49 protein-coding genes (2 of these 49 cut by a window edge) are annotated in these 57,671 nt (G+C 39.6%); 28 read left to right on the top strand and 21 right to left on the bottom strand.

From position 1 onward, the window contains the following. Window positions 1-802: the 5' end (the start) of a phosphoenolpyruvate carboxylase gene (gene ppc, locus LQ50_RS10795; protein ID WP_034629003.1), read on the bottom strand. The gene continues 1,952 nt to the left of window position 1, outside the view; only the first 802 of its 2,754 coding nucleotides appear in the window; its start codon is at window positions 800-802; the stop codon falls past the left edge of the window. 499 nt (window positions 803-1,301) lie between these two features. On the opposite strand from ppc, the gene LQ50_RS10790 reads away from it, so the two are divergent. From LQ50_RS10790 to LQ50_RS10755, 8 genes are all read left to right on the top strand, one after another. Continuing rightward, window positions 1,302-2,738, top strand: coding sequence for an alkaline phosphatase PhoX (locus LQ50_RS10790; protein ID WP_034629001.1), 1,437 nt, complete (start codon window positions 1,302-1,304; stop codon window positions 2,736-2,738). Between the two features lie 21 nt (window positions 2,739-2,759). After that, window positions 2,760-2,981, top strand: a complete 222-nt coding sequence (gene tatA / locus LQ50_RS10785) for a twin-arginine translocase TatA/TatE family subunit (RefSeq protein WP_034628999.1) — start codon at window positions 2,760-2,762, stop codon at window positions 2,979-2,981. A gap of 68 nt (window positions 2,982-3,049) precedes the next feature. Next, a complete protein-coding gene (tatC, locus tag LQ50_RS10780) occupies window positions 3,050-3,772 on the top strand; it encodes a twin-arginine translocase subunit TatC (protein WP_034628998.1) in 723 nt (240 codons plus the stop codon). A 67-nt stretch (window positions 3,773-3,839) separates the two neighbouring features. Beyond that, window positions 3,840-4,103: a hypothetical protein gene (locus LQ50_RS10775; protein WP_034628996.1), complete on the top strand. Its 264-nt coding sequence runs from the start codon at window positions 3,840-3,842 to the stop codon at window positions 4,101-4,103. A gap of 120 nt (window positions 4,104-4,223) precedes the next feature. Beyond that, the gene (locus tag LQ50_RS10770; protein WP_052144695.1) at window positions 4,224-5,735 is read left to right on the top strand and encodes a BCCT family transporter; all 1,512 of its coding nucleotides are present in this window, start codon (window positions 4,224-4,226) and stop codon (window positions 5,733-5,735) included. Between the two features lie 88 nt (window positions 5,736-5,823). Beyond that, window positions 5,824-6,615 carry a molybdate ABC transporter substrate-binding protein gene (gene modA / locus LQ50_RS10765; protein WP_034628995.1) on the top strand — a complete coding sequence of 264 codons (792 nt, stop codon included), beginning with the start codon at window positions 5,824-5,826 and terminating at the stop codon, window positions 6,613-6,615. Beyond that, window positions 6,615-7,289 (top strand): molybdate ABC transporter permease subunit, encoded by a 675-nt coding sequence (gene modB / locus LQ50_RS10760; protein ID WP_034628993.1) that lies wholly within the window; start codon window positions 6,615-6,617, stop codon window positions 7,287-7,289. The genes modA and modB overlap by 1 nt, the downstream gene beginning before the upstream one ends. Window positions 7,290-7,293: 4 nt before the next feature. Next, window positions 7,294-8,346, top strand: a complete 1,053-nt coding sequence (locus tag LQ50_RS10755) for a sulfate/molybdate ABC transporter ATP-binding protein (RefSeq protein WP_034628991.1) — start codon at window positions 7,294-7,296, stop codon at window positions 8,344-8,346. A 35-nt stretch (window positions 8,347-8,381) separates the two neighbouring features. Here the strand turns inward: LQ50_RS10755 and LQ50_RS10750 are convergent, their stop codons facing one another. The 3 genes from LQ50_RS10750 to rlmN form a co-directional block, all read right to left on the bottom strand. Next, complete coding sequence (locus LQ50_RS10750) at window positions 8,382-9,992, bottom strand: glutathione ABC transporter substrate-binding protein (RefSeq protein WP_034628990.1); 1,611 nt, start codon at window positions 9,990-9,992, stop codon at window positions 8,382-8,384. Window positions 9,993-10,473: 481 nt separating this feature from the next. Beyond that, window positions 10,474-12,213 (bottom strand): methyl-accepting chemotaxis protein, encoded by a 1,740-nt coding sequence (locus LQ50_RS10745; protein WP_308417921.1) that lies wholly within the window; start codon window positions 12,211-12,213, stop codon window positions 10,474-10,476. 179 nt (window positions 12,214-12,392) lie between these two features. After that, entirely contained in the window at window positions 12,393-13,454 is a 1,062-nt protein-coding gene (gene rlmN / locus LQ50_RS10740) for a dual-specificity RNA methyltransferase RlmN (protein ID WP_034628989.1), read from the bottom strand. A 246-nt stretch (window positions 13,455-13,700) separates the two neighbouring features. Here rlmN and LQ50_RS10735 point away from each other — a divergent pair, with 246 nt between their 5' ends. The 4 genes from LQ50_RS10735 to LQ50_RS10720 all read left to right on the top strand — a co-directional run bounded on the left by LQ50_RS10735 (window position 13,701) and on the right by LQ50_RS10720 (window position 19,057). Beyond that, on the top strand, window positions 13,701-14,768 hold the full coding sequence (locus tag LQ50_RS10735) for a sulfite oxidase (RefSeq protein ID WP_034628988.1): 1,068 nt from the start codon (window positions 13,701-13,703) through the stop codon (window positions 14,766-14,768). A 345-nt stretch (window positions 14,769-15,113) separates the two neighbouring features. After that, window positions 15,114-16,541 (top strand): NAD(P)-binding domain-containing protein, encoded by a 1,428-nt coding sequence (locus LQ50_RS10730; protein WP_034628987.1) that lies wholly within the window; start codon window positions 15,114-15,116, stop codon window positions 16,539-16,541. Between the two features lie 167 nt (window positions 16,542-16,708). Continuing rightward, window positions 16,709-17,530, top strand: coding sequence for a nuclease-related domain-containing protein (locus LQ50_RS10725; protein ID WP_161784677.1), 822 nt, complete (start codon window positions 16,709-16,711; stop codon window positions 17,528-17,530). A gap of 369 nt (window positions 17,531-17,899) precedes the next feature. Then, entirely contained in the window at window positions 17,900-19,057 is a 1,158-nt protein-coding gene (locus LQ50_RS10720) for an IS256 family transposase (RefSeq protein WP_034628984.1), read from the top strand. Window positions 19,058-19,540: 483 nt separating this feature from the next. On the opposite strand, the gene LQ50_RS10715 is transcribed toward LQ50_RS10720, so the two are convergent. Beyond that, window positions 19,541-20,965: an alanine/glycine:cation symporter family protein gene (locus tag LQ50_RS10715; protein WP_034628983.1), complete on the bottom strand. Its 1,425-nt coding sequence runs from the start codon at window positions 20,963-20,965 to the stop codon at window positions 19,541-19,543. Between the two features lie 176 nt (window positions 20,966-21,141). On the opposite strand from LQ50_RS10715, the gene LQ50_RS10710 reads away from it, so the two are divergent. The 4 genes from LQ50_RS10710 to LQ50_RS10695 all read left to right on the top strand — a co-directional run bounded on the left by LQ50_RS10710 (window position 21,142) and on the right by LQ50_RS10695 (window position 25,873). After that, window positions 21,142-22,380, top strand: coding sequence for a PucR family transcriptional regulator (locus LQ50_RS10710; RefSeq protein ID WP_034628981.1), 1,239 nt, complete (start codon window positions 21,142-21,144; stop codon window positions 22,378-22,380). Between the two features lie 132 nt (window positions 22,381-22,512). After that, window positions 22,513-23,646 (top strand): alanine dehydrogenase, encoded by a 1,134-nt coding sequence (gene ald, locus LQ50_RS10705; protein ID WP_034628979.1) that lies wholly within the window; start codon window positions 22,513-22,515, stop codon window positions 23,644-23,646. A 109-nt stretch (window positions 23,647-23,755) separates the two neighbouring features. Next, entirely contained in the window at window positions 23,756-24,871 is a 1,116-nt protein-coding gene (gene alr / locus LQ50_RS10700; RefSeq protein WP_034628978.1) for an alanine racemase, read from the top strand. Between the two features lie 87 nt (window positions 24,872-24,958). Further along, on the top strand, window positions 24,959-25,873 hold the full coding sequence (locus tag LQ50_RS10695; RefSeq protein ID WP_034628976.1) for a nuclease-related domain-containing protein: 915 nt from the start codon (window positions 24,959-24,961) through the stop codon (window positions 25,871-25,873). A gap of 415 nt (window positions 25,874-26,288) precedes the next feature. Here LQ50_RS10695 and LQ50_RS10690 read toward each other — a convergent pair whose 3' ends face one another. Beyond that, window positions 26,289-27,338: an NAD(P)/FAD-dependent oxidoreductase gene (locus tag LQ50_RS10690; RefSeq protein WP_034628975.1), complete on the bottom strand. Its 1,050-nt coding sequence runs from the start codon at window positions 27,336-27,338 to the stop codon at window positions 26,289-26,291. Window positions 27,339-27,519: 181 nt separating this feature from the next. Here LQ50_RS10690 and LQ50_RS10685 point away from each other — a divergent pair, with 181 nt between their 5' ends. The 4 genes from LQ50_RS10685 to LQ50_RS10670 all read left to right on the top strand — a co-directional run bounded on the left by LQ50_RS10685 (window position 27,520) and on the right by LQ50_RS10670 (window position 31,366). Next, complete coding sequence (locus LQ50_RS10685) at window positions 27,520-28,365, top strand: ABC transporter ATP-binding protein (protein WP_034628974.1); 846 nt, start codon at window positions 27,520-27,522, stop codon at window positions 28,363-28,365. Beyond that, window positions 28,316-29,236 (top strand): iron-hydroxamate ABC transporter substrate-binding protein, encoded by a 921-nt coding sequence (locus tag LQ50_RS10680; protein WP_034628972.1) that lies wholly within the window; start codon window positions 28,316-28,318, stop codon window positions 29,234-29,236. The genes LQ50_RS10685 and LQ50_RS10680 overlap by 50 nt, the downstream gene beginning before the upstream one ends. 112 nt (window positions 29,237-29,348) lie before the next feature. Beyond that, a complete protein-coding gene (locus LQ50_RS10675; RefSeq protein WP_034629025.1) occupies window positions 29,349-30,359 on the top strand; it encodes a FecCD family ABC transporter permease in 1,011 nt (336 codons plus the stop codon). Next, window positions 30,356-31,366 carry a FecCD family ABC transporter permease gene (locus tag LQ50_RS10670; protein ID WP_034628971.1) on the top strand — a complete coding sequence of 337 codons (1,011 nt, stop codon included), beginning with the start codon at window positions 30,356-30,358 and terminating at the stop codon, window positions 31,364-31,366. Before LQ50_RS10675 ends, LQ50_RS10670 begins: the two co-directional genes overlap by 4 nt. 51 nt (window positions 31,367-31,417) lie before the next feature. Here LQ50_RS10670 and hprK read toward each other — a convergent pair whose 3' ends face one another. Both hprK and LQ50_RS10660 read right to left on the bottom strand, forming a co-directional pair. Then, entirely contained in the window at window positions 31,418-32,356 is a 939-nt protein-coding gene (gene hprK, locus LQ50_RS10665) for an HPr(Ser) kinase/phosphatase (protein WP_034628970.1), read from the bottom strand. 194 nt (window positions 32,357-32,550) lie between these two features. Then, complete coding sequence (locus LQ50_RS10660; protein ID WP_034628969.1) at window positions 32,551-33,429, bottom strand: radical SAM/SPASM domain-containing protein; 879 nt, start codon at window positions 33,427-33,429, stop codon at window positions 32,551-32,553. A gap of 500 nt (window positions 33,430-33,929) precedes the next feature. On the opposite strand from LQ50_RS10660, the gene LQ50_RS10655 reads away from it, so the two are divergent. Next, a complete protein-coding gene (locus LQ50_RS10655; protein WP_034628967.1) occupies window positions 33,930-35,306 on the top strand; it encodes a glycoside-pentoside-hexuronide (GPH):cation symporter in 1,377 nt (458 codons plus the stop codon). Between the two features lie 75 nt (window positions 35,307-35,381). Here LQ50_RS10655 and LQ50_RS10650 read toward each other — a convergent pair whose 3' ends face one another. Continuing rightward, window positions 35,382-35,723 carry an ABC transporter permease gene (locus LQ50_RS10650; RefSeq protein ID WP_034628966.1) on the bottom strand — a complete coding sequence of 114 codons (342 nt, stop codon included), beginning with the start codon at window positions 35,721-35,723 and terminating at the stop codon, window positions 35,382-35,384. Here LQ50_RS10650 and LQ50_RS10645 point away from each other — a divergent pair. Next, a complete protein-coding gene (locus LQ50_RS10645) occupies window positions 35,688-36,332 on the top strand; it encodes an ABC transporter permease subunit (RefSeq protein WP_034628964.1) in 645 nt (214 codons plus the stop codon). The two genes, LQ50_RS10650 and LQ50_RS10645, sit on opposite strands and share 36 nt — an antisense overlap. A gap of 63 nt (window positions 36,333-36,395) precedes the next feature. Here the strand turns inward: LQ50_RS10645 and LQ50_RS10640 are convergent, their stop codons facing one another. The 8 genes from LQ50_RS10640 to LQ50_RS10605 all read right to left on the bottom strand — a co-directional run bounded on the left by LQ50_RS10640 (window position 36,396) and on the right by LQ50_RS10605 (window position 45,992). Next, a complete protein-coding gene (locus tag LQ50_RS10640; RefSeq protein ID WP_034628963.1) occupies window positions 36,396-37,229 on the bottom strand; it encodes a sugar phosphate isomerase/epimerase family protein in 834 nt (277 codons plus the stop codon). After that, entirely contained in the window at window positions 37,226-38,209 is a 984-nt protein-coding gene (locus LQ50_RS10635) for a DUF6005 family protein (RefSeq protein WP_034628962.1), read from the bottom strand. Before LQ50_RS10635 ends, LQ50_RS10640 begins: the two co-directional genes overlap by 4 nt. Next, a complete protein-coding gene (gene asbD / locus LQ50_RS10630) occupies window positions 38,202-38,483 on the bottom strand; it encodes a petrobactin biosynthesis protein AsbD (RefSeq protein WP_034628960.1) in 282 nt (93 codons plus the stop codon). The genes LQ50_RS10635 and asbD overlap by 8 nt, the downstream gene beginning before the upstream one ends. After that, on the bottom strand, window positions 38,480-39,712 hold the full coding sequence (locus tag LQ50_RS10625) for an AMP-binding protein (protein WP_034628959.1): 1,233 nt from the start codon (window positions 39,710-39,712) through the stop codon (window positions 38,480-38,482). The genes asbD and LQ50_RS10625 overlap by 4 nt, the downstream gene beginning before the upstream one ends. A gap of 2 nt (window positions 39,713-39,714) precedes the next feature. Beyond that, window positions 39,715-41,448, bottom strand: a complete 1,734-nt coding sequence (locus tag LQ50_RS10620) for an IucA/IucC family protein (protein ID WP_034628958.1) — start codon at window positions 41,446-41,448, stop codon at window positions 39,715-39,717. After that, the gene (locus tag LQ50_RS10615) at window positions 41,420-43,249 is read right to left on the bottom strand and encodes an IucA/IucC family protein (protein ID WP_034628956.1); all 1,830 of its coding nucleotides are present in this window, start codon (window positions 43,247-43,249) and stop codon (window positions 41,420-41,422) included. Before LQ50_RS10615 ends, LQ50_RS10620 begins: the two co-directional genes overlap by 29 nt. A gap of 111 nt (window positions 43,250-43,360) precedes the next feature. Further along, a complete protein-coding gene (locus LQ50_RS10610; protein ID WP_034628954.1) occupies window positions 43,361-44,329 on the bottom strand; it encodes an ABC transporter substrate-binding protein in 969 nt (322 codons plus the stop codon). A 106-nt stretch (window positions 44,330-44,435) separates the two neighbouring features. Then, complete coding sequence (locus tag LQ50_RS10605) at window positions 44,436-45,992, bottom strand: AraC family transcriptional regulator (RefSeq protein WP_052144692.1); 1,557 nt, start codon at window positions 45,990-45,992, stop codon at window positions 44,436-44,438. Between the two features lie 506 nt (window positions 45,993-46,498). Here LQ50_RS10605 and LQ50_RS10600 point away from each other — a divergent pair. Then, window positions 46,499-47,548 (top strand): FecCD family ABC transporter permease, encoded by a 1,050-nt coding sequence (locus LQ50_RS10600; protein WP_237563686.1) that lies wholly within the window; start codon window positions 46,499-46,501, stop codon window positions 47,546-47,548. Further along, window positions 47,548-48,579: a FecCD family ABC transporter permease gene (locus LQ50_RS10595; RefSeq protein WP_034628953.1), complete on the top strand. Its 1,032-nt coding sequence runs from the start codon at window positions 47,548-47,550 to the stop codon at window positions 48,577-48,579. Before LQ50_RS10600 ends, LQ50_RS10595 begins: the two co-directional genes overlap by 1 nt. A gap of 55 nt (window positions 48,580-48,634) precedes the next feature. Here the strand turns inward: LQ50_RS10595 and LQ50_RS10590 are convergent, their stop codons facing one another. Beyond that, window positions 48,635-48,967 carry an antibiotic biosynthesis monooxygenase family protein gene (locus tag LQ50_RS10590; protein WP_034628952.1) on the bottom strand — a complete coding sequence of 111 codons (333 nt, stop codon included), beginning with the start codon at window positions 48,965-48,967 and terminating at the stop codon, window positions 48,635-48,637. A 117-nt stretch (window positions 48,968-49,084) separates the two neighbouring features. Here LQ50_RS10590 and LQ50_RS10585 point away from each other — a divergent pair, with 117 nt between their 5' ends. After that, window positions 49,085-50,290 carry an MFS transporter gene (locus tag LQ50_RS10585; RefSeq protein ID WP_034628950.1) on the top strand — a complete coding sequence of 402 codons (1,206 nt, stop codon included), beginning with the start codon at window positions 49,085-49,087 and terminating at the stop codon, window positions 50,288-50,290. A 90-nt stretch (window positions 50,291-50,380) separates the two neighbouring features. Here LQ50_RS10585 and LQ50_RS10580 read toward each other — a convergent pair whose 3' ends face one another. Next, entirely contained in the window at window positions 50,381-50,941 is a 561-nt protein-coding gene (locus LQ50_RS10580) for a maltose acetyltransferase domain-containing protein (protein ID WP_034628948.1), read from the bottom strand. Window positions 50,942-51,177: 236 nt separating this feature from the next. Between LQ50_RS10580 and LQ50_RS10575 the strand changes: the two genes are divergently transcribed. Then, window positions 51,178-51,696, top strand: coding sequence for a CBO0543 family protein (locus LQ50_RS10575; protein WP_034628946.1), 519 nt, complete (start codon window positions 51,178-51,180; stop codon window positions 51,694-51,696). An 86-nt stretch (window positions 51,697-51,782) separates the two neighbouring features. Here the strand turns inward: LQ50_RS10575 and LQ50_RS10570 are convergent, their stop codons facing one another. Both LQ50_RS10570 and LQ50_RS10565 read right to left on the bottom strand, forming a co-directional pair. Next, on the bottom strand, window positions 51,783-52,982 hold the full coding sequence (locus tag LQ50_RS10570; RefSeq protein ID WP_034628944.1) for an aminotransferase-like domain-containing protein: 1,200 nt from the start codon (window positions 52,980-52,982) through the stop codon (window positions 51,783-51,785). Window positions 52,983-53,088: 106 nt separating this feature from the next. Further along, on the bottom strand, window positions 53,089-54,477 hold the full coding sequence (locus tag LQ50_RS10565; protein ID WP_034628943.1) for a YjiH family protein: 1,389 nt from the start codon (window positions 54,475-54,477) through the stop codon (window positions 53,089-53,091). Window positions 54,478-54,982: 505 nt separating this feature from the next. Here LQ50_RS10565 and LQ50_RS10560 point away from each other — a divergent pair. Together LQ50_RS10560 and LQ50_RS10555 are read left to right on the top strand one after the other, a co-directional pair. Further along, window positions 54,983-56,422 carry a L,D-transpeptidase family protein gene (locus LQ50_RS10560; RefSeq protein WP_034628941.1) on the top strand — a complete coding sequence of 480 codons (1,440 nt, stop codon included), beginning with the start codon at window positions 54,983-54,985 and terminating at the stop codon, window positions 56,420-56,422. A gap of 642 nt (window positions 56,423-57,064) precedes the next feature. Next, window positions 57,065-57,671, top strand: the 5' portion of a protein-coding gene (locus LQ50_RS10555; RefSeq protein WP_052144691.1) for an amidohydrolase family protein. The gene runs 455 nt beyond the window's last position; the window shows 607 of its 1,062 coding nt (coding positions 1-607); it begins with the start codon at window positions 57,065-57,067; the stop codon falls past the right edge of the window.

Below are 57,671 nucleotides of genomic sequence, written 5' to 3'. Positions count from 1 at the left end.
CGTTTGGATTTCCATCACGGTCCCCACCAATCCATGAACCAAAATGAAGGAAGTTCGGGACTTTCCACTTATGTTCAGGGAAATGTTGATCCAACTGAGCTTCAAGCTCCTGATGAATATCAGGCAATGTCTCAAATAATGTTTCATTAAAATAGTAAAGTCCATTTTTCACTTCATCTAATACGGTTGGCTTACGTTGACGTAACTCATCTGTTTGCCACAACGCTGTTACTTCATTAAATAAACTTTCTTCAAGTGTTCTTCTTTCTTTTTTCGTCAACAATGGATGATCGAATTGTTGAAGAATCGTTGATATTCTTTTTTGTATTTCAAGCACCGTCCGCTTCGTTGCTTCCGTTGGATGTGCTGTAATAATTAACTCAATCGAAAGGTCATTTAATACTTTTTGAATGACTTCATTTGAGAAATTATTTTCTTTAATGGATACAACCGCACTCTCAAGCGATATTGGCTGAACTACTCCATCCTCTTGCAGCTGATATTGACGTCTGCGACGAATACGATGGTTTTGCTCTGCAATATTAATTAAATGGAAGTATATCGAGAAAGCACGAATGACCTGCTTGCGTACAGGCGGCTTCAACGTACTAATCTCATCTTTTAGCTTTTTATAATTTTCATCACTGAAATCTTTTCTTAAGTTCTTGGTCATCTCTCGGATCGTTTCGACCTTGTTAAATAGTGAGATACCACCATGATGTACGAGAATCTCTCCTAAAATATTACCTAATTTTTTGACATCATTACGTAAAAGAGAGTTATTGTCTGTTACATTAATCATTTATTTTATCCCCCTATTCAAATCTAAGATGCACAGATCATTTTCATTATACCATACCAAAAGGGTCCTTTTTTGTCCCTCAAGGTCATTTCCCGTCCCTAATGTGTGCTAATCTATATTTTAACAGGAAAAAGATAAAATAGCCAATCTTTTCTGATTATTTAGTGTTTTGGATTGCACCTTTTCCCCTATTCGATCGCGTTGTTAACATTCTTCATATTTGCTTAACAATTTAATTTAATCATCAGTTCAAAGTACATAGTCCTTTCTCACCTCTGCCTTAAACAACCTACTTTCAGCTAATCAAACTAGGTTATTTCTTCCTATACCCGTTCCCTTCTTTTCGAAACCTTTCATGTCAGAATGCAACCTTTCAACCATTTTTCCCGCTTTTACAAAAGGCTAACAAGCTATTCATCTCTTCATTACATTGGCTTGTTACCTTGTTTATAGACATGCTTCACGATCAACCTCAAAACAAAACGTGGAGGTACGCTAAATGAATCGAAGTGAAGGCTTGAACAGAAGAGAGTTTCTAAAGGTCGGAGGAATGAGCACATTAGCCTTGACTCTTGGGACAACAGGAATGTTTTCATTAACAGGAAATCCAGCCCAAGCAAAGGCATCCCAAAATCCAACGAGCGGGTTTGGCGGGTTTGGACCATTGATTGAAGACCCTAATGGCATATTAGATTTGCCAAGAGGATTTCAATACAAAATCATTTCAAGAACAGGTGACAAAATGACAAATGGCGATTTAGTGCCTGGCTTATTAGATGGCATGGCCGCCTTTAAAGGACCTAAGAACACAACGATTCTTGTGAGAAATCACGAGCTTGGCACAAATCATCAATACCCTGTAAACGGAAAGAATCCTTGGAGCAGCGGCGCTGCAGGCGGGACAACGGCTCTTGTCGTCTCACCAAATCGTGAAGTGATTGATGAGTATGTGACCAACTCTGGCAATATCCGCAACTGCGCTGGCGGTCCTTCTACTTGGGGAACGTGGTTAACCTGTGAAGAAACAAGAGACATGGGACACGGTTTTGTTTTTGAAGTCAATCCAAATGATCCCGAAAATGATATGTCTAAAACCCCTATCAGAGATATGGGCTATTTCTCTCACGAAGCATGTGCAGTTGATCCTACGACAGGGATTTGGTATTTAACAGAGGACAACAACCCTAGCTTTTTCTACCGCTTTACTCCACATGATCGAAGCCAAAAGCTTGGTTCCTTACAAAAAGGCGGAAAACTTGAAGCGGCTGCATTGGACGAACTTCCATCCAATCAGGCAAGCCAATTTTCAAGTGGGCAAAAATTCGGGGTCGTTTGGAAAGAAGTGAAGCCTGAACGAGCGAAAGAGGATGCCGCTGATTTAGGCTGTATACGTTTTAGCCGCTTAGAAGGGGCATGGTTTAGTGCCGGGGCCTTTTGGTTTGATGATACAAATGCAGGCGAAGGCCGTCATGGACGAGTGTATCGTTACTTTCCTGCAACGAATACGTTAGAGCTTTTTTACGAATCTTCAAGCGCCAATGATTTACGCGCACCTGATAATATTACGATTACTCCTTGGGGAGACCTTTGGATTGCCGAGGATGGTTCTGGACCAGACCGCATCATCGGCCTTACTCCTGAAGGTGAAGTTTACCCTTTTGCTTACAACCGCTTAAATGGGGAAGAGTTTGCTGGACCTGCGTTCTCTCCAGATGGAAAGACATTATTTGTAAACATCCAAAGCCCAGGAATTACGTTTGCGATTTGGGGACCTTTTGCTAGAAGAAATGCGGCTCGTCAGCGTGCAATGAATCATGCAGCTCCGCCTGCTGAGTTCGCTCCATTTGTCTCAGACAAACTCACTGCTTTTGCAGAAGAACAAGGAATCTCAGTTTTAGAAGCGGCTGTATTAGATCGTCATGGAATTACTATCTAACTAAACAGGAGGCGACATCCTATGTTATCTGGTATTGGAATCCCAGGCTTAATTCTTATTTTAGTGATTGCTCTCATTATTTTTGGACCATCCAAGCTGCCTGAAATTGGACGAGCTTTTGGAAGTACGTTAAAGGAATTTAAAAAAGCGACAAATGAACTTGTTACAGAGTCAAACCCCCACCCTGAAGAAAACGAAAAGCTCCACGCTGTTGAAGCTAAAAAGAGGAACACAGGCATGTAATGGATTGTTGAGGGATGCAGGCCATAAAGGACTTGCATCTTTCTTTTTCTTTTGAAAGGAGTGCTTTTATGGAGAAAACAACGATGCAACTTGTTGATCATTTAAGTGAATTACGAATACGTATAATTTGGATATTGCTTTTTTTCCTTGTTTCTTTTATCACAGCATTCTTTTTTGTTAACGACCTTTATCATTTTCTCGTTCGAGACTTAGAAACAGAGCTGGCTTTGTTAGGACCTGGCGATATATTGTCTATTTATATGATGCTTGCTGGAATATGCGCGATCGCTATAACCATTCCCTTTGTAGCCTTTCAACTCTGGAGGTTTGTGAAACCTGCGCTAACTGTCCATGAACGAAAAGTAACACTTGGATTCATACCTGGTCTCTTTTTTTTATTTCTATTGGGAATGGCATTTGGTTACTTTGTCCTGTTTCCACTTGTCTTAACCTTTCTACTCAATCTGGCTGGAGATCAATTTCACACGTTTTTTACAGCCGAAAAGTATTTTACATTTATGCTTCATTTGACGGTTCCTTTTGGGTTTTTATTTGAAATGCCGGCTTGTTTTCTGTTTCTCACCAAGTTAGGTATACTCACTCCAACTAAGCTAAAGAAAGGAAGAAAATACGCTTATTTTTTGCTTGTTGTTACGTCTGTTCTGATTACGCCTCCAGACTTTCTCTCTGACATCTTAGTCGTCATTCCTTTGATCATCTTGTATGAAATAAGTATTACGCTAAGTATGATTTCCGCCCGAAAATCAAAAATGACTGCCCTTCCTAATTGAAGAGAACAATTTTGTATATAAAAAGGGACTGTATCGCACATTACTAAACAGAAGGAGGAAGGTAAACATGAAAAACAACGTGTCCAGTCTACAAAGACAAAACCAAATTTTCCAAGCAGAACAATCAATTGAACACGCCCACCAAGCAATTAATGATGCCCTATCTCATCCACAACAACAAACGATTGAACATGCGAAAAATTCGATTGAAAAAGCCGAACATGCTCTTTCTCAAGCAGCAGACTTCGACAATCAAGATGCCGTTCAATTAGTTCGAGAACAGTTTGAGCAATACAAGCAGTCATTCAAAGAGGTCTCTGACCGTTCTTAAGAGTATCAATCATACGTAGCTAAGCTATCTCAATAAGTTTCTTATTGGATAGCTTTTTATATGTTTGTCATTATTTTGGGCGGGGTACATGTTTGTAAATAGGAAAAAGGAGTGTACTTCGTGCCTTATCAATACAAACAAGAAAAAGCGGGGATTGTGTTGCCGATCTCTGCTTTTATTGTCGTTATCTTTGTTCTTTGGGGGTTGATGGCACCACAACATATGGAGGAGACAACAGCTTCTATTCTCTCCCTCATTACAGAATCCATAGGTTGGTATTATGTTGTCATTACAGCACTAGTTGTTGCTTTCTGTCTTTTTATTGCGTTTGGTCCTTACCGACATATGAAATTAGGAAAAGAAAATGATAAACCAAAGTTTAGTTACTTTGCTTGGATTGGGATGTTGTTTGCAGCTGGCATGGGGGTTGGCCTTGTCTTTTGGGGGGTAGCTGAGCCAATGTCGCATTACGTAAATCCCCCAGAAGGAATCGAACCTGAAAGCACAGAAGCGGCCGAAATGGGGTTATTGTTCGGCATTTTTCATTGGGGGATGCACCCTTGGGCTGTGTATGCATTAATTGGAATGGCCCTTGCCTTAGTCAAATATCGCAAAGAGTTACCAGGTTTAATTAGTTCGATCTTTTACCCTCTTTTAGGAGAAAGAATCTATGGCCCCTTAGGCAAGGGCATTGATATTACAGCTACAGTTGGAACCTCTATCGGAATCGCTACTTCTTTTGGCTTAAGTACACTGCAACTAAGTGGCGGTATGGAGGAACTGTTTGGCATGAGCTCAGGGAATACACTTTATATCATCATTATTGTTGTCATTACTGTGATCTATATGATCTCCGTCTTATCCGGCATCAATCGCGGCATGAAATATCTAAGTGAATTTAATTTGTTATTAGCAGGGGTCCTCTTCCTTGTGATGCTCATTGTCGGTCCGTCTATTTTTATTCTTGAACATATCGTAAAAACAACCGGAATGTACATAAGTCAGTTTATTACGCTTAGTTTTGAAACCATGCCTTATAGCGATAAAGAATGGTTAAGCGAATGGACCTTTTTTTATTGGGCTTGGGTCATTGTATGGAGCCCATTTGTTGGGACATTTATCGCTAGAATTTCCCGAGGTCGTACCCTGCAACAATTTGTACTTGGCGTCCTTTTTGTTCCGACACTAGGGACGATTCTTTGGTTTGTTGCCTTTGGTGGGTCTGCGCTTTACTATGACATGTTTGAAGGAGCTGATTTAGCTAATTCCATTCAATCTGATCCCGAAGCAGGGCTTTTTCTATTTTTAGATTCTCTTCCTTTAGGTATGGTGCTCAGCTTTTTAGCGTTGCTTTTAACAACGATTTTCTTTATTACATCAGCGAATTCAGCTACCTTTGTTTTAGGCGTCCTAACGTCAAAAGGCAGTCTTAATCCAAGCAATGTCGTGATGTCCATTTGGGGCTTGTTAATTGCTGGGGTTTCTTGTGCTCTGTTAATTAGCGGTGGATTGGATGGCTTGCAAAGTGCGGCTATCATCGCTGCCCTGCCGTTTACTCTTTTGCTCCTATTGATTATCGTGTCTGTCTTTTTATATTTACGTAAAGAAGGAAGGCGTTCGCATCAAAAGTAGCCCGACTTTTGATGCGACATTATCCGTTGTTCCCCTTCCCTATTGTCGATATAATGAAAGGTAATTACTCATAAGGGAGAACATGACAATGAAACCGATACGCCATTATGCTTTTATTAGTACGATCCTGTTGCTTCTCACCTTAGTTAGTGGATGTGGCAATGATCAAGTAGAGCAAGAACCACAAAAAGAGTTGCTCGTTGCTGCCGCTTCTGACTTAACGTTAGCCTTCACCGAAGTAGGCGCTTTATTTGAAGAAGAAACAGGTGTACCCATTACATTTTCATTTGGGTCAACAGGACAATTAGCCGACCAAATTGAAAACGGTGCTCCTTTTGATGTGTTTGCTGCTGCAAACATCGACTTCATCGACCGCCTCAAAGAAGCGGAGTTACTTTTCCCTGATACCCAAACAACGTATGCGTTTGGACGAATTGGGGTGGCTACCTTGCCAAATAGCACAACGAGTGTAGAAACATTAGATGATTTATTGAATCCTGAGATTAAAAAAATTGCCATCGCTAATCCAGACCATGCTCCATATGGCTTAGCTGCCAAAGAAGCATTAGAAACAGCAGGCATCTGGGACCAGGTCGAAGAGAAACTCGTTTATGGTCGAAACATCTCGGACACCCTTTCCTATATTGAAACAGGAAATGCCGAGGCGGGAATCATTGCTTTATCACTCTACCAAGAAGGAGAAGTAGATTTTGAACTAATCGATGCGGATCTCCATGAACCACTTGAACAGTCTATCGCCGTGATCAATCGAACAAATGAGGAAGAACTTGCAAGAATGTTTATTGAATTTATAACGGGACCCATCGGCAAGCCCATAATGGAGTCGTATGGATTTATCGTGCCAGAGGAAACTGAGTAATGGCCGATATTAATTTATTTCCGCTATTTTTATCGTTACGAGTGGCTGTAACTGCCACTCTATTAGCTATTGTGATCGGAATTCCTCTCGCCTATTTACTCGGTAAATCAAACGGCAAAATAGCGGACTTTTTCGATTCCGTTCTAACACTGCCAATCGTTCTTCCACCAACCGTTCTAGGATACTATTTACTCGTTTTATTAGGAAGACAAAGTGCGGTTGGACAATTTTTAGAAAATCAATTTGATATGACAATTGTCTTTACCCCAACAGGAGCAACTATTGCAGCGTTAGTTGTTTCCATCCCATTTTTAATCAAATCAGCGCGGTCTGCTTTTGCTGGTATTGATCCTTCCTTGATTAAAGCAGCACGAGTATTGGGGCGTTCTGAACTAAGCATTTTCTTTTCGATTTATTTGCCGCTGGCTTGGCGAGGCATTGCCGCTGGGATTACCCTTGCCTTTGCACGAGCCTTAGGCGATTTTGGAGCAACGTTAATGGTCGCTGGCAGCATTCCAAATGAAACGATGACAATGCCAATTGCCATTTATGATGCCTTACTCGCCGGAAATCGCGAGCTTGCTAACATCCTTGTATTGATTATGACAAGCGTGTCCATCATCGTTCTTTACATCTTGAATCGTTTAGAAAAAAAAGCAACAGAAAGCAGGTAACGATATGCTTAAAGTATCGATTACAAAAGAACTCAATCAATTTCAACTTCATAGTCATTTTGAAGTCAAACATGGGATTACTGGCATTATCGGGCCTTCAGGTTGCGGGAAAAGTGTCACCTTACAGTGCATCGCCGGGCTCGTAACGCCAGATAGCGGTGAAATTATCGTAAACGAGAAACCCTTTTTTCATGCAGAGAAGAAGCTTAACATTAAAACAAAAAACCGCAACATCGGCTATGTTTTTCAACATTATGCCCTCTTTCCTCACTTAACAATTTGGCAGAACATCGCCTATGGATTAAAGGGCATTTCAAAGCATAAGAAACATAAAAAAATTGCCGCTATGCTTAAAAAAGTACAATTAACAGGCTACGAAAAACACTACCCAAATCAATTATCAGGTGGACAGCAGCAACGAGTTGCCCTTGCAAGAACACTTGTAACAGAGCCTGATATTTTACTTTTAGATGAACCCTTTTCTGCTCTCGATCATCACGTGAAGCATCTTTTAGAAGAAGAGCTTCTCCAAATCATTAAGGAGCATTTTACCGGTGTTGTCCTCCTTGTCACTCATAATATGGAAGAAGCTTACCGATTATGTGATCAATTGCTTCTCTATCATAATGGACAAGTCGTTCAATCCGGGACAAAAGATGAGGTATTCAAACACCCCAAAAATATAAGCGCAGCAACGATCATCGGCTGTAAGAACATAATTTTATTTGACTCCTTGTCTCAACTAGACAGTGGATTTTCATGCACCATAGCTGGGACAAGCCTTCACGTAAAAGAGCAGCCGATAAGCGGTCATACAAAGGCGATTGGTATTCATGCTGAAAATATTCAATTTGTAGAAAAGGACCCACAGCAAGTAAATACGTTTTCTTACAAGGTCCAAGAGGTCGTATCAGGTATTCATGACTCAGATGTAACGATTCAAGCAGGCGGTATCATCATAAAAGCAACCATTCCAAATAAACAACGCCCCGCCGTATTAACTGAAAAACTACTAGTAAGAATTCCCGCTGAAGACTTGTTTCTCTTAGACGATTAAAGAAGCCAGACATAAATGCCTGACTTCTTTTTTCATTATTGAATGGTTACCTCTTGTAATTGATACACTCCAGAAGCATCTGCCCAGAATCCTTCCACGCCATCAGCGTATCCCATAATGTGAGATGGATGGTAAAGGAATGCCATCGGTACTTCTTCATTTAAATAATTTGTTGCATCTTCATAAAGGCTTAAGCGAGTTGCTTCATCTTGCTCGATACGTGCATCGTAAAGCAATTGATCAAATGTGTCATCTGCCATGCGTGCACGGTTGCCATCCCCTATGTTGTTAGAATGAAACAGCATATGCATTGGGTAGTCAGCATCACCTGTACCTAGCGAAAGACCTAGAATAAACATATCGTGCTCACCAGCAGCCGTTGCTTCAAGGTAAGCCCCCCATTCGACCACTTCAATACTAACATCAATGCCAATTTGTGCTAGCTCAGCTTGTGTTTGCTCCGCAATGTCGATACGCTCTCGGCTATCATTTGTCCAAATCGTTGTTTCAAACCCATCTTCATAACCTGCTTCAGCAAGAAGCTCTCTAGCTCCATCTAGGTCACGTTCAATTCCTTCTACGTTCTCACTATAACCAAAGTTGGTATCATTCACAGGTCCAACAGCAGCTTCACCCGTGCCATCTAAGATCCCCTCAAGCATCGCTTCTCTATTTAGAGCTTTAGCAATGGCTTTTCTTACGTTCGCATCTGTAAATGGTTCTTTTTCCATGTTAAAACCAAGGTACGTAATACTTGCAGCGTTACGGATATAGGCATTAGCTGTGTTTTCTACACGAGTTAAATCACTCGGTGTGACAGGGTCAATAATATGTGCCGCGCCCGTCTCAAGCTCTGCAATACGAGTTAAATCTTCTGGAATAATTCTAAATGTAACGGTATCTACCTTCGCATTTTCACCCCAATAGTCTTCAAACCTATTTAAAACAACCTGCTCTCCAGGATTCCAGCTTTCAAATTCAAAAAAACCTGTTCCAATTGGATTTTCATTAATATAAGAACCATGCTGCTCTCCTTCTTCAACTGCAGCATAATCGGCCTCAATCACTTCTTTACTTACAATACTCGAAGCATAGTGTGCTAAATGAGCAGGTAATGGAGCGAATGGCTCTTCTGTCACAAATTGAACAGTATGATCATCCACAACAATCACGTCTTCAACAATTTCAAATAAAATCGCACGAGGTGAAGCTACGTCTGGGTCTAAAATACGATCAATGTTTGCTTTTACTACCTCGGCCGTAAATTCAGAGCCATCATGGAAGTATACTCCTTCTTGAAGCTTGAATTCCCATACCTTATCTTCAACTGGCTCCCAACTAGTCGCAAGCCGCGGTATTAATTCCATGTTTGTATCATACTTTACCAATGTTTCATAAATGTTTGACTGCACATTGCCTGATGGGACATCACTTGAAGAATGCGGATCCAAAATTGTCGCATCAGAAAGAACGCCAACAACTAGATCGCCTCCTTCTGCTCCACCATCTGTCGCTACCGTTTCTTCACCTTGTTCCACGTCTTGTTCTACATCGTCTCCTGAACTCGGCTCACTCGCACATCCTGCAAGCATGAAGCCAAAAACCAATGAAAAGAGTCCTGCTTTTACTGATTTTCCTTTAAACATGTGATCCTCCCCGATGATTGAATTTTCAGGTTTTTGTCTAAATAAAAATAGAGTAGGTGGCAGGTTACGCGAAGTTCATCACGTTAGATTGATATGTATTCCACCTTATTTCGAATTAGAAAAAAACCTGTCTTCCTGAAGACAAAAAAAGAAAAAGGACATCTTCAGTGTCCTTATCAGTCTTCATGTAGTTCTGGATAAAATTAACTATTTACAAAACTACTATACTATTTTACATTTGTAAAGATTATTTCCTGAAAATTTTATGTTTTTGTATATTTGTAAAGAATTCGACAAATTTTCTAATTTATCTCCAGTATTTTCGAACAAACAGCGACATCTCTCGCCTCTTTGGAGCGATCAAAATAATTCTAAACTTCAAGACCACACCCCTAAATAATATTTTATAAAAATTTATACAGCGTCGTGTATGATTCTAAAATAATAAGGCTGTCTCATATGAGACAGCCTCTTTCTTCAATCACTTCACCGTGAATTTCTGCGTAATCCCTGAAATAGACGTAGACAGCGACGACAACTTTAGTCCTATTTCATGCGTGCTTTCCATCTGTTTCATTTGACTCTCGCTCGTTGCTATCATTTGTTCGGCACTTGCTAACGTTTCTTGAGAAACCGAGGCAAAGCTTTCTGCCGTCTGTTCGAGCTCCGGTAAATGACTTTCTAAATCATTTAACTCTAGTTGCATTCCTTTGAGCTCGTTCGTTACGTTAACGATTTCCATCATCAGCTCATTCAATGAGTGCTTTGAGACGGTGGCTGTTTTTAAATTTAGCTTTGTCTTCTCCAACATTTGGTCGAACTCTCTGGCAGCTCCTACTGTTACACCTTCCATATTCGAAATCGACTCTGTAATCTCTTCTGCTGCCATAGCCGATTGTTCAGCTAATTTTCTTACCTCATTGGCCACAACTGCAAATCCTCTTCCAGAATCACCTGCCCTGGCCGCCTCAATCGTTGCATTAAGCGACAATAGCTTTGTCTGCTCCGCTATCCCTTGAATTAAGTCAACTAAAACGGTGATCGACTTTGAATAATCTTTTACCTCTGTCATCGTTTTCGTTAAATGCTCGAAGTCCGTTTCAAAGGAGTGAATGGTCTCAATCAGTTCAATGATATTTTGTTCTCCCCTTTTGGCAGAACGATCCATATCTTCTGAACTACTAAATAGACTGTTCATGTTTAACGCTAAGTCTTCAATCTTCCCTTTCATCTTTTTGAAGCTAGTCACACTTAGGTCTGAACTACTTGCTGTCTCCTCAGCCCCTATTTTCACAACCTCGATAGCATCTGTTAACTGTTGGCTATACGTTAATGTATGTTTTGAAGAAGACGTGAGCTCCTCACCTGTTTGGTCTAGCTCAATCGTCGTTTCCTTTAATTCATGCAGCATCATTCTCATTTGGCCGACCATCGATTCAAAACTTCTATGTAACGAGCTGATTTCCGGAACCGTTGTGTTGATCGGAACCTCTTTGTGCAATTGGCCTTCACGTACATCTTTCATCGTCCTTCGTAATATCGTCAGTGGATTGGTCAACGTTCGAACAAATAACATGATGCCTATCGTTGATAGCACGATACTAATGGCAATGATAACCATTGTAAAATAAGCCATTTCTTGAACCGGGCCCATGTAAGAGTCTGTAGAAACAAGCAACACATAGACGCCATCCACTTCTTTCATCTCTTGAAACGAAATGGTAAACTCCTTGCCATCTACAACTCTATGTATCACACCGTTTTTCATTTCGGTCATTTCCTGAATCAGGTCTTCTGAAAGAGAAGCGATGGTTTCCGAACTTACTGAAAAAGGGATGGCTTCATCATTTGATATGTATAGGAAATCGGTAATCATCCCATCCTCTTCAAGCTTTTTCTGCTGCGATCTTACATTTACTTGAAGCTGCTGCATAAAGTATTCATGATCACTTACATATAAAAACTGTAAATTCTCTGCTATATACCCCATCAATTGCGCTTCACGGATCAGTCTGTTTTCAATTGAAGTAATCGTCATTTCCTTTGCCTTCATGTAAGAACTAAGTCCTACGCTAACAATTGATATAATTAATAAGGTGACAAACAACAACAATAATCGATTTCGCAAACTAACTCTGTGAAGGACACCCTTTTTACGGAAGGCCCCATTTTGTCGTTCATTCACTTTGTTTTCCGTAGTTTGCATTCCCTTTTGAATCAACGATACCACCCCTAAATAACTACAACTTTTGACACGATATGACGAGTATATCAATCCATTATTAAGCCCTTGTAAATTCCTCGTAAATAATTGCTTAAGAAAAAGGACATGAGTAGACCTTAATCGCTCAACATAAAAAAGCACAATAGGTAGACTATATACCCATTGTGCTTTCTTTATTATTTTGTTTGAGGTTCATTCATCTGTTTGCTTCGTAATTGTCCACAAGCAGCATCAATATCTGTCCCGTGTTCAATACGGATTCCACATGTAATTCCATTTTTCTTTAATGTATCATAAAAAGCTAATACCGTACTTTCTTCACTTCTTTGATACTGGCTATGCTCATCAACCGGATTATACGGAATCAAATTCACATATGCGCGGCGATCACCAATTAATTCAGCTAACTCAAGCGCATGTTCCTTTTGGTCGTTTACGTCTTTTAGTAAAATGTACTCAAGCGTAATGCGACGATTTGACTTTTCAATGTAATAATCAATCGCCGGCATTAGTTTATCAAGTGGTATTGCGCGGTTTATTTTCATAATTCGTGTACGCAATTCATCATTTGGAGCATGTAGGGAAATCGCTAAGTTAACCTGCAGCTTCAAATCAGCAAATTCATAAATTTTCTGTGCAAGACCACTCGTTGATACGGTAATATGCCTTGGGCCAATTTCAAGACCTTTTTGATCTTTGACAATCTCTAAAAAGTCGACCATGTTTTCAAAATTGTCAAATGGTTCACCAATCCCCATCACAACAATATGACTGACACGCTCTCCGCCTCCAACCTGATCTAAGTGAAGTTGAACATTCATGATCTGCTCAACAATTTCTCCACTAGATAAGTCACGATCCTTCTTCAATAAACCACTCGCACAAAAACTACAGCCAATGTTACAGCCAACCTGTGTCGTAACACAAACGGATAGTCCGTATTTATGACGCATCAATACCGTTTCAATTAAGTTCCCATCACTTAACGTAAAGAGAAACTTAATCGTTCCATCAGCTGATTCTTGTTTCGTATGCTCGGTTAATGATTGAATATGAAAATGATCCGTTAATAATTGAATCAAATCCTCATTTACATCAAGCATTTCTGCAAAGCTAGTCACGCGTTTTCTATATAGCCACTCCCACACTTTTAAGGCACGACCTTTTTTGTGGCCATGTTCTAATAACCATGCAGACAGTTGTTCAAACGTTAATCCATAGATGGACTGTTTATTCATTTGTTACCCTCTTTTCACTACGTATAACATTTATCCTTATTCTACTGAAAGAAAACATGACAAGCAAACGTTTCTGCCTTTCCTTTGTTTCCCATCAGCAATTGGATAACAGCGCTAATCGTTATTTTATCATGAAATGAACCGAAGTATGAAGGAGGAAGAAATAACTAAAGTAATCATATTCACAATATTTCTTTAACTTGATGCATACATATAGGTACGAACCTTTTTAGATAGGAGGTAATTATGTCAAATCCTCAAGATCGTTTACATCAACCAACACTCACAACCCATGGAATACAACCAGAAAATCAAGAAACACCGATTTCATTTTTAAGCACAAACGCCATGTCCTCAGAATTGTTTTTTAAAAGAAATCATTTCTCCTACCCAACACTTACGTACTCAAACTACTGGCTACCTATAAACGGTTTAGTCTCTACACCAAAAGTATTCTCACTTCAGGAGATTGTTAAGCTCCCTTCAAAAACAATCAAAGTCGCCTTGGAATGTGCGGGAAATAAACGTAGCCTATTCGAGCCCAAAACCTTTGGCGATCAATGGGGAAAAGGAGCCATAAGCCAAGGTTTCTGGACCGGGGTTCCTCTTACAACTTTGCTAGAAGCCACAGGTATGAACGCAAACGCAAAAGAGATTCTTTTTGAAGGCTATGATAAAGGCAAACGAACTGATTTAAATAATGAATATTCTTATTCTAGAAGTTTACCACTAGAAAAGGCACTAGACCCAGATACCATCATTGCTTATGAGTATAATAGCCAACCCATCCCTTTTAAACACGGGTATCCATTAAGACTAATCGTTCCCAATTGGTATGGCATGGCATCGGTTAAGTGGATTAAACAAATCAGCTTAATTAGCTCAGAATTTAAAGGTCCTTATCAATCTGTAGATTATGTGTACTATCCCAATAAAGAAAACGATTCAGGTGCCTTTCCCGTTACAACGGTGAATGTCAATTCTACAATCCAACAACCCGTCGATAGGGACATCATGAACACAGGAACGCACGTCATTAAAGGAATTGCTTGGACAGGTACTGGCAAAATTTCAAAGGTTGAAGTAAGTACAGACCAAGGAGAAACGTGGTTTGATGCTTTTCATGAGCCACCGAATGGCTCCTACGGTTGGTCTAGTTGGACATTTGAATGGTCTGTGTATGAACCTGGTGAATATACACTTATGTCTAAAGCAACCGACTCATTTGGGCGAACGCAGCCATTAGAACCGTTTTGGAATAGAAAAGGCTATGGATATCATGCAATTGATCAAGTTCATGTAAAGATTGAATAGAACAGGGACGGAATAGGTGAATATACCTTTTCCGTCCTTTTTACATTTGTAATTATTTTGGAAGCTAGTAAGCCGTCAGCCGTCAAAAAAGTTGTTTGATTATCTAACAATTGCAATAGCTACAATTACCAACCGCATTAGACATGCAAAATAAAGGATTCTTACTGAGATAAGGTCCATCAATACATCTTTTCTTCATGACTTTTTAGTTAAACCAACTAATTACAGACTCACATTTTGGATATTATGAACCTCCTATAAAACAAACGAAGATGATACGATGATCCCTACTATATATGAAATCGACCATCATTTACGATAGACGTTGAAAGGGATGAAGAAAACATGAGCTTAGAGACTTTAAATGAACGAGTGAAAACCGACCTTTCATACTTAGCCTTTGGCGGAGACGATTGGGTTCGTCCAATTAGCCATCCACAAGGACATGTTTATGATGTCATTATTGTCGGCGGCGGACAAAGTGGGTTAGGCGCAGCTTTTGGACTTTTACGCGAGAGAATATCTAACATTCTTGTAATAGACGAGAACACACAAGGGTTCGAAGGCCCTTGGGAAACCTATGCGAGAATGGTCACTTTGAGGACGCCTAAACATTTAACGTCGGTTGATTTAGGTATCCCCTCTCTCACCTTTCGCTCATGGTGGGAAGCACAATTTGGAGCGGAAAGTTGGGAGAAGGTCGACAAAATCCCAAGAGGCGATTGGATGAACTATCTTCGTTGGTATCGACGTGTTCTTAATCTACCTGTCGTTAATGAAGTGAAGTTAAACGTAATAGAACCTGAAGTAAAGGGAATTCACCGCTTGCATATTGAAGGAGCTGGAGCCCCTTCAAGCACCCTTTTGGCAAGAAAAGTCATTTTGGCAACTGGCATCCAAGGTGGTGGTGAGTGGCATGTGCCACCACTGATCACAGAAAATGTACCACGTCATCTTTATACTCACACATCTGAACCGATCGATTTCGAACATCTTCAAGGAAAAAAGGTGGCTATATTAGGAGGAGGCGCTTCCGCTTTTGATAATGCCAACTTTGCTTTAGCAGAAGGTGTAGCCGAAGCTCATGTCTTTGTCCGCCGTAAGGAGATGCCGCGTATCAACCCCATCCGCCAAATGGAAGGATCGGGAATGATCGAGCGTTTTCACGCTTTACCCGATGAGGATAAATATGCAGCCATTTCTCACTTCTTTAAACATAACCAACCACCAACCAATGATACATTTGATCGCGCAACCTCTTGGCCTGGTTTTAAGCTGCATCTCGGAGCACCTTGGCTCGATGTCAAAACGACGGATCAATCCGTTCAAGTCACAACTCCCCAAGGTACGCAGACATTTGATTTTCTAATCATTAGTACCGGCTTACTTACTGATCCAGCTCTGCGACCCGAATTAAAACTTGTCGAACAGCATATCGCTCGTTGGGGGGACCGCTACAAAGCACCCGAAGATGTAGCTAACCCTATTCTCGATGCACACCCGTATTTAAATACTGGTTTTTCATTTTTAAGCCGGGATCAATCAGGCTCGAAATACCTTCATGGCCTATTTGCATTCAATTACTCTGCATTAATCAGTTGCGGCATAGCTGCTTCTGCCCTTTCAGGAATGCGATTTGGCATACCAAAGCTTGTCTCAGCTGTAGCAGATCAACTTTTCCTTGATGACCGTGAAGAAATCCTAAACAATTTCTTTAATTACGATGAAATTGAATTTGTTGGTGAATGGTCCGGTAAAAAAATAAATGCATAATTCAACTACAGGCTAACCTCTGACTTGTTGGCAGAGGGTTAGTCTGTTTTGTTTTTGTTATATGGGAGGTTATGACCATGAAACATCGCCATGTATCATCTGAACTAAAGATTTTACGCTCCTTACATACCCGTATGAAGTTTCATTCAAAAGAAGAGCATTATTTCATGAGTTTAGAAAAAGGCTATAAAGGTGAGCAACAATTTGATAAATGGCTCAACCTTCATACAAAAGACATGATTGTCTTAAATGATTTGTTATTAGAACATAACAACACCATCTTTCAAATCGATTCTCTTGTCATCACCTCCAACACCCTCTACCTTTTTGAGATAAAGAATTACGAAGGTGACTTTTATATGAAAGGTGATCGTTGGTACTCCCTATCGAATACTGAAATCAAAAACCCCTTGTTCCAATTACAACGAACTGAATCCCTATTTCGAAGGCTACTCGAAGAACTCCATATCTCTTCTCCCATTGAAGCATATGTCGTTTTCATCAGTCCTGAATTTCAGCTCTACCAAACACCTCTTAATCTCCCTATTATCTTTTCTACACAATTAAAACGTTTCTTTAATCAATTACAAAGAAATTCTTCTCCCTTAAAAGAAATAAACGAAAAACTAGCCAAACAAATACTAACTCTCCATTTACCTGAATCTCCCTACACTCGCTTACCAAAATACGACTTTCCTTCTCTAAAAAAAGGCATTTATTGCCCTACTTGCCAATCCTTCTACACTGCTTTTTCAAATAAGAAAACAATACAATGTAACCATTGCAGCAACAGTGAAAACTCCCATGCTGCCCTCAAACGCACGATAGAAGAATTCATTCTACTGTTTCCTAAAAAGAAAATCACAACTAACATCATCTACGAATGGTCCAATAAAATGATTTCCAAAAAAACGATCCGAAAGATTCTATCTATAAACTATGAACATAAAGGTCACAGCTCCTCATCTCATTATGTTAAACCTAAATGATCAATCTTGTAACAGCTCGTCTTGAGTTGCATTACTGTGAGTCTAGATTGGGGAACGATAAAGGCGGAGAGGTCCCTGCTCTCCCTTCCGGTTCCCTACTTTCTTCCTTCTCTCTCTGTTCGGGCTCCAGTTCCTTCTTCTGGTTCCCCGCTTTCTCCATTCTCTCTCTGTTCAGGCTCCAGATCCTCCTTCTGGTTTCCCGCTTTCTCCATTCTCTCTCTGTTCGGGCTCTTGATCCTCCTTCTGGTTCCCTACTTTCTTCCTTCTCGCGATAAAGTCCATATAATTGTGTAAAAAGAAAAGAGTCATTCTGTCCCTTCTTGGATACAATGTTTTCTACCACCAAAAACAATGAGAAGAGGAATATGAATGACTCAAATACAGTTTAACCTAGATATTGATGTTTTAAAAGAATCTGTAATGAATTCTAATATTGATGCAGTAGTGAAATCATCCATCGTATTAGTCTTGAATGAAATTATGGAAAAAGAACGTGATGACTATTTAAAGGCGGCTGCTTATGAACGTTCATCAGAACGCCGTGATTACCGTAATGGCTATTATGAGCGCGAGCTCGTTATTAGTAACGGGAAGATTTCATTACGAGTTCCTCGTACAAGGGAAGGAGGTTTTTCTCCTTCTGTTTTTGAGAAGTTCGCTCGAGTGGATCAAGCACTCATTCTCTCTATGCTGGAAATGGTCGTCAATGGGGTTTCTACAAGAAAAGTAACGAACATTGTTGAACAACTATGTGGAGAGAGTATGTCGAAGTCTTTTGTTTCTTCTTTGACTGAAAAGTTGGACCCTATCGTTAACAAGTGGGCAAGTCGTCCACTCAATGTTCACTATTTCCCATATCTCTATGCTGATGCCATGTATATCAAGGTTCGTGAACATCATAAAGTTGTTTCCAAAGCTGTTTATATTATGACAGCTATGAATGAAGCAAAGAAGCGTGAAGTAATTGGTTTAAAAATAGATCATGTTGAAAGTTTTGAATCCTGGCAGAGCTTTTTCCAGGATCTTAAATCCAGAGGCTTACAATCTCCTAGGTTGGTTATCTCAGATGCTCATGCTGGTTTAAAGAAAGCAATCGAACGAGAATTTATTGGAACCTCTTGGCAACGCTGTACGGTTCACTTTAAAAGAAATTTCATAGAAAAATTACCTAAAAAAGATATGGGACAAGTGATAGCGGATATGAGAAGAATTTATCAGAGTATATCGCCTAAAGAAGCTACAAAATACAAAGATGAATTTAATTCACGTTACGAGGGAAATCCCAAAATTAAAAAAGCGATTGAAATCCTAGACGAGGGGTTTCAAGACTCGATCCAATACCTTAATGAACCAGAAGAGTATCAAAGAAATATAACGAGTACCAACTCTTTAGAACGGTTAAACCAAGAAATAAGGAGGAGGGAACGAGTCATTCGAATCTTCCCCAACACACAGTCAGCCTTTCGACTAATTGGTGCTTTCTTAATGGAAAATGAAAACCTGGAACTAAACAAAAGAAAGAGATAAACCAACCCAAAAACGCGAAGCGAAATTTTTTCTTGGGAAGGGGGTACCCCCTTCCCAAGAAAAAATAATAAAGAGGTAGTAACGTTGTATCTGAAATTACACAATAGTTCGGACTTGACTCCTTCTCGCTCTGTTCAGGCTCCAGTTCCTCCTTCTGGTTTCCTACTTTCTTCCTTCTCGCTCTGTTCAGGCTCCAGTTCCTCCTTCTGGTTTCCTACTTTCTCCATTCTCTCTCTGTTCAGGCTCCAGATCCTCCTTCTGGTTCCCCGCTTTCTCCATTCTCTCTCTGTTCGGGCTCCAGTTCCTCCTTCTGGTTCCCTACTTTCTTCCTTCTCGCTCTGTTTAGGCTCTAGCCAACCACCTCTCCAATACTAACTATCGTTTACCAAACACAAAAAAGCACCTCAACCTAAGTCGAGATGCTTTTAGACATCCATCACTACTATTCAACGTTAGCGATCCTTTTGCTTAACTAGCTTTCTATCAACCAATCTTTCTCTCTGGAGAACGCGCTATCTTCGCATTTTCATAGAAATTATTAAAATAGTCATTTGTTTCAGCTACAATGACTTTCCAAAGGAGAAGAAGAGCGACTAAGTTTGGTATCATCATTAATGCATTAGCCATATCAGCAAATGCCCAAACTGTAGCTAGGTTAGCGATGGTTCCGACACCACAAGCCGCAATGTAAACAAGACGATAACCTGCAATTCCTCTTGAACCAACTAAATACTCGAAACATTTTTCCCCGTAAACATACCAACCAACAATCGTTGAAAAGCCAAAGAATATAACAGAGAATGAAACAATGTATTCTCCCACTACACCTAGAACGGACCCGAATGCTGCACTTGTTAATGCCCCACCTTCAAGTGTTGCATCATGAGTAATTCCGGAGATCAATCCGCCTGATGCATCCCAGAAACCTGTTATGAGCAGGGTTAGCCCCGTCATCGTACAAACAACAATGGTTACTATAAACGTACCTGTCATCGCTACAAGCGCTTGTTTAACAGGGTGGTCCGCACGAGCATTACCAGCAATCAATGCAGCTGTACCTAAACCAGCCTCATTTGAGAAGATTCCACGTGCAACACCGTTACGAATCGCTTCTGATACAACCACACCAAGAAAACCACCGGCAGCTGCAACAGGGTTAAATGCATAATAGAAAATAAGTTCAAATGCCGGAAGAATCATATCATAATTTAAAATTAAAATTAAAAGAGCTCCACCGATGTAAAGAAATGCCATGATCGGAACAAAGAAGCTAGCCACAGCACTAATTCGTTGGATTCCACCAAAAATAATAAAACTTACTAGCACAACTAAGATAATACCCGTTACCCAGTTTGCCATGCCAAAACTGTTGCTCGTTACATCCGCAATCGTATTGGATTGTACACTATTTCCTATTCCTAATGCAGCAAACGCACCAAATAATGCAAAGGCAATTGCAAGACCTTTAAATTTCCGACCGAGCCCTCGCTCAATATAATACATTGGCCCACTTGAGTACTCACCATTTTCATTTTTTACGCGGTACTTCACAGCAAGCAATGCCTCGCCGTACTTTGTCGCCATCCCTAGCAAACCAACAATCCACATCCAAAAGATGGCACCAGGTCCACCGAGTGTAATCGCCGTTGCCACACCAGCAATATTTCCGTTTCCAATAGTCGCAGCGAGCGCTGTCATAAGCGCCTTAAAATGACTTACATCACCTTCAGCCGCCGCATCTTTACTATCTTCTTTTCCAAACCCAATCTTAAAAGCATAGATGAGCTTGCGAAATTGTAATCCTTTTAATGCAATGGTTAAAAATAAGCCTGTCCCAAATAATAAAATTAAACTCGGCGGCCCCCATAATACATTATTAATTCGTCCTAATATCTCTAAGATATCCATAAATACCCTCCTATAAGACAACGCTTTCAATTGCTGCAATCAACCTACTTATGCTATCCTAACATAATAAAGCCGACTTATGTTTGTGAATTTTTACAAATTGTAAGCGTTTTATTTGTATTTCTCAAACAAACATTTTGAGATTTTTCAATAATTGGAAGAAGGTGTTTTCCTATATGAGTGGCGAAAACAGACCATTGTTTCATCGTCCATTTGATTCATTAGAAGAGTTTGTTGATGCCATTAGCGAGCGATTTCAATGTCCAGTGACAATTGAAGATACAAATCACTACCTTCTCGCCTACAGTTCACATGATGAGGAGACTGATGCTGCTAGGATTTCAACGATCATCGGTCGCCGTGTCCCTGAGCGAGTCATCCATCGTTTTTGGAAAGAAGGTGTTATTCCTACTTTAAATCAAAGTGATGAGCCACTCATCATTCCTGAGATTGGTGAGATCGGTCTTGGAAATCGCGTTGCCATTTCGATTCGTCAAAACCAAGAGGTCCTCGGTTATATTTGGGTATTAGAAGTCGGACGTACATTAAACGACCAAGACCTAGCTGATTTAAAAATGATCGCTGGCAAAGCAAAAAACCAACTGCTCCAACTTAACCTACAAAAGAAGAAGAAAGAAAAAAATCACCAAGAGTTGCTTTGGCAAATCATTACCGGAGACATCGCCAATCACGAGGCTATCGCGGACCAACTTTCTACCATTGGGCTACACTCCAATAAACCGTTAGGAGTGATTTTATTTACCTTTAACTCCATTGACCGTGAGTTATATAAAAAGTTGGTATACACGGCGAAAACGATTCAAAAAGTGAATATCTTAATAGAAACTCTCGATGAAAACCAACTGATTTTCCTGATCTCACCCACCTCATCAAAAAACGACCTTAATGATGCCATTGAGTTTATAGATACATTTAAGGCACAGGTAATTGAACGCTTTGGTATTTCTACTCTTGATTCAGGCTGTGGGTATTTTTATGAAAAATATCATCTCATTAAGAGAAGCTACAACGAGGCGTCCAAGGTCATTTCATTTAAACAAGCTTTTCCCGAAGAGCTCGCAAACGCCAACTTCTTCCATGAACTTGGCGTGTTCCGCTACATTGATATTTTAAAGAAAACAGAGGAAATCAACAGCTTTCACGTCAGTCCAGTGATCCAAAAGTTGCAACGTTATGACTTAGAAAACCGGACAAATTTACTAGAAACATTAGAAGTCATTCTTAATAAGGATGGCAATATGAATGAAGCTGCCAAGACTCTGCACTGTCATGTTAATACATTAACGTATCGTTTAAAACGAATTCAGGAACTTACATCGATTCAATTAAAAGATCCGGTACAAAAGCTTGGGCTCTACTTAGATATAAAGCTTTTAAATACGGTTCATAAATAGTTCAGCTAGCCATTTGTTAAAACCAACAAATAAACGCTTTCAACTTTTGGGGTTGCCCACAATGCGCTCTTCCTTATGGGGATTTATACTAGCCCTATAGCAAACATAAATCCCTTTGAGGAGGACGACATAATGATTATTGGTATTCCAAAGGAAATTAAAAATAATGAAAATCGTGTAGCCATCACTCCAGCAGGTGTGGTCGCACTAACAAAAAGCGGACATGACATCATCATTGAAAAAGGTGCTGGAGTTGGCAGCGGCTTTGAAGATGCAGATTATACAGCGGCTGGCGCAACAATGATGGACGTACAAGATGTCTGGGCTAAAGCGGACATGATCATGAAAGTAAAAGAGCCTTTAAGCTCGGAGTATGGCTATTTCCGCAAAGGACTTATTTTATTCACTTACCTTCATTTAGCTGCTGAGCCAAAACTTGCGCAAGCCCTTGTTGACAGCGGAGTCATTGCGATTGCTTATGAAACGGTTGAAGTAAATCGTACGCTTCCATTGCTTACTCCTATGAGTGAAGTAGCTGGCCGCATGGCATCACAAATTGGAGCTCAATTCTTAGAAAAACCTAAAGGCGGCAAAGGCATTCTTTTATCAGGGGTACCTGGTGTGAAACGTGGGAAAGTAACGATTATCGGTGGTGGTGTCGTTGGAACAAACGCCGCGAAAATTGCCATTGGATTAGGAGCGGATGTAACAATCATCGACCTAAGTGCAGACCGTCTTCGTCAGCTTGATGACCAGTTTGGCAATGACATCCAAACGTTAATGTCGAACCCATTAAATATTGCAGAAGCCGTCAAAGAATCTGACCTTGTTATCGGTGCTGTATTAATTCCTGGAGCAAAAGCACCTAAACTAGTAACAGAAGAAATGATCAAGTCCATGTCACCAGGCTCTGTCGTTGTTGACGTAGCTGTTGACCAAGGCGGTATTATCGAAACAGCTGATCAAATTACAACGCATGACCAGCCAACATATACAAAACATGATGTTGTTCATTACGCTGTAGCCAATATGCCTGGTGCAGTTCCGCGTACATCAACAATTGGCTTAACTAATGTAACGATTCCATATGCACTACAAATCGCTAACAAGGGTGTTGCACAAGCTGTAGCTGAAAACCAAGCTTTAGCTCTTGGAGTAAACGTAGCAAACGGACATGTGACATACAATGCTGTCGCGCGTGATCTTGGATATGAACTTGTCTCTGTCGAGGATGCACTTCGCAAAGAAGAAACTGTTCTAGCATAATCAACTTATTATACGAATAAAGTAGATTCACAAGGGGTGTCTTAGAGGTCTGTTTTAGACCTTTAGGGCACCCCTTCTATTAAACTAGCATGAGAGGAAGTTCACCAAAATGAAATGGAGCAGTTATCGAAAAACATATGCACAAGTCTCTTTAGATGCGCTTGAAGAGAACGCGGCCTCTTTTAAAGCTTGGTTGCACACTCCTAATTGCAAGCTTATGGCTGTCGTAAAAGGAGACGGTTATGGTCATGGAGCAATTGAAGCAGCGAAAGCCGCCTTGCGTGGTGGAGCTACTTACTTAGGCGTTGCCATTTTAGATGAAGCACTTGAACTTCGTGAGGCCGGCATCCGTGCACCGATCCTCGTTTTAGGCTACACAGCACCAGCTGCTCTAGAAGCAGCAGTCAAAAACAACATTGCTCTAACCGTTTTCTCTTCTGACGTTCGAGATGCATTACTTGAGCTTGCTGAGTTTGCACAAGCACCTATAAACGTTCATATCAAAGTGGAAACAGGAATGGGGCGAATAGGAGTTCAAACGACGGAAGAATTGCTCGAGCTCATTACTCCACTTTCTCATCATCAAAATATTGAAATGGAAGGGCTATTTACTCACTTTGCTGAAGCAGATGACCCTTGCTCAGCTTATACAGATCAGCAATTCGAGAGATTTATGACCTTCATCGATGTACTAGAAAAACATGAAATATTGATCCCTATTAAACATTGCTGTAATAGCGCTGGAACACTATTACATAAAGACAAACACCTTGATATGGTACGTGTTGGCATTAGCCTCTATGGACTAAAGCCAGATGTGGCTCTTCAGATGCCAATTAACCTAAAGCAAGCCATGCGACTTTACTCAAGTATTGTTTCATTGCGTAATTTAGCTGAAGGTTCAACCATTAGCTACGGTCGCACTTATACATTGCCGATTAACCGTACGATTGCCACATTGCCTATCGGTTACGCCGATGGCTTATCACGCTCTCTTTCGAATAAAGGATTTGTCTTCACAAAGGGGCAAAAAGCGCAAATTGTTGGGAGGGTTTGCATGGATCAAACGATGATTGATGTTACAGATGTTAAGGGGATCGAGGTCTCTGATGTAGTTGAATTTCCTATCGATGACATGGCCGAATTAACCGGAACGATTAATTACGAGATCGTATGCTCTATTAGTAAGCGAGTTCCTAGATTGTACGAACAGCTTTCAGATTAAACTGAAAGCTGTTTGAAAATATTCTTGCCACTACTAATACTAAAGGCATATTATTAAAATAGATTTAAATCGAGTGGAGGTAGATATATGATTGAGAAAGCCCGCTATGAATCATTAGAATTAATTATTTTTAGATCATTACGTCAGCGCATGAGCTTAACAGCTAAAGAAGAAAGCTATTATGTAAATCTTGAAAAAGGGTATCAAGGCGAAAAGGAATTCGACAAACAATTTGTCCCCCTCCCATTCAGTAAACTAGTTCTAAATGATTTATTATTAGAATGCAACCATACGATATTTCAAATTGATTCATTGTTCATGACCTCAAACACCATTTACCTTTTTGAAATCAAAAACTATGAAGGTGACTTTTTGATCGAAGCAGACAGGTGGTACTCCAACAAAAAAGTAGAAATCAAAAACCCATTGCTTCAATTACAACGAAATGAATCTTTGCTTCGCCGGCTGCTCCAAGACCTTCGCTGTTCCTATTCCATTGAACCCTATCTCATTTTCATTAACCCCGAATTTCAACTTTATCAATCACCACTAAACAGCTCTATCGTTTTCCCAGCCCAAATAAACCGCTTCATGGCTAAACTCAATAAAAATACCTCTACCATAAAAGAACCACACAAACAACTTTCGAAACAATTACAGTCAATGCATTTAGATGATCACCCCTACACTCGTTTACCTTCCTACGCCTATGAAAACTTGAAAAAAGGAATTCCTTGCCCGCATTGTCAAACCTTCTACAAAACCTATAACAAAGTCCGTTTGCTTTGTCATGTATGTCACAATCACGAGAGCATAGAAACAGCCGTACTACGCAGCGCCGAAGAGTTTAAAAAATTATTCCCTGAGAAAAAAATCACTACAAACGCAATAACAGACTGGTGTGACATTATAAAGTCTAAAAAAACCATCTCAAGAATACTCTCTAAAAATTTTAAGCACATAGGACACGGCAAAACATCCTATTATATAAACAATGACTAAGAAATAATGGACAGATTTGATTTTGTAGCGGTAGTTGTAGAACGGTGGCAACTTTCTTCTGTTGACCACCGTTCTTACGCTCTCCCTCACTTTTCGAGGTCCAACCTACCTCTTTGGCTACCGTTCTTACGCTCTCCCCCGCTTTTCGAGGTTCAATCGACCTCTTTAGCTACCGTTCTTACGCTCTCCCCCGTTTTTCGAGCTCCACCCCACCTCTTTGGCTACCGTTCTTACGCTCTCCCCCGCTTTTCGGGCTCCAACCTACCTCTTTAGCTACCGTTCTTACGCTCTCCCCCGCTTTTCGGGCTCCAACCTACCTCTTTGGCTACCGTTCTTCCACTCTCCCCCGCTTTTCGGGCTCCAACCTCTCTCTTTGACCACCGTTCTACCGCGCCATCCCTACACCAAAATCTAGTTATCTCAAAATTTGCTTCAATAACTCTTTATTTCGTTCCTTGAACACATCATTATGCGAAGAAACCATAGCGCTTTGGCTCGCGTTTGGTTGGATAAATTGCTTCGCTTTATTTACAGCATTGGCTGCATCTTGAAATGCACCAGCTATTAAATTTAGCTTCCCATCATGCTTTAAGATGTCGCCTGCCGCGTACAATCCAGAAATGGAAGATTCGCTGTTCGCATTACCTTTCATGAAAAAATTGTCGATCAGATCGACGTTCACCTCACTGTTTCCTAGCAACGTCGAATCACGTTCAAATCCATGGTTAATGATGACCTCATCAACCTTTAGAGAGAACGTTTCCTGTGTCTTACGGTTGGTTAGTTCAACACATTCAATTTTCTCTTGGTTTGTGTCTGCAATCAGATTTGTAATTTCAGTTTGAAACATACATTCAACCGAGCTATTTAAAAGTTCTCTCACTTGGGACTCATGACCGTTTAATGCTTCTTTTCGATAAGTTACATACACTTTTTTTGCTACGGATTTTAACTCGTTGGCCCAATCAATGGCCGAGTTTCCTCCACCCGAAATGAGAACGACTTTATCTTTAAAGCGCTTTAGTGACTTGATCGTGTAATTTAAGTTCGAGATTTCAAATCGCTCTGCGCCTTTGATGGAAAGCTTTAAAGGGTTTAAAATCCCGCCGCCAACCGCAACGATAACTGTTTTAGTCAAATGCTCAACACCAGAAGCTGCCTTTAATAAAAAGGAGCCATTCTCAGTCTGGCTTATGGACTCAATTTTCTCATTTAACACAACGGTTGGGTCAAAAGTTAACCCCTGTTCTACCAGTTGATCGATTAATTTTGCTCCAGGGGTTGGTATTAACCCGCCTACATCCCAAATCATTTTTTCAGGATAAACGTGAATTTTCCCACCTAGTTGTGGTTGATACTCGATAATCTTTGTCTTCATTTCACGAAGCCCACCATAAAAAGCAGAGTACAGCCCAGCTGGACCTCCACCAATAACCGTCAAATCAAACAATTCTAGCTCCTTCACCCTCACTCACTCCTCTACAAAACAAGTGTAAATAATTATCATTCTCAATTAAATATACGATAATTTCCATTGACGAACAATAAAAAAATATTATTGACAGCGTTTCAACTTAGTTTTATAGTAAAAAACAGATGATATTGATAATTATTTTCAATTAATAAATGTTTAGTGGAGGTGGCATATGATTCGCCTTTATACCGATGATTTAAACATTGGCTATGGTGAAGGACTCATTGTTAAAAACCTGAGTGTTGAAATTCCCGACAAGCAAATAACGACTATTATTGGGCCAAATGGCTGCGGGAAGTCTACCTTATTAAAAGCAATCACAAGGTTAGTAACTTATCAATCGGGTAACGTCATTTTAGATGGGAAGAGTATTTTAAAAGAAAATACAAAGGTCCTCGCGAAAAAGATAGCTATTTTGCCACAGACCCCTGAGAGTGCGAGCGGATTAACCGTTGGTGAACTTGTTTCCTATGGTCGTTTTCCTTATCAAAAAGGGTTTGGACGTTTAACAAAGCAGGATTATGACATTATTGACTGGGCTCTCGAAGTAACAGGAACACTCGAGTATAAATATCGAAGTGTTGATGCACTATCAGGAGGTCAGCGGCAACGCGTTTGGATAGCGATGGCACTCGCACAAGAAACAGAAATCATCTTTCTTGATGAACCGACTACTTATTTAGATATGGCACATCAGCTAGAGGTGTTAGAACTTTTACAGAAGTTAAATGAAGAGCAAGGTCGAACCATTATTATGGTGCTGCATGACTTAAACCAAGCAGCTCGCTTTGCTGACTACATCATTGCGTTAAAAGGTGGCGAAATCGTTAAGGCTGGAAGCTGTCACGATGTCATCCAACAAGATGTATTAAAGAAAGTCTTCCAAATTGATGCGGTAATTGGCAACGATCCCCGTACAAATAAACCCATTTGCGTCACGTACAACTTACTAAAAGGAGATTCTACAAATGAAAAAAATACTATTTCCCATCGTCCTGCTCTTACTGTTAATTATTAGCGCTTGCAGCAATAGCTCGTCTGCTAATGAAACAAATGCGGAAGAAGAGGAAACACAAGATACGATCGTCTATGAATCTGAAAATGGGCCAATTGAAGTACCGGCGGACCCACAACGAGTCGTTGTTCTTGCTTCCTTTAATGCAGGGAGTGTGATGGCTCTTGATGTGAATATTGTTGGGGTTGACTCTTGGGCGATGATGAACCCACGTTACGAACCGTTCTTACAAAATACCGAAGAGGTAACGGATGAAAGTTTAGAAAAGATTATTGAATTAGAGCCTGATTTAATCATTGCTGCACCTTCCAATAACAACCTTGAAAAATTAGGTGAAATTGCGCCAACTGTTACATATACATACGGTGCAGTCGATTATTTAACACAGCATTTAGAGATTGGAAAGCTATTAAACAAAGAAGAAGAAGCACAAGCTTGGGTTGATGATTTTAAACAAAGAGCTCATCAAGCTGGCGAAGAAGTAAAAGCAAAAATTGGAGAAGATGCAACCGTTTCAGTCATTGAAAACTTTGATAAACAGCTTTATGTTTTCGGCGATAACTGGGGACGCGGAACAGAAATTCTCTATCAGGAAATGAAATTAGCGATGCCTGAAAAGGTACAAGAAATGGCGTTAAATGATGGCTACTACGCGTTATCCGTTGAAGTTCTTCCTGAATATGCTGGTGACTATATTATTTTAAGTTCGGATGGGGCCGACACTTCATTCCAAGAAACGGAAACATACAAAAACATCCCAGCCGTTTTAAATAATCATGTCTTCACGGCAAATGCTTCTGAGTTTTATTTTAACGATCCAATCACTTTAGATTTCCAATTAGATTTCTTTACAAACAGCTTCTTAAATAATTAGCATGCAGGAGGTTGACTCACATTCAAGAGGCATCATGATGAAACATTGCCAAGGAAAGAACTTGAAACGAGGCAACCTCTATTATTATTTCACTAGAAAAGATGAGATCATTATGAAGATAGAAAACCAACACACATTACCTTTTATTGTAAAATTCATTGCTGTCATCCTACTTTTTCTAGCGGTATTTGTAATTTCAATGGTTTTTGGGGCTGCTAAAACATCTTTTTCGGATGTTTGGCTAGCTCTTACGACCACCCAAACAGGAGATAGCCTTACAATGCTTCGTGAAATTCGCTTTCCACGTGCCGTCGGAGCGATGGTTGTAGGGGCAGCATTAGCTGTATCTGGGGCAATTATGCAAGGGGTCACAAGAAATCCATTAGCCGACCCTGGATTACTTGGTTTAACAGCAGGAGCAAACGTAGCCCTTGCGATAACGGTAGCTTTCATTCCAACAGCAAATTACTTTTCGTTAATGATTGCGTGCTTTATCGGTGCTGCCATTGGTACGGTCATGGTACTTGGTCTTGGCATGGCCAAAAAAGGTGGCTTCTCCCCTTTTCGAATTGTCCTAGCAGGTGCTGCTGTCACAGCTTTTCTTTCTGCTATCGCAGAAGGGATTGGTATTTATTTTAAAATTTCAAAGGACGTATCAATGTGGACATCAGGGGGACTAATTGGGACCACGTGGGGGCAGCTCCAAGTGATTGCTCCTTTTATTCTACTTGGACTCGTCGTCGCGATCATTTTATCGAAACAAGTAACGATCTTAAGTTTAAGTGAAGAAGTAGCCGTTGGCTTAGGTCAAAAAACCGCGCAAATTAAATGCATCTTATTTGCAATCGTGATTATTTTAGCGGGTGCAGCGGTTGCTCTTGTTGGCAATATGGCATTCATTGGGTTAATGATTCCACATATGGTTCGGGCTGTTATCGGCAATGATTATCGTTATGTGATTCCTATATCCGTCTTTTTTGGGGCTAGCTTCATGCTCTTAGCGGATTTAGTCGGGCGAACGATTAGTGCCCCTTATGAAACACCTGTTGCGGCTATTGTTTCAATACTTGGCTTGCCATTTTTTCTCTTCATTGTTCGTAAAGGAGGGAAAGCATTCTCATGATTCATCCCTCACTTTTGAAAAAACAAAAAGTCATCCTATTGGTATTAGCAACGTTAATGATTATCACCATTACGGTTAGTCTTGGAGTTGGCCACTCCTCTCTCACTTTTGACCGAATGATCCCAACCATTCTTGGCCAAGGAAGCTTTAAAGAGGAATTCGTGTTATTTTCTGTTCGACTGCCTCGAATTATTGTGACATTATTAGCCGGTATGGCTCTTGCCTTGTCAGGAGCGATTTTACAAGGGATTACTCGTAACGACTTAGCAGACCCAGGCATTATCGGGATTAATGCAGGAGCGGGTGTAGGGGTTGCTGTCTTTTATTTATTTTTCCCCATTAAGGAAGGACTCTTTGTCTACCTCCTTCCTGTTGCAGCTTTTGTAGCTGCATTATGTACAGCAATTGCTATTTATTTGTTTTCTTATAGCAAAAAGAGCGGGCTTGAGCCCATTCGTTTAGTTCTAACAGGGGTTGGATTTTCATTGGCACTATCGGGGGTAATGATTCTTCTCTTTTCATCCGTCGATCATTTCCAAGTCGATTTTATCGCTAAATGGTTAGCAGGCAACATTTGGGGTTCTGATTGGCCATTTATTCTTGCTATTTTACCTTGGTTAATCTTGCTGATTCCTTTTGCTTTGTACAAAGCAAACCGCTTAAACATTCTTGGACTAAGTGAATCCGTTGCTATTGGGGTCGGAATTGCGATTGAAAAGGAGCGTATCACCCTACTTTTAGCTGCCGTAGCGCTTGCTGCATCAGCTGTATCAGTTACAGGTGGGATTGCCTTTATTGGGCTTATGGCACCACATATCGCGAAGTCTTTAGTCGGACCAAGAAATCAACTGTTTCTCCCGATAGCCGTCCTAATGGGAGGGTGGCTCTTAGTTCTAGCCGATACGATCGGGCGTAATTTAGTTGACCCTGATGGAATTCCAACAGGGATTATGGTCGCATTAATCGGAGCACCTTATTTTATGTATTTATTATTAAAAAAATCTTAGCCATGTGCAAAGCCTGTTATGAGTCGGTTCTCATAACAGGCTTCTCATTTCCTATTGATCCTTTCGTGCTTCGGTCAAGTCGGCTTCAATTCTACTCATAAACTCCTCTGCAGCACTATAGCCTTGCTGTCTTAAATACCAATTGTTTGCAGCAGCTTCAATGAGCCCCGCTACATCACGCCCTGGTTGGAGCTGAATTTCAATGGAAGGCACCTTCACTCCCATATAATCTGTAAACGCGGCATCATGTTCCAATTCATTATTTAATGAGTCCTTTTGCCATTTCGTTAAATGAATATCAAGGGAGATCCTGGTTTCATCTTGGAAAACCTTTCGCCCATACATCCTCACGACATTTAACAAACCAATGCTACGAAGAGCCAAAAACTCCTTTGTTTTTTCATCATGAGTTCCTAAAAGTGTTCGTGGGCTAAGCTTCTTTAATACAACGACATCATCGGCAACAAGACGATGGCCTCGGCCAATTAACGTGTGGGCAATTTCACTTTTTCCGATTCCTGAATGACCTCTTAGCAGAATCCCAACCCCAAACACATTAAGACAAACACCGTGAACAGAGATTTGTGGTGCTAAATTTTTCAACAAGTATGCATCAAGCATAATGATAAATTCAGATGTTGTTTCTACTCTATCTGTTACTAAGAGAGGAATGCCCTCTTCTTTGCAATAATGAGTTAAGTATGTAAGACCTTCTTCACCAGCTGTCACTATAAAACACGGTGGATGATAATGAACAATATTCCCGATCCTAATTTTCCGTTCGTCTTTGCTTAACTTATGCAAATAGTTAATTTCTTTTCTACCTAATATTTGGACTCGTTCGGTTGGAAAAAAATCAAAATGACCAACAAACTCCAGACCTGGCCGGTGCACATGCGATTGCGTAATTGTTTGTTGCAGTTGATCTTCACCAGCTAATACTTTTAACGAAAATTTCTTAGCGAGGTCCTCCACTGTAATGCTTCTCACTAGCAAACTCCTCCTGTATCGTTCACAGTAATACCATTATTATACCTTACTTATCATTTTAACCTGTAAATGTAACCTTTACTAATGTCCAATTTTAATCATTGTATTTATGGAGCGCTCAAAAAAAAGAGGTGTCTCCAATAGAATGATTCCTTCTTGAGACAACTCTTCCCTAGCATTTAAACGATTCTTTCCTACTTGCCAAACCTTTTACGATACCCACATTTCCTACAAAGTTCCTCAACAGCCACCCTACGTGAAAATCCATCGACTAGCTTTTTTGCCCTTTCGCCCTCGATGATGTCTGAGAAAGAAGATGTATTAACATTTCCAAGGTTAATGATGCCCTCTCCATCTAAACAACAAGGAATAACGGTTCCATTCGCTAAAATACCAGCCTGGTTCCTGAGACCATGACAGAAACCCTTTCCATCGTCTTCTTCCTCATGTAAGGCAGGCCACTGAAACTCATAATCCTGGTTAATGTAGATTCGCTCGGCAATTTTAACCCCGCTTCCTGGGACGACTTTCTCTTCAATTTTGAAGTCTAAATCAAATTCTTTCTCAATGATTTCTAATACTTGACGGTTTCGCTGTCTTTCTAAGTTCGTCGTGTTATCTTGTGTCAGGTTCCATAATCTTAGTGAGGCAATCATGTCTGATTGGCTAGTCGCCTCTTTAATAAATGAAAGAATACTGCCTACATACCCTTCTTTATCGACAGAGCCTTCATGGCCATCAAAACTATGAAGGGAGAAGTTCATCTGTCTTAATGCAGGTTTATTTAATAGTTTGTGCTTACGTTTATTTATTAATGTTCCATTGGTTGTGATATTCACTTTAAATCCTTTTTCATGACTCACATCCAACAATTGATCTATTTTTGGGTGCAGCAACGGCTCCCCTTTGACATGTAAATAAATGTAGTCTGTGTAAGGTTTAATTTCGTCCAATCTTTTTGCAAAATCTTCTACAGATAAAAACTGCTTCTGTCGTTCTGTTGGGGGACAAAAGCTACAGGCAAGATTACATATACTTGTAACCTCTACGTAAAATTTCTTGAACTTTTTCAACCTTCATTCCTCACTTCTATTACTACTTAGAACAGGAGAACAGATTGTTCCTATTACTATTAGAGCATAATTCCTCACGAATGGAAATATACTTTTTTTAGGCTGTTTTCGCATACTTTGTTGTTTTATGGAGGACATTTTCTCCACATGTTCGTTCCACCTGATCTCCAGCCACTCGCATCCACAAGGATCTATTCCTCTTTCATATACAAGAAAATTCTACCTTCTGTCAAATGAACAATCTCAAAAATCATACTCTCACTTTTAGGCGTTTACCCTTATATTTGTTGCACGGAGCAGAAATGTATGTTAATTTTAATTTACATAAACTTAGTTCATTGAATGAACTAACTAAGTTGTATGCGCTTTAACACTTTTTGAGAATAATTATAATTTTCATACGATAAATACTACCTTTTTTGTAAGCCCTTTATTAAAAATTGTAAAACCATATCATTTCATGAATCAGGTGATTCTATGAAAACAAGGAGATGACTCATATGCGAAGTGTTCAACCGCAGCCCTCTTTACAGGAAAATTCCAAATTGGGAATGAGAGAAAAGATTGGGTATGCATCAGGTGATTTAGCTAGTAATTTAATTTACCAAACAACTTCTATTTACTTGCTTTTCTTCTACACAAATATTTACGGCATCTCTCCTGGAGCTGCTGCAACGATGTTTCTTGTCGTCCGCTTAATTGATGCGATTAGTGATCCATTAGTAGGATCATTAGTTGACAGGACCAACACAAGGTTTGGCCGATTTAGACCCTATCTATTGTTTTGGGCCATTCCGTTTGCCGGCTTAGCCTTTCTTTGTTTTACCACACCTGATTTTACAGAAGGTGGAAAGTTAATTTATGCGTATGTTACCTATATCGGACTATCGATTGTTTACACTTTTGTGAATGTCCCATATGCAGCCTTAACTCCGGCACTAACAAAAAATAGTAATGAAATCGTTAGCTTAACATCGGTACGAATGATTTTTGCCAATCTTGGTGGTGTAATTGTCGCCTACTTTGTCCCATTTCTATCAAACTACTTTGGTGAGATAGCGAGTCCTACAAGAAGTTGGCAATTAACCATGGGTATTATTGGACTTGTTGGTGCATTACTACTTCTGTTTTGCTTTTTCAGTACAAAGGAACGAGTGAAACCAGTAAACAATGATGCCAAAATTAAGTTCACCGATATCTTTGAGCAATTTGGAAAAAATCGTCCACTCGTCGTCTTAAGTATTTTCTTTGTTCTAATTTTCGGTGTGAACTCGATCAGTAACTCGATTGGTGTTTATTATGTAACGTATAACCTTGGAAGAGAAGATCTTGTTGGGCTGTATGCATTGTTAGGCTCTTTACCTGCTTTTCTATGTATTCCACTCATTCCATGGCTCAATCGAAAAATCGGAAAGAAAGCCTTGCTTAATATCTCTCTTATACTAAGTATTGTGGGGACGCTTTCGCTATTATTGATTCCCCCAACGATGATTGAATTGATTTTACTATCACGAGTTGTGACAGCGATCGGAACATTAACAGCTGGAGCATTTATGTGGGCACTCATTCCTGAAACAATTGAATACGGAGAATATGTAACAGGCAAGAGATTAAGTGGGCTCATTTACTCCCTCATAGGCTTCTTCTTTAAATGCGGAATGGCGTTAGGAGGAGCAATTCCAGGTCTTGTTCTAGCACAATTTGGCTTTGTAGCAAACCAAGCACAATCATCACAAGCTTTATTTGGTATCTTAATTGGTACCGCTTTAATACCAGCTATTGTCTTGGCTCTAGCCATGGTTAATATTAACTTCTATAATATTGACGATCAAAAACTAGCAAAAATCCGCGAAGCATTGAGAGAGCGTGCAGCTTAAAATGGAAGCGATTTAGTTATTGTTGTTTTTAGGGGTGCTCTAAGGTTATTGACCTTTTGAGCACCCCTTTTACTATCAATTCTTTTTTCTGTAATTAAAGATTATCGAGGCCATTAGCACAGATAGAATGAGCAATCCCCCAAACCATATAATAGATAGCCAGCCATTGTTTTCAATAGGGGTATTAATAAGAAGCCCACGTAAGGTTTCAATTAATGGCGTCATTGGTTGATTGTCCGCAAAGGCATGGAGCCATGTTGGCATGGTTTCAGTTGGCACAAAAGCACTGCTCACATAAGGTAAAAATAAGATAAAAAACGTAAATGCACTAGCTGATTCTGCATTTTTTGCGAGTAAGCCTAATACAACGGAAAACCAGGAATGCGCGAAATTTTTGGCATGGAGCTTGGCACACAAACGATTGAAGGCTTTCTTTCAACAGGATTTTATAACGCTTCCTTTCTGATTTTTATGGTTATCTACTGTCTTATCGTTGCAAACCAGCTTCTAGTAACATTAGTAGACCGTGGTTCCATGGCTTACTTATTAACGACACCAGTTGCTAGGAAAAAAGTAGCAACTACTCAAGCAGTTGTGCTTGTACTTAGTTTATTTTTCATCTCAGCGCTAACGACTGTAACAGGACTCTTTGGAATTAGTGTAATAGTAAGCGATATTGAACTTCAAATTTCTACGTTCTTGCAAATTAATGTTCTTGCCTTTTTCATATTTTTTGTCATTGGTGGTTATGCGTTCTTATTTTCATCTTTGTTTAATGAAACAAAGTGGGCATTGGCAGCATCAGGTGGATTAACACTTATCTTTTATGTTTTAAATATCATTGTAAATTCATCCGCAAATGTTGACTGGTTAAAGTACTTTACCTTATTCAGCGTCTTCCAACCTTTAGAAATCGTGAATGGTACGATGAATACTCCATTAGTCATTATGAGCTTAGGATTAGTAGGGGGACTTCTTTACGCATTAAGTATTATTATTTTTTGTAAGAGAGATTTACCGTTATAATTAAAGAGGGTTCCCAAAAGGTCCGTATTTGACCTTTTTGGGAACCCAAAGCAATTCAAATGATTATGTTCTTAATACATGCTCTTCATTCATCCTTTTTCTAAGTTCTAGACTATCATTTCCTAATACATCCCATACATGAGGTCCAAACCATTCCAACGATGCTTCTACTTCCATTTTCGGAATGATTTCATCGAGGAAGTCTTGATAATTAACAGCACCCGTAAATAACGGGGTCATTCCCTTCCTAGTCCCAGCTGCGGCATAAACATTTTCTGGTGCAAACACATTTAAGTGCTCACGCGAGGAAATGTTTTTAAAATGAAAATGAGAAACAAACGGAGACAGCCTTCTAATGGCTTCAATGGGACATACCCCTGACTCCCACATATGAAGAACATCAAAATTGATTCGTAGAGCTGGATGATTGGTTTCTTCTAGTAGTTGAATAGTAGAAGCGAGGTTATCCGTTAAGGTGTTTGGGTGGGTTTCGACAAGAACCAACTGACCTTCAGATTCAAAGAAATCACATATCATTCGCAGTCTATCAACAAGCTCCTTTCGTTTTGTTAGACTTATTTCCTGGCTTCCTATCTTTCCTACAAACGTACGTACCTTCTTTGTTCCCCAGTGTTTGGCAAGTTTAGACATATTCATCGTTTCAGTCATCATCTGTGATACGGACCCTTCTAGTGGAAGATAGTCACTAATCATACTTGTCTGCAACTCATAAGAATTCAACCAGTTCTCTCCATACTTTGGGTCATCAGCAAGATTTTTGGCGTGTATTCCCCATAGTTCAATTCCTTGAAAATGATGAGTGCTTGCCCAATGAGCAATTTGATCAATTGAGTGAAGGTGATGACGAAAAGAAATGGTACAAACAGAGAGTTTCATTCGATTGCCACCTTTTTCTTTGGAATTTTTTGTTCATGCAACCAAGCATTAAAGCATGCTTGTAATCCGTCTTTAATTTTATATTCAAGCTCATTTTGTTCTTCTAGTTTTTCAAAGATACTATCGGCAACTGTTAGATCCTTTGTTTTGGCAAGCTTCATTGCTCGATACTGTATCGTTGTAAAGCCATTAACGAGCCGTTCAATATCTGTGCACCATGCTTCAAACCCCTCTTCATCTAACTTTAGGAATTCCCAAAAGTACGCAAAAGCATGTTCATAGGCGTACTTCCTTATAGCCAGTACAGGTAGCTGTTTCAATGCAAGAGGGAGTTTTGCTAGATTCTCCTTCTGCTTACCAACGGTGTAAGCTAAGACAATATCAGATACGGCCTCTATGATTGGGTTGGTGTTATGTTTCATGCACGTATTAAAATAGGCTTCAACGGTTTCTATACTAGGAGGAATAATCGACTCTGCCTCAAAATAATATCCACCTTCTGCAACTGGTTCTTTAATCGCATCGAGAATTCTTTCCTTTTCTAGTACTCCTTCCCATCTAAAATCAGGATCATACATAAACCATTCATCTTCGTTGTCTGTCATCTCTAGCATGACATAATGCGGAAATGGCTTTTGATTGAACTTATTTTCTCTTTCTGGAAGCATAGAGAGATCGAGCATCACCATCACATACTGATGCTTTACTTTCCCTTTTAACAAGCGCTGTAGTTCAACGATGTTTTCATGTTTGGATTTATTTTTGTCATACCATTGATGGAGCTTGATGCCATAAAGCATTTCATACCATATCTGAAAGAAATGGTGATCCATTTCAGTAGAATGATAGGTAATCGTTCCGTCCTCAAGAGTGTCAAAATCGGCATCCCACACACCAAAGTAGTATGGTCTATGATCGACATCTGTTGTTTTCTTAATGACTTCACATACACAACTAACGAAACAATGTACTTTAATCATGTATCGCATCCTCCGCTGTCTTTTTGTTTTGTTCATGTAGGAGAAAATCGGCAAGACTTCCTACTGTATAAAAATCTTTCGGTACGATGCCCTCATCAGGGATCTTCATTCCTATGTCTAACTCTAAATGAAGAATAAGCTCTAGTAATAAGATGGAATCCATATAGAGATCTTCGTTTAAACGTGCATCTATATGGAAAGAATCCATCGTTGCTAACTCTAACTGATCGTTTAATATGTCATAGATGATTTGAATGATTTGTTCTTTTGTCATACGGTGGACTCCGCTAATTTTTTCCGACTTACTTTTCCATTAGGCAATTTGTCGATCTTCGCAACTCTTACAAATTCCATTGGCATCTGATGAGGTGCTAGGAATTTAGCGCACCACTGGCGCAGTTCTGTTTCATTGATGGTGTTGTTTGAAACGTACTGAACACAAACTCGTTCTCCAGATAATTTGTTTAGCTTCTTAAAAACGACCACATCTAGTACTCTAGGTTCCATCATCAGCACATCCTCAACTTCTTGTGGATAGACATTTAAGCCTGCTACATTAATCGTATCGTCAAGCCTAGATACAAAGGATAAGACACCATCCTTCATATATCCGAGGTCTTTTGTATAAATAGTCCCATTCGTTGAATGAACGACTATTTCACCCGGCTTTCCTATTTCACCTGCTTCCACCTTCAAATGCGGCAGCGGATACCCAACTTCTTTTGGGACATCTACATCCGGATGAATTGATATACAACCAACTTCTGAACACCCATATTGCTGAAGGACTGTTTGTGATACTTGTTTTATTGAATCAAGCCAGCTTTTAGGTAGCATCGTTCCAGAAGTCATCACTTTATCTAATTGCAGGCCACGTCCAGCTAATCTAGAAATTGTATGGAGGAGAGTGGGTGCTGCATAAAGGACATGAGCTGGATTTTCTTGAAGCTTTTTCAATATATACTTTGGATTCAGCGTCGAAATAATCAGTGGCTCTCCCCCTCTTTCAAGGCAGGCTAACACACCGCTTATTAATCCGTATGAATGGGTCACCGGGCAAGCGATAATCGTTCTGGAAAAACGATCTATCGATAATGTCTGAACATAGCCTTTAAGCTCCTCCTCAATCGAGCTCCACGTTCGTTTGTTACACTTAGGTTCACCTGTTGTGCCTGAGCTCATCTGAAGGAGTCCGCCTTCTTCTTCAAGTTCTTCATTTGTTAGCGTTATAGCTGAATCAAATGTTTGATAGAATAAGAGGTTACTTGAAGCACTCGACGCTATTTTAATAGCTCCTTCTTTAGGAGTAGCAGGATGAATCGGCAACACCGTTCCTTCTTGACGACGAATGAATAAGCAGAGTGCGATCCATTGAAATGTATCTGCTAAACATACGGCCAGTCTTCTATGTTCACACTGATTTAAATAGGGGTTCTTTTCAAATTCAATGAATTGTTTTTCTAAATCTTGGATTGTGTAATAACAATCATCTACATAAAACATCTTCACCCTTCCTCTCTATTAAAAACATTTCGAACAAGATGCCGATAATTTTCCTCTTCGATGCCATGTATTTTCTTTTGCAACAGTGATTCAACGTAGATGTTCGGCTTCTTATAATCAAGTTGCTCATGCCGCGTTGTTAATTCAGGAAATCTCCGTAAGTGCCTACTAATAGCGGCTTCTACTTGAATCCAAAAAGCCTCTTCACTGTAGCCAACCTGTTCTTCAAGTAAAGAAGATAGTTCCGTTAAGTGAAAGACAAATAACGTATCCATAACCAACTCTCGTAAGGCTTCAACATTCGACATCCAGTAATAGACATCATCAGGTGCACCTTCATAATCCTTATGTAACTTTTCAAAATGAGGTACAAGGCTCTTATCAGCAATAAAATCGTTTGTATACTCTATGCTTTCATGGAAATCACGTAAGACAACACGAGTGGGCCACCCATCTTCATGCAATAAAATCATATTTTGAGCATGTGCCTCGACTGCAATGCCATGAGCAACAAGAAGATGCCAGATCGGAACCACACTTACTTCAATAAACTGGCGAATCCATTCTTCTATACCGTAAAATGCTAGCCATGGGTGTATAAATGCTCTTTTATCTTTCTCAATTAACATGAGCGCCGTGAACGGGACTGCCTGTTCTTCTTCCTTAAGATAGGTGTGTACACTTTCTCTCCAAATGGCACCAAGCTGCCCTGCTAAAGCTTTTTCCTCTGGTACAAAACTAACTCCTGCATATTCTTTTAAAATGACTAATTGAGCTTCCTCTTTTAGATAAGAATCCGACTGAATTATTCTTTCAAGCCAAGCTGATATATACGGTGCCGAGCAGACCGAATGTGACTGTAACGTTCTTAAAGAAGAAGTGTTCACCATATTCATCGACAATTTCATATATGCTTTGTTCGGATGCGTTCTATTTAGTAACGATCGAACAGACTGAGTAGCACGATATGAGTCGCCTTTTACTCCCAATAAGTAAATATCGTTTTTTTCCGTATACTTTGTTAGATGCTCTTGAAGGGAGTTCCATTGCCACGGGTGAACAGGAAGGAAGGTATAGTCCTCAACAGATTCACCTATTTGTTCAAGTTGCTGTATACACTCAACCCACATGTCCAAGCCGAGCTCTCTTTGCCAGAATTCCTTCTCCTCTTCTAACATCGATACGAGAGCCTTGTTTCTTCTAACTGCCACCCAAATAAGGGAGAACGATTGCTTTGCTTCTGGACCAAACTTCTCATGATCCTCTAATGTGAAATTCGTCCTTGATTTATAACAAGGGTGATATGGATGACCCTCTATGATTTCGGATTCTAACTCTTCATAGCTTGAATATCTCCTAGAAAGCGGCTGAAGAAGTTGAGCCTCATTCCACTGACAAAGCTTTACTGTTTGCCATAATTCATGATGCAGGTGTGCTTTCTCATCATCATTTGAAAACAATTCCTCTAAAAGCTCTTCTATCGTTGTCTCTATTAAACTCTGATCTCTTACTTCAAAGAGGCTATTCTCCTTGATTCGAATCCGATCGAAGGCCATTTTTCTTCCTTGGCAACGATAGGTTCGTTGTTTCCCATATAGACAAAACAAAGAATATCTATCACCTTCATTTTTCATTTCTTCAAATGAAATGAATCCTTCAAACATCATCGCTTCTAGTAACTGACGTGTCGCTCGGGCCATTTGTTTGTCAGAAGGTAAGGGACATAATTTCTGCATGCTTTCCCTCCTTAACAGTAATAAAAGGATTATCCATTTTTGTATAGATTGCTTGCTCAAGGTCCACTGAAAGTTCATCGACATCGTGGAAACGAGTTAGGAGGTTCGCTTTATACGACAGTTTTTCTTGATTTAAAATCGTAGAAACGAATACCTTTCCTTGTCCTGTTAACCTTTTTTCTAGCAATAGTAACTTTAACTTTGCGTATTCAATTAAACTCTCTTCCTCAATGAGACAATCTGCACCAAATCGATAGATGATAGAGAACAATTGATTCATAAACAAATAATACGTAAACCTCTCTTGGATGAGAGAATCTTCATAGAATAGCTCCGGTGTTAATAGCAGTGATGGTTCCGTGAAACAAAGCTCTTGCTCATACTCTTTTGATAAATAATAGCCTTGATTATCGCGATAATAATAAGACGTTGGATACCCAGTAGATACATCTAAGACACTATTTTGCTGGTGTGCTTCTAAAGCAATTCCATGCTCATCGTAAAGTCGAATAAGCGGTTCAATCGCACACTTCCAGTACTTTTTGAACCAGTCTAGACTAACAGCCTTCACAGATCTCCCTTCTTGATAAGCGACCATTTCAATTAATTGAGCCAATCTTGATTTCTCCATTGGCAACGGATCTTGAGCAATGGCAGCAACCGAACTAATACCACGATTGTGCTTTCCTTTTTTACGAAATGGGTTTGAGCGTATAATCATTTCAAATCCAGACTCCTGTTTTTCAGGTAATTGAACCGTTAGATAAGCTGGATCGTCAATGATATGAAACGTAGAATGGTGTTCTAAAAAAGGAAGTTGACGTAGAAGATTGGCCATTACTGTCCCTGCTTTTAATTCGTGTTGTTTGTTCACCCTTAAAGAGTTCGTCACCTTTACAGGAATTGAAAATTTAAACATCCACTCCTCACTATCGTTATAGACCGTTCGGATGGAAGAAGTTGCTGTATAACTTGGCCCCATTGTCCCTAAGCTTTTTATCACCCCATCATCTATGGCTTGCTTCACTGAGTTCTGCTGCAATAACCACTGAGCCTGTAGTGGGTGCATGGGGATGATGCAGCTGTCTTTTGCCATTTCTAAAGTGGGTATACTCTTTTTTAATGATTGAGTAACTATTTCACTAGCTTTTTTATTTAAAATGGAATACTCCTTTATCACCTTATTTGATACTTGGAAATAATGAAGCTGGTAACTGCCAGCAAGCTCTGGCGCATAGTCCTTGTGTTGCCAACTGGCCATACCTTGTCTACTCTTTGGTGTTGGGTGGAGCCAATGCCCAAAGAGTAATGATTGTTCCGTTTCAATAAATGTACTGTCGACCGAATATAGTTTTTTTGAGTCAGTCATTCTCCTTTCAATATAGTCAGTCATCGTATGGTAACTCTCTATTAACCGAACAATTAACTCATCATAATGGGAAGCAAGCTCATGGCAACCATTCCTTTTGGCCACCAGGTGTAACTCTTGAATGACAGCCATCATAACGGTTAGGCGGTCCTCTCTCACCCACTGTTTTGTTATCGTACAATAAGTAAGAGCGACCCCAACTAGCTGTCTTCCAACGATCGAACGGTATTCAACTTCAAGAGCAAACTTCTTTGCTTGTTGATGTAGGACAAGCTCGATCATATAGTCCCCTTCAAGAGCGACAACAGTTTGGTTTTCTTTGCTCCATTCTTTTCTCTTTAGCCAGCTGCCGCGATTCACTTCACGTAGATAGCTATTCATAAAAGCCTGAAACGTCGCATGTTCTGCAATCGATTTGGCGGATTCTTTCATCAACTCACCCTTCCTTAGTGTCTTTCGTCCTAGTAAATGATAATCATTCTCAATAGATGAGCGGAAAATAGTCTTTCTAATGTAGAAAGACTATTTAATCAAGGCATCGTATTAATTACCTAATAATAATTCCTCTATTTCGTTTAAGCCTTTTTGACGCTCAATTGGATCCCAAAAGCCCCAAGTTGTCGAAAGAGTGTGGACGTTGTCGTTTTTGACAGCCTCTAAATGATTCCAAACCTCCCCTTCTGTGACCGAATCATAATACTCTCCACTATTGAAGTAGGTCACATCAAGAATATGGTCAGGATTAAACTTTACCAATCCTTCTATTGAAATATTTTCACCGAAATCTTCAGGTAGATTTTCAGCAGGCGTTAATTTTAAATCATCAAATAAAAGCGAGTTTGTAGCATGATTGGTTTTTCCAAATACGCGAATATCTGCTTTGTTAATGGCAACGGCCATAAATGTATCATCACCGACTTTTTCTCGGATGCGATCGCCAATCTCTTCAGCTTGTTTCTCCATATCTTCAATGACCTTCTTACCTTCTTCTAGCTTTCCAGCTGCTTCGGCCACTTTTAAATGATCTTCTTTCCAATCGCCACCAACCTCAACGACAACCGTTGGAATCGTACTAGATAGCTGATCATATAAAGGCTTATAACGATCACTAATAATTAATAAATCTGGATCTAGACCTATAATTTCCTCTGGATTAATTTCATCGGCATAAGGCAGTGCTGTGACTCCTTCTAATTCTTCCGTTAAATGAGGTGGAAATTCATTGTCATAGGCCATGACCGCAAATGGCTTCACTCCAACAGACACCAATGAACCTTCCCAAGATACATGTGACAAAAGAACAATTTTCTCCGGGTTCATTGGTACTTCTGCTTCTCCATATAGATGCTCGACTGTTCTTGTCTCTGCTTCTACTACCTCTTCTTCAACCTCTTGCTCTGTTTCTTGATTTTCTTCTATTTCAGTAGCATTACTCTCTCCACTAGTACAACCTGATAATACTAGTAAAAGCAGCATGAAAAACAAACAAAATGATAATAACGGTTTTCTCATTCCTTCTCCCCCTCTAAGTAATAATGAAATTCATTATCAATCATAATCTCTGTAATTAAAAGTGAACATGGATATTTTCAACATTTTAAATGGACAAATCCATCATTTAAAAGGCCGTAACCTTTGATCTTTGGAATGTGGTTGCAAATTCAGTGAGTATTTTCTTCCTTCCTAACGGTCCCCATGGGTCCCACTCTTGGCTGTTTGGAAAATATACTTCTTGATCCTGAACGGCTTTCATCATTTTCCATTCCCTTGTCTGAGCAAGCTTCCAAACATCACATTCATGACTCCAAAGAATAAGTAGTTTGTCACAATGTAACTGAGCTAATTGCTCCACCGACACAACTTGATAGCCGCTTTTGGGCAGGTGATAATGTGGTTCAAATCCTAACTTCTGATAAAGAAGATCAAGAAGTGCGTGGTCTTGGTAACCATACAAACGAATTTCTTTCCTACGAACCCAAATGACCGCCCATTTTCCTCTCTTCGTTAGTGGACATAGCTCATCTCTGACAGCCTTCTCCAACCTTTCAATCTCTCGTTCTATCTGTTCAACTTTCCTTTCTCTCCCTACTAGCTGAGCAATCTCCCTTAAATACTCATTCCAATTTGTTTTAAAAGGAATATGCTCAACGATTTGTTCATGTGGCAACAATAGCGATTGAATCTGTCCATTATGAAGAGACGTTTTGAGAATACGATCAGGTTGTGTTAGTAGAATTTCTTCAGGTTGAAAAACTTGTTCAGCGTTTAATAAGTGTGTTCCTTCAAGGTCTTTTTCTAAATACCTCGGGACCCCTCTACTCTTGGGATAAGCAGATGGATAAGCAGGCGCTGCAACAGGCTGGATTCCTAAGGCTAGTAAATGATCTTGTAAAAACATTTGACTGACAATAGCAATCCGTTCCTCAGCTCTTTTCATATACACAGAAGGTGGAGAGCCTGCCTTTTGCTTAAAGAGTCGACTAAAATAAAATTCATCCTGCATCCCGACTTTTAACGCAACTTCCTTTGTTGTGATCCCTTTGTTTTGAAGCATTAATTCTTTTGCTGCTCGTATTCGTTCCGCTATTAAAAATTCCTTAGGCGATATTCCCATTCTTTTTTTAAAAGCCCTTGTAAAGGAAGTCGGATTCATATTGACCTTTTCTGCTAACTGACAAATGGTATACGGGTTTGATAGGTCACTTCTCATGATTTCAATGATCTCATCCATCTCATCTATTTCTGAAGGATCGGTTAACAGTGATAATACGTTCCATACTGCACTTTTGAAACGACAAAGTTGGGAGTATGATTTCCCTCCTTGAAGAGACAAAGCCTCCTGCCATAATGGCGTCATTTTTGCTGGTAACTGTTCAGCTAAAGGCGCAGAACATATAAAAGATAGCTCGGTTTCGTTTTTTGGCCAGGATAATAGATACACATTGAATAGCTGTGAAGACGCGGAAATAAGCTTGCTTTCTTCTGTAAGAAGATAACATTTTCCCGTAAGCGCTTTGACCTCTTCCCCTCCAATTCGTAAATGGCCTATACCTGAAGAAATATAGATCAGGCAGTTAAATTTGTGTGATTGATTAATGGTTTCACTTATTCCTTCACGTAGTTTTAGTAAAGATATATGAAAATGATTTACCTGCTCCAGCTGACTATAGGACATATCATTAACACCTTCCCATTTTTTTGAAAAGACTATTTTCGTATACTTTCTTTTTCAGTGCCTTCTTTGCGCTATTTCCCCTAGTTTCTTTTGATCGTTGAAAAGTAGGGAATTTCTATCTTTCCTCTCAACAAGCGGACGGGATGGGGGGCCGACTCCTGCAGGAGGGAAGGGCAGGTTGAAATCCACCGGCGCAGCCGGTTAGTTCAACGCCCGCCTGCGGAAAGCGTGCCCCCCATCCCGGGAGCGAGATCAAAGCTCCTTATCAAGTCCTAAATAAACGAGCACTATTTCAGTGGCCTCCCTCTCTATCCCGCAGGAGTCGAGTGACTTCCGCTCCATTTCACTAAGATCCAAACTATTTAATAGCAACAATCTTTACGGAAATAGCCTGAAAAACAATTGACAAAGATTATCTAGTAATAGTAGATTAATAAGCAATTACTAATTAATTGAAAATGATGATCATTTTCAATTAAAAATTTACATAAGTGAGTTGATTATATGTGAATACATCATCCAAATCTCCTTTAGATGATAAACCTTTTATTCCCATTAAAACCGCTTGGCACAAAACAGTTAAATGGGGAATAACTGGGTTGTTGCTTTTATTTGTAAGCTTACTTCTGTCGATAGGTCTTGGTGCTGTTTGGATTGATCCTTCAGTGATTATGGATTCGTTCCTTTCCTTTGAAAAAGACAATATTAAACATCAACTGATCTTTGAAGTGAGGATTCCGCGAGCCTTAGCCTCTGCTTTGATTGGTGCTTCTCTAGCAGTAGCTGGAACCATTATGCAGGGTTTGACTAGAAATCCACTTGCCGATCCTTCGATTATTGGCATCACTCATGGGTCTGGCTTAGCGATTGCCATTTCTCTTGCGTTTATAAAAACTGGCTCCTATTGGACGCTGCTTATTTGGTCTTTTGCTGGGGCTGCTTTTGGGGCAACCTGTGTTTTAGCTTTTTCGATGTTCTCAAAGGACCGAATCTCACCTGTGACATTAACGTTAGCAGGAGCTGCTTTAAGTACTCTTTTTAGTGCTCTTTCAACAGGAATTGCCCTCTATTACCAAGTCGCTCAAGATCTTAGCTTTTGGTTTGCAGGTGGGCTTTCAGGTACAAAATGGCTGCATGTTTTTATCCTTCTTCCGACCGTCACGATCGGGGTATTTCTAGCCCTTTGGATAAGTCGTTCGCTGACCATTCTTGCTATGGGAGAAGAGATCGCTACTGGACTTGGTCAGTCTCAACAAAAGATAAGGCTTATTGGAATTGTGACTGTCATCCTTTTATGTGGATCTGCGGTGTCTATTGCCGGAGCGATTGGATTTATCGGTCTTGTTATTCCACACATTGTTCGTCTGCTTGTCGGTCCTGACTACCGTGTGGTCGTTCCACTGAGCGCAATTGCTGGAGCTTTGCTTCTCATCCTTGCTGATGTTGGCGCTCGCATGATTAATCCTCCTTTCGAAACACCTGTAAGCGCGGTAACTGCACTTATAGGTGTACCGTTTTTCCTTTATTTATCTCGACAGAAAAGAGGGTATATGTAATGGATTGGAAGCAAGCTTTACGTCAATCAAAATATTGGTTACTTACACTTATCGTTTTAATCATTGCCGTCTTTTTCGTAAGCCTTTCAACGGGAGTTATCGCCATTTCGGCAAAAGACATCCTTTCAACATTTAGAGGCCTTGGTACTCCACAACAGGAACTCATTTTGTATCAGCTTCGATTACCAAGAATGGTTATAGCGCTCTTAATTGGGGCTGGACTTGCCCTTTCTGGTGCTATTCTTCAGGGGTTATCGAGAAATTCTCTAGCTGATCCAGGAATTTTAGGGATTAATGCTGGCGCTGGGCTTGCTGTCGTCTTTTGTATTTTTCTATTCGGCCAATCTAATAGCAGTGTACTAGCTTCTCCATTTTTCCTGCCCGTCTTTGCCTTTATTGGGGCCCTGACCATTGCCCTATTAATCTACCGTTTTTCCTGGAAAGATGGCATTGAACCAGGCAGACTTCTGTTAGTAGGCTTAGGATTTAATGCATTATGTGGTGCGTTATTAATTATTCTACAGTTAAAAATGGACCCAAAAGATTTCCAACAGGCGACGATTTGGCTTACTGGTAGCATCTGGGGGTCTCAATGGCCATATGTCTGGGCTCTCCTTCCATGGATTGTCATACTAGCACCTATTGCTTTTTTTAAAGCAAGGTCGATGAACATATTCCAGTTTAGTGAAACGATCCCCCGTGTTCTTGGATTAAACGTTGAGTCTGAACGCCGCCAACTGTTATACCTTTCAGCCGCACTAGCAGGATCGTGTGTCGCTGTCGGAGGAGGAATTGCCTTTGTCGGGCTTTTAGCGCCACACATTGCTAGAAGGTTGTGCGGGGCTAATTATTTTAGTGTTTTACCTTTATCAGCTTTCATTGGAGCCTTTCTTTTGCTGCTCGCTGATATGATTGGAAAAAATCTGTTAGCTCCCGCTGATATTCCTGTTGGTATTGTGATTTCTGTTATCGGAGCACCCTATTTAATTTATATGCTCTTAACAAGAAAGAGCGTTGGTATGAATAACTAAAAACTATAACAAAGTGCCGGACATAGTCTGGCACTTTGTAAAACAAGTATTCTCATCATACGTGCTTAGGTGTGACATACTCCTTTTGACCTTTGACATAATAGACATCTTGCTTGCTATCGATAATAAAAGAAGGAGAAGGCTTCCCACGTTTCGCACGGTGACCAGCAAGGTGAATATCACTTGTTTCCCAAGCTTTCCACGCATCCTCTGACTCCCAGCGAATCATGATGATAATCTCTTCATTACCTTTTCTCTGCTTTTTTTGTAGAACACTAAGGTCGATAAAGCCTGGCTGCTGTTCGATAATCCCTTCGGATGCAAAGCGTTCAACCATGCGCTCTCCATTTCCTTCGGTTACTGAAATCGTTTTTAATTGAATAAACATTTCTTCATTCCTCCTTTAAAGTTATCACTCTATCTGTTATTATATTTGACAATGATAATCATTTTCAACATTAAATTCAATTTATTCCAATTTTACTATGATATGTGAGGCTATTTTATGCAAAAGAATAGAAATATATGGATTTTGTTAACTGGAGAGTTTATTGCAGGTTTTGGGTTATGGCTTGGAATTATTGGTGATCTTGAATTTATGCAAGATAAGGTACCATCAGACTTTATCAAATCACTTATCTTAGCCATTGGAATCCTCGCCGGTATTGTATTTGGTCCACTTTCAGGCAAAATCGTCGATCAATATAGAAAAAAGACCATTATGCTTTATGCTGGCGTTGGGAGGCTCATTAGCGTTGGATTTATGTTTGTTGCTATTGAAACAGGTTCGATTGCATGGATGCTGGCCTTTTTAATCTCGATAAATATTACAGCAGCCTTTTACTTTCCAGCGCTGCAAGCGACAATCCCTCTTGTAGTTGAAGAAAAGAAATTACTAAGCATTAATGGGTTATATATGAATATTTCTACCCTTTCTCGTGTACTTGGTACCGCTTGTGCGGGAATCTTTCTAACGATGATGTCTCTTTCCATGCTTTATGTTATCGCTTTTATTTCCTATGTTCTTTTGCTTGTTCTGACAACATTTTTGAACATCAAAGAGCCCGAACAAGAGAAAAAGTCAGATAAAGAGCCACATGCGAAACAGTCATTTAAGGATTTGTTTCCTGTTCTAAAAGAACGATCAACTATTTTTCCTACTCTCGTCTTAACCTTAGTCCCCCTTTTGTTTATTGGTGGGTTTAATTTAATTGTGATCAACATCAGTGACATGTTAGACAATCCATCGATAAAAGGGTGGCTTTATACGGTAGAAGGCATTGCCTTTATACTTGGTACTCTTTTCGTAAAAAGATTTGGCTATAAATCACCTTTTATAAAGTTATTCTTGCTTTCCATCATCATTGGACTAGCGCAACTTATGCTTTTTTATGTAGAGATTTCCTATTTAGCTATACTAGCTTTCATCCTGTTCGGGTTTGCCGTTGGATGCTTTTTTCCGATTGCTACAATGGTTTTTCAAACGACCATTCCCCCAAATTATCACGGGAGGTTTTTCTCATTCAGAGGTATGCTCGATGACTTTATGTACCAAATCATTTTATTATCAACGGGCTTAATGCTAGATACACTCGGATTGCAACAAATGATGATGACATACGGGACTTTATCCCTGTTCATTACTATTGGATTTTTCTTGAGAGTGAGACAGTTAAGAGTGGATTTAGTAGGAAATAGGAAGGTTGGTTGAAATGAGACGTAGGGGAATTCCATATTTGAATGGAGCTGCCCCCTATTGAATTCATTTAAAACTACCCGTTAAACTAACATTAAGTTAGCCCTATTGTTCGATTATTTTCATAATTCTTGCTGGATTTCCACCTACAACAACATGATCTCGAACATTTTTTGTTACGACTGCACCAGAAGCAATCACGACATTATGACCTATCTGAACGCCAGGATTAATAATGGATCGTCCACCAATCCATACATTGTTTCCGATTGTTACTGGCTTTCCGTATTCTTTACCCGTTATTCTTTCTTCTGCATTTAACGGATGAGTCGCCGTATAAATATGAGCTCCTGGTGCTATAAAGCAGTTATCCCCTATTCGAATCTCACAAACATCTAAAAACACGCAATCAAAATTAGCAAAGAAGTTTTCACCTACATGTATGTTATAGCCATAATCACATCGAAACGCTGGCTCTATGTACAAAGCCTCACCTGTAGAACCAAACAATTCTTTTAATAATTTAATTCTCTTGTCCTCATCGGTTTCAAGTGATTCATTAAATAATCTCGTTAGCCTTCGAGCATTCAATCTTTCTTTTACTAACTCTGGGTCAGCTGCTTGATAAAGTTCACCATTTAGCATTTTTTCTTTTTCGGTTTTCATTCGTTCACTCTCCATATTTTTTTCTTCAACTACCCTTTGTAATAATATACAAGCCTACTCCTGCTAGAGAAAAATGATAGGAGGAGGTTTTTATTTAAGAGTAAAACTATCTTCTTTGACCGTATCTGCATATTTAAAAATTGAAATGAATATAACACAAAAGATTGAATGATACTAAGTGAAAATTCTATAACTTGTAAAATGAGCATCTTTTCATCAAGGGAGCGATTAAATATATGAGAGATCGAACATTACTACATATAATTACACTATTAGGGATAAGCGGATGGGCTTTTCTATTCCGCAAAAAAGGCGACATTAAAGATTGGTTTCTCATATATTTATTTAAAACGTTGGTTTCTACATTGATGGATGGTCCAGTAATTAAGAAGAGATATGTTCAATATCCAAAGAGATACTTCGCCAATTCTTTTGATTCAAATATTGTATTCCTTTACATTTTATTTCCGTTATTATGTGTTATGTACAACCAATTCACTTATAAAATGAAGCCAATAAAGACTTTTTTTAGTGTTTTTCTTTTTAGCATACCGATGGCTCTTATAGAAAACTTCCTTGAAAAAAAGACAAAACTCGTTGAATTTAGAAAAGGCTGGGATTGGTACCATACTGTCTCCGTTCTAACTGCCACGTTCTGGATTGTTCGCCTATTCATTGCAGGAGTTCGCTATATCGATAAAAAAAGAACGACTGCTGATAACCTGAATGAAAACCCAATTAGTGGACACTCCTGAAAAATGTCCGAAACGCCAATAGAATGCAATAGAATTTAAAAAAGATGACTCCGGCAAACTTAGGAATCATCTTTTTTACAGTATTGTTATCGTTCACTACTTTCTACTTCTTCAAGAAGATTTCCGAGTCTTTTAATTCCTTCTTTGATATTTTTTTCATTAGCATAGCTAAAAGAGAGACGAAGATATTGGGTTCCATCTTCTTGACTTAAGAAAAAGTATCTTCCAGGCACAAAGGATATTCCTGCTTCCATCGCCTGAGCTAATAATTCGGACGTATCAACTGCCACTTTAAGCCATACAAAATATCCCCCCTCAGGAACATACCAAGAAGCAGATGTCGGCATGTATTGCTCCAGTGCAGAAAGCAAAACGGAACATTTTGCTTGATATGTACTTCGCAATGTCTCTAATCGCTCTTTCATATCCGTGCTCTCTAGATAAGTAGCCATTGTTGCTTGAGCAAACGGATGGTCGAGATCCTTTTTAAACCAAGCCATAGCCGTAATAAATTCAGGGGCTGCTGCTACCCAGCCAATTCGCATTCCAGGAGCTACTACTTTAGACAACGAGCCAACATGTAGAACTCGGCCATCCGTATCTATTGCCTTTAATGGGGTTGAATGCTTTTCAAAATGTAATTCTCCATAAGCATCATCCTCCAAAATGAGGAAATCGTATTGAGCTGCTAACTTCAATACATGCTTCCGTCGCTCTTCTGTCATGTTTGTACCTGTTGGATTTTGAAATGTTGGAATGGTATATAAAAAACGCGGAAGGCTAAGCCCTTTCTGTTTTCGTTCCGCTAATAAGTCTTCTAACAGATCGGTTTGTAGTCCATCCTTATCAATTGGAATACTCATAAAATGAGACGTGTAATTTTGAAAGATCTCTAACGCTTCCATATACGTAGGTGCTTCAACTATAACAAGGGTTTCATCGTCAATGAGAATACGAGCAATCAGATCAATCGCCTGACATGCACCAGCTGTAATTAACAGCTCATCTTCTCCAACATGCATACCACGTGTGGCCAACCTTTCTTGTATCTGTTCTTTCAGTTTTTCCATTTTAGGACTACCTAAATAATGAAGCGGTAGATCCTGCTCTTCTTTAAGCAAACTAGCAACCGCCTGCTTGATCTCTTCATCAGGTACAAGATGAGGAGCTGGGTAGCCGGAGCTTAGACGTATACACTCATTTGGTAGAGCTGGCATCCACTCACCTGGTGGATCATTCTGAAGTGCTTCTTTAGTAGATTTTGAAAAAAATGATGCGACATTCACGTTATCATTCACCTTTCGACTCATTCACATATCGTTTTATAACAAATAGAAAGCATTGGTATCCACCAATGCTTCTCAAATTCCATAGTATTACTTTATCTTATTTTTAAAAGAATAAAAAGTGTGCCATTGCAGCAGCTACTGGCAGCGTAATAATGGTTCTTTGTAAAAAGATAATCAATAACTGGAAAAACGAAAGAGGAATTTTAGATTTTAATAGCAGAATTCCGATCTCAGACATGTAAACTAACTGTGTTAACGACATTACTCCGATCACAAAACGTGTAAGCTCTGACTCAATTCCACTCCCAATCACAGCAGGTAAAAACATATCAGCAAACCCAACAATCATAGCAGGAGCAGCCGCTTGCGCTTCAGGAATCTGCAATAACTGTAAGAGTGGGATAAATGGATAGGATAAGTAAGTAAAAATCGGTGTGAATTCAACAATCACAAGAGCCATCGTTCCTAGTGCCATCACCAATGGGATTAAGGCAAACCAAATATCAACAACATTTTGAATTCCGCCTTTTACAACACTGCGGTAGCTCTTGACTTGATTGGCTTTTTCAACAGCTTGCTTGACACCCCAACGGAAACTTGAGACCCCTTCCGGAACAACTTCATCAATTTGTTTTCCAACTGGCTCATAATACTCATCCTTTTTCAAGGACAGCGGCGGAATTCTTGGACAGATGATCGCGGCAACAATCCCCGTTACGATTACCGTAAAATAAAATTGTAGAAACATATCATCAATCTTTAAAAATTTTGCAATAACAAGACTAAAAGCAATGGAAGCAATTGAAAAATTTGTTGCCACAACAGCAGCTTCTCGTTTTGTATAGTAACCAGATTCATATTGTTGTGTCGTTAATAATACACCAACTGTTCCGCTTCCCATCCAAGATGCCAAGGCATCAACAGACGAACGCCCAGGAAGTTTAAATAAAGGATACATGATTTTACGCACCAATGTTCCAATAAAATCCATCAAACCAAACTGTAGTAAAAGTGGCATAAATAAACAAGCAAACAAGAACCAAACCATTAATACGGGAATTAAATCATAGAGCACAACCCTACCTGTAAATTCCGACCATATGAATTCAGGCCCGAACTCAGTTAATGTAAAAATAGCAAATACTGCACTAATGAGTCTAAGGACTAACCAAAATGGCGTGATATTAAATAAACTGTTTAAAAATGGACTTTGCTTAATAGCTTGCGGTTTCGTCAATGTAACTACTAAACTACCAATAGCTGATAAACAAAGAATCATCGTCATAATGAAGGGAATATAATCAGCGATAGCAGCCTGTAATGCATCTGCCAAAACTCCTAACCCAATCGTTACCTTATCATTTATGGAAATAGGTACTAGAAATAGCAAAACCCCCATTAATGAGGGCAACCAAAACTTCATATATTGTTTGGCTGTGTACTCTTTTTCTTTTTTTAATCCTTCTACGGTTTGTAGCTTTTCAACGTCCATGTCGTCTCTCTCCTGTTTCTTCTATTTCACATTCATTTCTTTATTGATTTACTCGAATAATAAGTAATATATCATCATCATGTATAAATATGCAACATTATATCGCAAATAATCTAAATTAGAGATAATATAGGGCTTACAAACCAATTAGATTTCCCCCTATTTTAGAGCTAATTTTCAAAAAACAGGGTGTATCGCGCTATCACTTCCTCTATATCCAATCCCATTCTCTTTTTTGCATAAACAACATTCGTAATGATTTAAATAATGATATAAGGATAATATGATGATACTGTATCTTACAGAGATTTTTCATTCCATCGTTCTTTTCATTTCTATCACTTCTCTAGCTACTTATTAAAGGTATCCCCAACAATATAAAAAAATTATAATAAACTTCTCTAATTTACAAATTACGACAAACATAATTCTTTCTATCTAGTAAAATGGGAATAAAGGCTTATCGTTTAAAGTCTAAGAATGTCTAGGTTTGGGGGAATATGATATGGGGTATTCCGTAGAAAAATCCGTTAAAGAGCATAACGTAAAACCACCAACTCAGTGGTTTAAAAATTGGAAGTTCATTATATCAGTAACCATCGTTGTTATTGGGCTTAGTATTTTGGCAATGAGCTATTATCAGATGACTCGCTTTAATTCAAATATTACTATTAATGATATTGAAGTAAGTGGGCTGACAGCTGATCAAACTCTAGAAAAGTTACAAACATCTCTTATAAAAAACACGATCTATGTTGGAGACCAACTCATTTTTGAAGGAACAGAAACCAAGATGGCCTTTACAGAAAATGACTTGGCTGAGATTAAAGAAACGCTAAAAGATCAATGGACTTTTTTTCCTTCATCTGAAGCAAAAGCATATTATTTACAGCCAAGTAACAAGGATTCATATCGCAGCGAAACACTGCGAACCGAGCTAGAACAAGAGCTTATATCCATAAACCAAGATTTACAAGCACCTATAGATGCGAGGGCACAATTAGAAAATGGCGAAATTATTATTACTGAAAGCATCGATGGTGAGCACTATGATGTTCATAGCCTATTAGAGGAATATGATAAACAAGAATATACGAGTGAAGTAATCTTAAATCCGATCTACTTACACCCGATCAAAGAAGACAGTCAGGTTGTCCAATCCCAAGTGGAAAAGCTGCAAGATTTCCTTCAGCATTCCATAGACTATCAAGTACAAGATCAAGTCTATTCCTTAAAAGCAAATGAACTCATTAAAGATGCTTCTTTATCAGAAGAAATGGATGTATTGATTCAATCTGATTTAATTGATGAAAAAGTGGCCGAAATCAATGACTCTCAATCGACATTAGGGAGAGATTTCACTTTTAAGACCCACTCAGGTTCAGTTATTTCGACTAAAGGACAAGGTTATGGTTGGGCACTTGATGCTGAAAAAGAAGCAAAAATGATCAAAGAAGCTTTTATGAATGGAGGAGAATCTGTTTCCGCCTCTAATATTTACGGAAATGGCTGGAGTGGAGAAGGCTACGGCTATGAAACGACTTCAAACTATGGCATCGGTCATACTTATGCTGAAGTATCAATTGCAAAGCAGAAGATGTGGATTTATAAAGAAGGGCAATTGGTCTTAACCACAGATATCGTTACTGGTAACAAAAGCACACAACAAGATACATTACCAGGGGTATGGTACATTCTCTTTAAACGGACCCCCTACACACTTACTGGTAGTGATTACTCTGGTAAGGATTACTCCGTTGACGTAGATTATTGGGCACCATTTACTAACAGCGGACAAGGCTTCCACGACGCAGGCTGGCGAACGAACTGGTCAAGCAACGCTTACAAAAATGAAGGATCGAATGGCTGTGTCAACGTACCTCCTGATGTCATGAAGAAAGTGTATGACCATTTAAGTGTATACGATCCAGTTGTTATTTATTAGATGGAAACACACTAGCCTTGCAGAAAACAGAAATTTTCCTACACAACTCAACGGGGATCCAGCCGCAAGAGAATGACACTCCACTTTCTGCCGGGTCTCACACGTGGGTCACTGGTCCCGCAGGAGTCTCCGTGTCCTTCCCCTGCTAGGGTTACTTTTTTATCTTTAAATGTATCTATTTTACATGTGTATATTTTGTAGAGAAAAAAGGAACACCACTCAAGAGTGAAGACATGTTCCTTTTTTTCTCTAGTACTTTTTATGCTTTTAGTACGACGGGATGTTTCCTCGTCCTTCCTCGTTTCTTTTTCTTCACCCTACCTTTTGAAGTTCGTTGTGGTTGTCATTACCCTCTTTCAAATCCACCCCTTGGCTTCCTTAAGTCGAGGGTGATTTTTTATTTCCTGTGAATTGAACTTTAAACCTCAACTATGATCTATACCATCATTTTTTAATTCCATTTTCCTACTTTTTATACCTTTTACTTAAAAAGTTAATAAACTGTCACTGACGTTCACTGAGCTTCACTGACCTTCACTGAGCCATCTAATAGTTACTCACTGCCTCTCAGTAGGTTTGGAGGAGCTTTAAATGTAGTGATAAAATTCGCAATATAACAATAAATAAACAGGGGGTATTACGATGGCAAAAGAGCAAATTCGAATCGTAGATACAGATATACACGAACGCGTTCAATACAAGGATATACTGAAATATTTAGATGAACCTTTTAAACATTACATTCAAAATTGTCATTGGATCCAAGAAAAACATATGCCCTATACCCAGCCTGCTGTTGCCGGAGTAGATCGAGCAGATGCGATTTTACCTGATGGCCGTCCAGCTGGCTCCGACTTAGCATTTATGCAAAAACAACTGCTAGATGATGTTGGTCATGAGTTCGGCATCTTAACAAGTGCATTAGATCCATCACCATCATCCATGCATGGATGGTATGAAATGGCGACGGCATTAGCAACGGCCTACAATGATTGGCAAATTGAAGAATGGCTAGAAAAAGATGATCGTTTATATGGATCTGTGCATATTGCCGCACAGGATCTTCATGCTGCAGTAAAAGAAATTGAAAGAGTTGGTTCCCATCCAAAGATGGTCCAAGTTTTACTACCAATTGATGACATCATGTGGGGCGATCCATACTATCATCCTATTTTCGAAGCTGCCCAAAAGCATAATTTGATGATCGGTATGCACCATAATGAACCGCCTGTCTATTATGGAAAATGGC

Origin of the sequence: Halalkalibacter okhensis (assembly GCF_000787375.1) — a bacterium.
In the GTDB taxonomy this organism is placed as follows: Bacteria; Bacillota; Bacilli; order Bacillales; family Bacillaceae_D; genus Halalkalibacter; species Halalkalibacter okhensis.
This window is presented reverse-complemented; position numbering and strand designations above follow the sequence as displayed.

What these genes read in the sequence shown, in the direction of transcription:
- LQ50_RS10790 (WP_034629001.1), top strand. Translation starts at nt 1,302, where the DNA reads ATGAATCGAAGTGAAGGCTTGAACAGAAGAGAGTTTCTAAAGGTCGGA.
- tatA (WP_034628999.1), top strand. Translation starts at nt 2,760, where the DNA reads ATGTTATCTGGTATTGGAATCCCAGGCTTAATTCTTATTTTAGTGATT.
- tatC (WP_034628998.1), top strand. Translation starts at nt 3,050, where the DNA reads ATGGAGAAAACAACGATGCAACTTGTTGATCATTTAAGTGAATTACGA.
- LQ50_RS10775 (WP_034628996.1), top strand. Translation starts at nt 3,840, where the DNA reads ATGAAAAACAACGTGTCCAGTCTACAAAGACAAAACCAAATTTTCCAA.
- modA (WP_034628995.1), top strand. Translation starts at nt 5,824, where the DNA reads ATGAAACCGATACGCCATTATGCTTTTATTAGTACGATCCTGTTGCTT.
- modB (WP_034628993.1), top strand. Translation starts at nt 6,615, where the DNA reads ATGGCCGATATTAATTTATTTCCGCTATTTTTATCGTTACGAGTGGCT.
- LQ50_RS10755 (WP_034628991.1), top strand. Translation starts at nt 7,294, where the DNA reads ATGCTTAAAGTATCGATTACAAAAGAACTCAATCAATTTCAACTTCAT.
- LQ50_RS10750 (WP_034628990.1), bottom strand. Translation starts at nt 9,992, where the DNA reads ATGTTTAAAGGAAAATCAGTAAAAGCAGGACTCTTTTCATTGGTTTTT.
- rlmN (WP_034628989.1), bottom strand. Translation starts at nt 13,454, where the DNA reads ATGAATAAACAGTCCATCTATGGATTAACGTTTGAACAACTGTCTGCA.
- LQ50_RS10735 (WP_034628988.1), top strand. Translation starts at nt 13,701, where the DNA reads ATGTCAAATCCTCAAGATCGTTTACATCAACCAACACTCACAACCCAT.
- LQ50_RS10730 (WP_034628987.1), top strand. Translation starts at nt 15,114, where the DNA reads ATGAGCTTAGAGACTTTAAATGAACGAGTGAAAACCGACCTTTCATAC.
- LQ50_RS10725 (WP_161784677.1), top strand. Translation starts at nt 16,709, where the DNA reads ATGAGTTTAGAAAAAGGCTATAAAGGTGAGCAACAATTTGATAAATGG.
- LQ50_RS10720 (WP_034628984.1), top strand. Translation starts at nt 17,900, where the DNA reads ATGACTCAAATACAGTTTAACCTAGATATTGATGTTTTAAAAGAATCT.
- LQ50_RS10715 (WP_034628983.1), bottom strand. Translation starts at nt 20,965, where the DNA reads ATGGATATCTTAGAGATATTAGGACGAATTAATAATGTATTATGGGGG.
- LQ50_RS10710 (WP_034628981.1), top strand. Translation starts at nt 21,142, where the DNA reads ATGAGTGGCGAAAACAGACCATTGTTTCATCGTCCATTTGATTCATTA.
- ald (WP_034628979.1), top strand. Translation starts at nt 22,513, where the DNA reads ATGATTATTGGTATTCCAAAGGAAATTAAAAATAATGAAAATCGTGTA.
- alr (WP_034628978.1), top strand. Translation starts at nt 23,756, where the DNA reads ATGAAATGGAGCAGTTATCGAAAAACATATGCACAAGTCTCTTTAGAT.
- LQ50_RS10695 (WP_034628976.1), top strand. Translation starts at nt 24,959, where the DNA reads ATGATTGAGAAAGCCCGCTATGAATCATTAGAATTAATTATTTTTAGA.
- LQ50_RS10685 (WP_034628974.1), top strand. Translation starts at nt 27,520, where the DNA reads ATGATTCGCCTTTATACCGATGATTTAAACATTGGCTATGGTGAAGGA.
- LQ50_RS10680 (WP_034628972.1), top strand. Translation starts at nt 28,316, where the DNA reads ATGAAAAAAATACTATTTCCCATCGTCCTGCTCTTACTGTTAATTATT.
- LQ50_RS10675 (WP_034629025.1), top strand. Translation starts at nt 29,349, where the DNA reads ATGAAGATAGAAAACCAACACACATTACCTTTTATTGTAAAATTCATT.
- LQ50_RS10670 (WP_034628971.1), top strand. Translation starts at nt 30,356, where the DNA reads ATGATTCATCCCTCACTTTTGAAAAAACAAAAAGTCATCCTATTGGTA.
- LQ50_RS10655 (WP_034628967.1), top strand. Translation starts at nt 33,930, where the DNA reads ATGCGAAGTGTTCAACCGCAGCCCTCTTTACAGGAAAATTCCAAATTG.
- LQ50_RS10645 (WP_034628964.1), top strand. Translation starts at nt 35,688, where the DNA reads ATGCGCGAAATTTTTGGCATGGAGCTTGGCACACAAACGATTGAAGGC.
- LQ50_RS10640 (WP_034628963.1), bottom strand. Translation starts at nt 37,229, where the DNA reads ATGAAACTCTCTGTTTGTACCATTTCTTTTCGTCATCACCTTCACTCA.
- LQ50_RS10635 (WP_034628962.1), bottom strand. Translation starts at nt 38,209, where the DNA reads ATGATTAAAGTACATTGTTTCGTTAGTTGTGTATGTGAAGTCATTAAG.
- asbD (WP_034628960.1), bottom strand. Translation starts at nt 38,483, where the DNA reads ATGACAAAAGAACAAATCATTCAAATCATCTATGACATATTAAACGAT.
- LQ50_RS10625 (WP_034628959.1), bottom strand. Translation starts at nt 39,712, where the DNA reads ATGTTTTATGTAGATGATTGTTATTACACAATCCAAGATTTAGAAAAA.
- LQ50_RS10620 (WP_034628958.1), bottom strand. Translation starts at nt 41,448, where the DNA reads ATGCAGAAATTATGTCCCTTACCTTCTGACAAACAAATGGCCCGAGCG.
- LQ50_RS10615 (WP_034628956.1), bottom strand. Translation starts at nt 43,249, where the DNA reads ATGAAAGAATCCGCCAAATCGATTGCAGAACATGCGACGTTTCAGGCT.
- LQ50_RS10610 (WP_034628954.1), bottom strand. Translation starts at nt 44,329, where the DNA reads ATGAGAAAACCGTTATTATCATTTTGTTTGTTTTTCATGCTGCTTTTA.
- LQ50_RS10605 (WP_052144692.1), bottom strand. Translation starts at nt 45,992, where the DNA reads ATGTCCTATAGTCAGCTGGAGCAGGTAAATCATTTTCATATATCTTTA.
- LQ50_RS10595 (WP_034628953.1), top strand. Translation starts at nt 47,548, where the DNA reads ATGGATTGGAAGCAAGCTTTACGTCAATCAAAATATTGGTTACTTACA.
- LQ50_RS10590 (WP_034628952.1), bottom strand. Translation starts at nt 48,967, where the DNA reads ATGTTTATTCAATTAAAAACGATTTCAGTAACCGAAGGAAATGGAGAG.
- LQ50_RS10585 (WP_034628950.1), top strand. Translation starts at nt 49,085, where the DNA reads ATGCAAAAGAATAGAAATATATGGATTTTGTTAACTGGAGAGTTTATT.
- LQ50_RS10580 (WP_034628948.1), bottom strand. Translation starts at nt 50,941, where the DNA reads ATGAAAACCGAAAAAGAAAAAATGCTAAATGGTGAACTTTATCAAGCA.
- LQ50_RS10575 (WP_034628946.1), top strand. Translation starts at nt 51,178, where the DNA reads ATGAGAGATCGAACATTACTACATATAATTACACTATTAGGGATAAGC.
- LQ50_RS10565 (WP_034628943.1), bottom strand. Translation starts at nt 54,477, where the DNA reads ATGGACGTTGAAAAGCTACAAACCGTAGAAGGATTAAAAAAAGAAAAA.
- LQ50_RS10560 (WP_034628941.1), top strand. Translation starts at nt 54,983, where the DNA reads ATGGGGTATTCCGTAGAAAAATCCGTTAAAGAGCATAACGTAAAACCA.